Genomic DNA, 56,493 nt, shown 5'->3' with positions numbered 1-56,493 from the left:
CCACCCAGGTCCCGTGATCTGCCACCAGAATCGAGTCGGTCATGTCCCGCTCCCCCATTGCATTCCCTCCGCTACACCGCTGCTTTCTTGCCAAAAACACCAGGTGAGCGACCTCTTGGACAATTTTCTTGCATAAACCGACCGGACGGTCAATATATATCGCAATTCAATCAGGCCCCGCGCGCCGTCCTCGGATTGTTATGGCGCGGCAGGGCAACCTAGGGAGAGAGCAATGAGCCTTCTTGAGATTTCCAGCTACGCGGCAGGGGAATGGGTGAAACCCGGGCCCGGCGCGCGCAATATCGCCAGCGCCGTCACCGGTGCCGTCATCGCCACGGCAGGCAATGATGACCTTGATGTGCAGGCGATGCTGGATCATGCGCGCAACGTGGGCGGCCCGGCCCTGCGCAAGCTGACCTTCCACGACCGTGCCCGCATGCTGAAGGCGCTGGCCACGGAACTGGGCAAGCACAAGGACGCGCTTTACGATCTGTCCTTCAACACCGGCGCCATGCAGTCGGATCACATGATCGACATCGACGGCGGCATCGGCACCATGTTCGTCTTCGCCTCCAAGGGCCGCCGCGAAATGCCCGATGGCCATGTCTATCTGGATGGCGAGATTGAGCATCTGAGCCGCACCGGCAGCTTCCTCGGCCAGCATATCTGCACGCCGCTGCAAGGGGTTGCGGTCCATATCAATGCCTTCAACTTCCCGGTCTGGGGGATGCTGGAAAAACTGGCCCCCACCCTGCTGGCCGGTGTGCCCTCGATTGTGAAACCGGCGACCGCGACCTGCTATGTGACCGAGCTGGCGGTGAAGATCATGCTCGACAGCGGCATCCTGCCCGAAGGCGCGCTGCAGCTTGTGTCCGGCGGCATCGGTGACATGCTGGACCGTCTCGGCTGCCAGGATGTGGTCAGCTTCACCGGTTCGGCCGACACCGCGCTGAAATTGCGCAACACCCCCGCCATCCTGGAAAACTCGGTGCGTTTCGTGGCCGAGCAGGACAGCCTCAACGCCTCGATCCTGGGGCCGGATGCGGTGCCGGGCACGCCGGAATTCGACCTCTTCATCAAGGAAGTCTCCCGCGAGATGACCGCCAAGGCCGGGCAGAAATGTACCGCCGTGCGCCGCATCATCGCCCCCGAGGCACAGGTGCAGGCGGTGATCGAAGCGCTTTCGGCACGTCTGTCGAAAGTGGTGATCGGCGATCCGCGCCTGGAGACCACCCGCATGGGCGCGCTGGTCTCGAACAGCCAGAAACGCGACGTTCTTGAAAAGGCCGCCCTGATCGGCACCGAAGCCAAACGTGTCTTTGGCGACCCCGAGAATTTCACCGTGGAAGGCGCCGATGCGGACCAGGGCGCCTTTGTGCCGCCAATACTGTTTCACTGTGAAAACCCCGATACCGCCCAGCGCGTGCATGACACCGAGGCCTTCGGCCCTGTCTCCACCGTCATGGGCTACCGCGATCTGGAGCACGCCATCGAGATCGCCAACCGCGGTCAGGGCTCGCTGGTGGCTTCGGTCATCACCCATGATCCGGCAGTGGCGCGTCAGGTGGCGCTTGGCGCCGGTGCCTTCCACGGGCGTCTTTACTTCAACAACCGCGACTCGATGAAGGAATCCACCGGTCACGGCTCCCCGCTGCCGCATATGGTGCATGGTGGCCCCGGTCGCGCGGGCGGCGGTGAGGAAATGGGCGGCGTGCGTGGCGTCAAACACTACATGCAGCGCACCGCGATCCAGGGCAGCCCCGACATCCTGTCGGCAATTGGCGAAAAATGGGTGCCGGGTGCGGCCGAAATCACCGGCCCCGCGCATCCCTTCACCCGCAAATATGGTGAATTGTCGATCGGAGAGACCCTTCACACCGATCCGCGCACCGTCACGCTTGAAGATATCGAACATTTCGCCCATTTCACCGGCGATACCTTCTATGCCCATATGGATGATGCCGCCGCCAAGCGGAACCCGTTCTTCCCGGGCCGTGTGGCGCATGGCTACCTGCTGTTGTCCTTTGCCGCGGGCCTCTTCGTGCAGCCGGACGAAGGTCCGGTCCTGGCCAATACCGGCCTTGACGGGTTGCGCTTCATGAAGCCGGTCTCGGCCGGAGACAGCATCAAGGTGCGCCTCACCGTGAAGAAGAAGACCCCCCGCAACGAGGAATACGGCGAGGTCCGCTGGCACGTGACCCTGACCAACCAGGACAATGACCTGGTGGCGGAATACGAGCTTCTGACCATGAACGCCTTCTGATAATCGGCGACAAACAAACGACAAATCTGCCCGGGCTGGCCTATCTGGCCCGGGCATTCTATTCTTTGTGCATGAGCACAGAGCAAAACCCGTGGTTTGACGCCAGCGTCGCGCAATTGAACGATCCGCAGAACCTGCGGGTCTGGTCCATCATCGTCTCGCTGTTCGGCGATCTGGCGCAGAAGGAAGGCGATCAGATCAGCGGCGGCGCGCTGACACGGATCATCACGCCGATGGGGATCAAACCCGAGGCGATCCGCGTGGCCCTGCACCGCTTGCGCAAGGACGGCTGGATCGAAAGCACCCGCTCGGGGCGGGCATCGGTGCACTACCTGACCGGGTTCGGGCGCAGCCAATCCGCCGCCGTGACCCCGCGCATCTATGAACGCAACCCGCCCGCGCCGACCGACTGGCACCTCCTGATCTCGGAAGAGGGCGCCGGACAGGAAACGCTGGACGATGTGCTGTTGCTGCCCAACTATGTGGCCGTCAACCGGCATACCGCCCTTGGTCATGGCAGGATCCCCTGCAACCTCGATGATCTTCTGGCCATCGAAGTCTCCGACATCTCGGTGCCGGGCTGGCTGAAGGACCGCCTGTTCCCGTCCGATCTGCAACAGGCCTGCGAAACGCTTGATACGGCACTGAAGGGCATCAGCCCTCCGCCCGCCGATCTGGACCCCGCCCAGATCGCCACCCTGCGTACGCTGATCGTGCACCGCTGGCGGCGCATCGTGCTGCGCCATCCGGGGCTGCCGACCCTGTTCCATCCCAAAACCTGGCGTGGCCCCAGCTGCCGACGCCAGGTCTTCGACCTGCTGGACGCGCTGCCCGCGCCCGGTCTTTCCGATTTGAACGCAGCCCCCTGATTTCTCGCTCACGCTTAGTTTGTTACCAAAGGATATTTCAATGCCGGTCCTTAACGCGATCTCCCTTGCAGCCCTTGCCCTGCCTGCCGCCCTGTTGGGAGCGACCCATCTCAGCACCCGCCGCATGGCGCGAGAGGCCGAAGCCCTGGTGCCCCCTGTCGGCCAGTTTCACCAGACCCCTCACGGCAGGCTGCATTACGTAGAGATGGGACAACCAGATGCCCAGCCGCTGGTGCTGATCCACGGGCTGGCCGGGCAGCTGCAACATTTCACCTATGCCCTGGCCCATCGGCTGGCGACGGATTTCCGCGTGATTGCGCTGGATCGCCCCGGCTGCGGATACTCCACACGCAACAGCGACACGCTCGCGCGCCTGCCCGCACAGGCGGAGATGATCCAGAACCTGCTGGATGCCAAGGGGATCAAGGGTCCGGTTCTTGTCGGTCATTCCCTGGGCGGGGCCGTCTCCCTTGCCATGGCGCTGGCCGCGCCGGAGAAAGTACGCGGCCTGGCCCTGCTTGCGCCCGTGACGCATTCCGTTGCGGGAGGTCCCGATGTCTTCAAGGGGCTGATCGTGAATTCGCCGATGATGCGGCGCCTGATGGCGAACACGGTGGCGATCCCGGCCGCAAAACGCACCGCCGAGACGATGCTGACGCAGATCTTCGCGCCCGAGGCCTGCCCTGACGATTTTCTCGACCGCGCGGGCGGCGTGCTGGGGCTGCGACCGCAAAGCTTCATAACAGCCTCCGCCGATGCAACCATGATCGATCAGGCAATCACGGAACAGGCCCGCCGCTATGCCCGCGATCTGCGCACGCCGGGTGGCGTGCTGTTCGGCGCCGACGACACCGTGCTGAATGCCGAAGAACAGGGCCGCAGAATGGAGGCCTATGGCCTCAGGTGCCGGATCGAGCCCGGCCTTGGGCATATGCTGCCGATCACTCAACCGGCCTTGTGTGAAGAGTTCATCCGGGCAACGGTGGCCAGCCTGCCGAAGTGATGCCCGGCAGGCTGACCTTGGTGTTCGTTCAGAGCACCTGATCCAGAACCCCGGTCAGACGCTTCAGCGTGGCCTCCACGTCATAGAGCTTATCCAGACCGAACAGCCCCAGACGGAAGGTGCTGAAGCCTTCGGGCTCATCGCATTGCAGCGGCACACCGGCGGCAATCTGCATGCCAAGAGCTGCGAATTTCTTGCCGTTCTGGATTTCGGGGTCACTGGTATAGCTCACCACAACCCCCGGCGCGCCGAACCCATCGGCAGCCACAGAGGTGATGCCCTTGCCCTTGAGATAGGCACGCACCCCATCACCCAGCTGCCATTGCGCATCCCGCAACCGGTCAAAGCCATAGTCGCGGGTTTCCAGCATGGTATCGCGGAAGGCGCGCAGGGCGTCCGTCGGCATGGTGGCATGATAGGCATGGCCGCCGTCCTCATAGGCCTTCATGATCATGCGCCACTGTTTCAGGTTGATGGCGAAGCTATCCGATGTGGTGTCCTCCAGCCGCTTCAGCGCGGCCTCGGAGAACATCACCAGGCCTGCAGAGGGAGAGGCGCTCCAGCCCTTTTGCGGGGCCGAGATCAACACATCGACGCCCGTGGCCTTCATATCGACCCAGGCACAGCCCGAAGCGATGCAATCCAGAACCATCAGCGCCCCAACCTCATGGGCGGCGGCAGCCATGGCAGTGACGTAATCATCGGGCAGGATCACCCCGGCCGCGGTTTCCACATGGGGCGCAAAGACGATATCGGGTTTCTGCTCGCGAATGGCGGCGACCACATCCTCGATCGGGGCCGGGGCAAAGGGTGCGGGCGCGCTGTTGCCGGTCTGGCGCGCCTTCATCACCGTGGTCGAGGCGGTAAAGCCGCCGGTCTCAAAAATCTGGCTCCAGCGATAGGAGAACCAGCCATTGCGCACCACCAGCGCGTTTGCGCCGCGGGCGAACTGGCGGGCGACCGCCTCCATCGCGAAGGTGCCGCCACCGGGCACTAGGGCGACGGCTTCGGCACTATAGACCTCTTTCAGCATGTCGCTGATATCCCGCATCACCTGCTGGAAGGTCTTGGACATATGGTTGAGCGAACGGTCGGTGAAAACCACCGAGAATTCTTCGAGCCCCTGCGGGTCCACGGTATCGAGCAATGCCATCGGTGATCCTCCTTCTGTCACGCGGTCTATCGCTAACGCCCGGCTTTGCCTTTGGCAAAGTCTACTTTGGCATACAGGGGCGAAAGCCTTTGCAGACTATATCGCGCCATATGCAACCGGATCACAGAGCGCATGAGTGGAACATCGGCTGGAAACCATGCGCACCTGTTTCCAATCGGCCCCAATCCGCCGCCCATATTGTCAGCTGATCGTCGCAGCATAGCCAATCAGGCAGCGACCTTTTAATCAATTGTTCGAAACTATCAGGCATAGTCAGCGGGTCCGCCTGATTTTGCGTTAAAAGGTTCGCCTGCCGTGTCGACTGGAATTTTTACGGTTCTTGGCTCAGATGTCGCCGAAGGCGTCGGCATCAGCACCAACAGTTCCGGCGGTTCCAACGGTCTGGGTGAAGCGACCATTTCCGGCGGAACGCAGATCTTCGAAGCCGATGACGTTGTCGTGATTTCCGTCCAGAACATGACGGCGGATGGGCAGATCGGCAACGGCAGCGCAGTGTCTGACCTGACGGTGTTTGACAGTGTTCAGGACTACCAGACTTGGCTGGATACTGGCGACAACACGCTGGTGAAATACAACTACGCACCGCAGAATCCGGGCCAGACTGCAACGGTGCAGTCGGATCTCAGCGGATTGGGCGATGGCTACCTGAAGTTCAACGCCAATGTTCTTCAGCCCGTAGATGGCGGCACCTGGATCGGCAGCACCCTTACGGTAGCTCCCGAAACGGATATCGGCACAAACGGCGGCGCTCCCGTTACCCTCGATCATGTGCAGGACATCGACCTCAACTACGACAGCGACACGGCGGATAGCCACGAAACCGGAGACGGGTTGTTCTATGTCGGTGACTATCTTGGCCCGGCTTTCGCAGCTCCGCCGGTCTGCTTTGCCCGGGGCACCCTGATCGCCACCCCGGTCGGGGAGCGTCCGATTGAAACCATCAGGCCCGGGGATAAGGTCCTCACCCTGGACAATGGCGCACAACCGGTGCTTTGGGCGGGATGCCGCAGTGTCATCGGGACAGGGAGCAATGCCCCCGTCACCTTTGAAAAGGGGGCTCTGTGCAATCATGCGTCGCTGACGCTATCACCCAATCACAAGCTGCTTCGGCGCTCCCATGCGGCGGAATTGCTGTTTGGCACCTCGGAATGCATGGTTGCGGCCAAGTTCCTGACCCATCAGAGCGGGGTCAACCAGTGGGATACCGGCCTGGTGCACTATCATCACCTGATGCTGGCCCGGCACGAGATCCTGTTCGCCAATGGCGTCCCCTGCGAAAGCCTGCTGCCTGATCCTGCCAAGCTGCACCCGCTTGCCGGACGCGACGCCCTGGCACTCCCGTCATCGCCCATAGCCGCGCGTCCTTGCCTGCGCCAACACGAGGCAACGCTTCTTACGCATTAGGCCCGGTCGTTCAGATCGGCCCGGGCCGCCGTTCCTCGGACAGGAGCACATTGGCGTCCACGTTGCCCACGCCCGGCAGGGTCATGATCCGGCGGCGCAAGACCCGTTCGAAATCGGCGATGTCACGCGCTGTGACCCGCAGGCGGTAGTCGTACATGCCCAAGACATGCTCCACGGTCTGCACCTCGGGGATGGCCGAGACGGCGCGTTCGAAATCCTCCAGGCTGACCCGCCCCTTTGTGGCCAGCTTGATGCCCAGAAACACCGTCACGCCAAAACCCAGCGCCTTGCTGTCCAGATCCAGCCGGCGGCCTGCCAGAATGCCCGCCTCCTGCAAACGGCGGATGCGGCGCCAGGTGGCGGGCTGACTGAGGCCAAGCTCGCGCCCCAGCGCCCCGGCGGATCGGGTGGCATCCTGAGCCAGGGCGCGCAGGATGGCGAAATCCATGTCGTCCAGATCAGCACGGTTCATAGCGGCAGGCTGTCATTCGACTTGATCCGCGCCACATGCATCAGCGCCTCGATATCCGTCATATGCGGCAGGGTCAGGATCTGGGCGCGGTAGATCTGCTGATAATGCGGCATATCGCGGGCAATCACCGAAAGGCGCACATCGACCTGGCCAAGGAAGGTCTGGATCTCCAGCACCTCGGGGATCTGGCGCGCGGCCTCGATGAACTCGTCAAAGGCGCGCGGGTTGGTCTTGTCCAGTGTCACCCTGAGCGAGACCTCAACCGCATAACCCAGCGCGCGCCAGTCGATCACCGCCCGCTGACCGAGGATCACGCCCGCCTCGCGCAGCTTCTCCAGCCGCCGCGACAGGCGCGAGGAGGTCAGCCCCAGCCGATCGGCCAGGTCCGGAATCGATTGCTCCGGCTCGCTTTGCATGTGGCGCAGAATGCGCCGGTCTAGATCATCAAGCATGAATTCTTCATTATCTCACTAATATGCGAATGACTATTGCAATTATTCAGCAAACAATGCGCCAATCTCCATCGTAATTCCCGGTCGCCGCCTTATGCTCACCTTCAAACGTCAACCGGAGGATTTTGACATGCGCGTTTACTATGACCGCGACTGCGATGTGAACCTGATCAAGGACAAGAAAGTGGCGATCCTGGGCTACGGCTCGCAAGGCCACGCCCACGCCCTGAACCTGCGCGACAGCGGCGCCAAGAACCTTGTCGTTGCCCTGCGTGAAGGCTCTGCCTCGGCCAAGAAAGCCGAAGCCGAAGGTCTGCAGGTGATGGGTATTGCCGAAGCGGCAGCCTGGTGCGACGTCATCATGTTCACCATGCCCGACGAATTGCAGGCAGAGACCTATAAGAAATACGTCCACGACAACATCAAGCCCGGTGCCGCGATTGCATTCGCCCACGGCCTGAACGTGCACTTCGGCCTGATCGAGCCCAAAGAAGGCGTCGACGTCATCATGATGGCCCCCAAAGGCCCCGGCCACACCGTGCGCGGCGAATACACCAAAGGCGGCGGCGTGCCCTGCCTGGTGGCCGTTGACACCGACGCAACCGGCAAGGCGCTGGAAATCGGCCTGTCCTATTGCTCCGCCATCGGTGGCGGCCGCTCGGGCATCATCGAGACCAACTTCCGGGAAGAATGCGAAACCGACCTCTTCGGTGAGCAGGCGGTTCTGTGTGGCGGCATCGTCGAGCTGATCCGCTGCGGCTTTGAGACCCTGGTTGAAGCAGGCTACGCGCCCGAAATGGCCTATTTCGAGTGTCTGCACGAAACCAAGCTGATCGTGGACCTGATCTATGAAGGCGGCATTGCCAACATGGACTACTCGATCTCCAACACCGCCGAGTATGGCCAGTATGTCACCGGCCCGCGCATCCTGCCCTACGAGCAGACCAAGAAGGCGATGAAGGAAACCCTGTCGGACATCCAGACCGGCAAGTTCGTGCGCGACTTCATGCTGGAGAACGCCGTGGGCCAGCCCACCATCAAGGCAGCGCGTCGTCACAACGACGAGCACCAGATCGAGCAGGTCGGCAAGAAACTGCGCGACATGATGCCCTGGATCTCGGCCGGCAAGCTGGTCGACAAAGAAAAGAACTAAGGCGCCATTTGCGGCTTGGCGGGCCTGGCCCGCCGCCTTATTCCTCTGCACGGGCGTCCCAGAAGATCGGGGCGCCCTTTCTTCTGTTGGAGATCGCCGATGCCAGAGACGCCCAGCGCCGTAAATTGGATCAAGCTCCTGTTCCTCGGCATGATCTGGGGCGGCTCCTTCATGGCGGTCTCGGTCGCCCTGCACGGGGTCGGCCCCTTGACGCTTGCGGCCGTGCGGATCGCAATCGGTGCGTTCAGCCTGTTGGCAATCCTGCGCCTGATGGGCCTGCGCCTGCCGCCACTGCACACCCGCAACGGACGGCTGATCTGGCTCTCGGCCCTGGGCATGGGGATGTTCAGCAACGCGGTGCCCTTTGCCCTCCTCAGTTGGGGGCAGACCTATGTGGCCAGCGGTTTTGCCGGGGTCTGCATGGCGGTGGTGCCGCTCTTCGTGCTGCCCTTGGCGCATGTTCTGGTGCCCGGTGAAACCATGACCCTGCGCCGCAGCATCGGGTTTCTGACCGGGTTTGCGGGCGTTCTGGTGCTGATCGGGCTGGAGGCGCTGACCAGTGCCGGAAGTGATTTCGAATCCCTTGCCCGCCTTGCCTGCCTTGGCGCCGCGCTGTGCTACGCGATCGGCTCCATCATAACCCGACTTGCCCCTTCCGTGAACATGCTCTCGCTCTCTGCCGCCGCCCTGATCTGTGCCGCCGCGATGATCGTGCCAGCCGCGCTGCTGTGGGAAGGCCTGCCACAGATGCCAGAGACCCGACCGGCCCTGGCCATTCTCTACCTCGGCCTGCTGCCCACTGCGCTGGCCCAGGTCCTGCTGGTGCAGATCGCCCGCAGCGCCGGACCGGCCTTCCTGTCCACGGTGAACTACCAGGTGCCGATCTGGTCGGTGCTGTTTGGCGCCCTGCTGCTGAACGAGACCCTGCCACCGCAGCTGTTTGCCGCGCTGTTGCTGATCCTCGGCGGCCTGCTGCTGAGCCGCGTCCCGACCCGCCGACAAATCAGCTGACAGCGCCCTTTCGACCGCGGGCGACACCTTTCCAATTGACCTTGCTCCGCTGAAGGGTCACTTGCAGGCTAGGAAGGACATAGCACAATGCCAGAGCGGATGGGAAAATACTGGGCGATGATTGCCACCCTCGGGCTGGTCTGGGGCGGCACCTTCCCCCTGATCAAAGTGGCCCTGGACGGCATTACCCCCTTCTGGCTGGCGGCGGGCCGCATTGGCTTTGCCGCAGTTTTGCTGTGTGCGATTTGGGCCTGGCGCGGCGACAGGCTGTTTAGGGAGCGCAGCAACTGGCCCGCCGTGCTGTTCATCGGGATTGCCAGCTCGGCGCTGCCCTTCATGCTGATCAACTGGGGGCAACAATATGTCTCGGCCGGGTTCACCGGTCTCAGCATGGCGGCCATCCCGCTGTTTGTTCTGCCCCTGGCGCATGTCTTTGTCCCCGGAGAGCGCATGATCCTGCGGCGGCTGATCGGCTTTGTGATCGGCTTTGTCGGTGTTGCCCTGCTCATCGGCAGCAAGGCCTTTGAAAGCAGCAATTCCGAGCTCGAGTTCCTGGGCCGCCTCGCCTGCCTCTCCGCAGCCGCCTGCTATGCGGTCAGTTCGATCCTCACCCGCCGCCTGCCACCGGTAGATCCGGTGGGTCTTGCCGCGATCCTCTTGGTGATCGGCAGCGTCATCATCGTGCCGACCGCCTGGATCCTTGAAGGTCCGCCGGTCATGCCCGACGGTCAGACCCTTGCGATCATCGCGTTTCTGGGCCTGATCCCAACGGCGGCGGCCAATTTCCTGAGGGTCATCGTCGTGCGCGAGGCCGGCCCCACCTTCATGACGCTGACCAATTACCAGGTGCCGGTCTGGTCCGTGCTCATCGGCGCGGTGTTCCTGGGCGAGGCCCTGCCCGCCTCCCTGCTCTTGGCGATGGCACTGATCCTCAGCGGCCTCTGCATCAGCCAGTGGGGTGCCCTGAGACGGCTCTTTTCCCGCGCCTAGCGCACCGCCTGCCACAGCCGCACGGCCTGCACGGTTTCGGCGACATCATGCACCCGCAGGATCTGAACGCCCTGCGCCAGCCCGGCAAGGCCAACAGCGATCGACCCGGGCGCGCGCTGATCCGCCTGCGCCGCGCCGCCGATCTTGCCGATGAAACCCTTACGCGACACGCCCAGAAGGATCGGACAGCCCAGCCCGTGAAACAGGCTGAGCCCGCGCAGAAGCGTCAGGTTATGCTCCATCGTCTTGCCGAAACCGATACCCGGATCCACCACGATCCGATCGCGCAGGACACCAATCGCCTCCAGCCGGTCCACCTGCTGGGCGAGGAAATCATAGACATCCAGCAGGACGTTGTCGTAGCTGGGATCCGCCTGCATGGTGGCGGGGTCGCCCTGGGCATGCATCACGCAGACCGGCACCCCCGCCTGCGCCGCCACCGGTGCCAGGGCGGCATCGAAGGTGAAGCCGGATACATCGTTGATCAGCCCCGCCCCCGCCTCCAGCGTTTCCACCGCGACCTGGGCCTTGCGGGTGTCGATGGAGATCGCCACCGCGGAGGCCGCGCGGATCGCCTCGATCGCAGGCACCGTGCGGGCGATCTCTTCTTCTTCGGGGATGAAATCTGCGCCGGGCCGTGTGGATTCACCGCCCACGTCGATGATGCTGGCGCCGTCTTCCACCATACGCATGGCGGCAGCACAGGCGGCCTCTGCACCGGCATGGCGGCCACCGTCGGAAAAACTGTCGGGCGTCACATTGAGAATGCCCATGACCTGCGGCTGCGTCATGTCCAGCCCGGCAATGGCGGCGCGGCGAAAGCTCAGGCGGTGGCGCACCTCTTCCGGGATCAACCCGGCCGGCATCAGGCGCGGCGGGCCATCGCGGCTCAGAAGCTCGACGTCGGAAAACCACAAGGAAGACCTGCCCGCCAGCGGCACAGCACCCTCGGGGCGGGTTTCACCGTGCTGCACAATGGGGCGGTAATACATCAAAGCCTGTCTTGCTCCACATCCACGGCGCGCAAGGTGACCTGCCGTTCTGCAGGCAGCTCTGCACCGATCACGATCATCTCTTCCGCCTCGAATGTTGCCGCGAACCAGGCGGCCAGCGCAACCGCATCCGACGGCGCGGCAGAGGGCCCATCCACCGCGTCCAGCACGATCTTGGAGGGCGCCCAGACGCAGATCTGACCATTCTTCATCGCCCAGTCCAGCTCGGTCCGGGTCGCGACCACCTTGCAGCGATGATCCCTGGCCGCAAGGCGCCAGGCGTTCTGTTCAATCGCAAGCAGGTCGATCCGGCGCTGGGTCATCTTGTGACCGGTCTGCGGCACCTCCAGGTCATGCGCCCCGACACAGAGGATCAGCGGGCGCTGGCGGCACTCCATCTGATCGATCCAGCCGGTCAGGTTGTCGCTGTCGATGGCCGCATTCGAAAGATACATCAGGCGCGGATGCAGCACCTCTTCCGCCGCGACCACATGGCTGACCTGGTCCTTGGAGCGCACGATCTCCACCCCCAGCGCGCCGGGGCCACGGTCCAGCTTTTCGATCCGCACGAAGGCCCGGATCGCCTGCGGCTCCAACAGGATCCGCTCAGCCACCCGTTCCGCAAGCGTTTCCAGCAGGTTCAGCCGTTCCGCCGCCAGTTCGTAGGCGATCGCCTCGGTCACCTTGTCGTAAGACAGGATCCGATCCACGTCGTCATCCAGATCCGCAGGCAGCGGTGCCACCTCCACCACCACGTTGAAGCAGATCCGTTGCGTCGTACCGCGCTCGGCCTGAAAGGCGCCGATCTCAACCTCGACCAGATGGTCGCGCAGGGAGATCCTGTCCAGCGGGCCACCGGGTGCTGTCGCGATGGAGCGTTCCGAGGGGTGTTCAAAAGCGAGACGGATCTCTGAGGGCATGGCTGCGGGCCTTTGTCTGGCGGTGTAACAGGGTCGGTGTTACACCCTTACCTTTGCTGCTCCGTCCATATCAGGCCCGCTTGCGCCGCACCAGCACGCGAAAACGCCTTTCGGGTCGCGTGCCGGTATCAGATGCGGTTAATCGTTCGACGCGGTGCGATAGCGGTCGTCGCGGTAGAACAGATGCACCCCGATCCGCGCGGTCTTGGTAAAGTGGTTGCTCCAGCGCGGGCGCACAGCGGTGGTGTGATAATAGGTCGCCCCCTCGGTCAGGCCGGTATCCACCCCGTCCAGAACCAGGCGTGCCACCTTGGCGACCCGCTCATAGGCGCGTTGTTCGTGGATGACTTCTTCACGACCATCGCAGGTATAGGTGAACTGGCACTGGTAGCGGCGCCCGGTGCCCTGGTTGATCACCCCGCAGTAGCTGCCGGGAAACTGGCCCGCATTGACCCGGTTGCGGATCACTTCGGCCACGGCGAACTGCCCCTTGACGGTCTCGCCACGCGCTTCGAAGTAGAGCGCCTCGGCCAGGCAGGCGAATTGCTCACCGCCCTTTGCCTTGGGCTGGGCATCCAGCCAGTCGCGGGTAAACTTAACGTCTTTCGCCGATGCGTCGGACTGTCTGCGTTTGAAGCCGAACAAGCCGCTCAACCGGCGTTCGGGAACGGTATTCAGGGCGGATTGCTCGCGTTTGAACAGGGAATTCAGCCCGGTCTCGGCCTGGGCGACGGGTGTTGTGACCGTCAGGGCAGCCAGAGTGGCAGCCAGCGTCAGGAGTTTCATCTACAGATCCTCGTTTGTCAGCTTGCGCGCGGCCTCCCCAGAATGCGCGGTCGCAGCACTTAACGGATACTGAGCCTATCGTCCACCTATACGGAAGATTGGTCCAGCCCCTACGGCGGCAACCGGCCTAGAGGTGTCGCCTCTTGGGCGTCGATAAACGAGGAATTCGTTAAATTTTTGCGTAGGTTGGAGCGGCTTTTCCGATCTTTTCACCAATCGCCAGCTGAGCTGCGGCCAGGCGCACGACCGGAACCCGGAACGGCGAACAGGACACGTAGTCAAAGCCCGCCTCCCGGCAAAAGGCAATCGATTCGGGGTTGCCACCATGTTCGCCGCAGATCGAAAGCGTGATATCGGCCCGCCCTGCTCGCCCCCGTTGCACCCCCAGTTTCAGGAGCTCTCCCACGCCATCCACGTCCAGCACATGGAATGGATCCTCGGGAAAGACCCCCTGCTGCACGTAGTTGGACATGAACCGCCCGGCATCGTCACGCGACAGACCGTAGGTCATCTGGGTGAGGTCGTTGGTCCCGAAGCTGAGGAAGGCCGTGTGCGGTGCAATCTCTTCGGCCCTGAGGGCGGCGCGCGGCGTTTCGACCATGACACCAAGACGGTAATCGAACCTTTGCCCACGCTCGGCGCTGACCGCCGAGGCCACCGCATCTATGCGCGCCTTGACCAGCTCGACCTCGCGCTTGGCCGAAACCAGCGGGATCATGATCTCGGGCACCACCGGCGCGCCCTCCTTCGAGGCTTCCAGCGTGGCCTCGAAGATGGCGCGGGCCTGCATATCGTAGATTTCCGGCACGGTCACCCCCAGCCGCACGCCGCGCAGGCCCAGCATGGGGTTGTATTCTTCCATCTCCTCGACCCGCCGGGTGACATCGCTGACCGGAATACCCAGCGCCTCGGAGAGTTCACGCTGACCCGAGGTCGTGGTGGGAAGGAATTCATGCAAGGGCGGATCAAACAGGCGGATACAGACCGGCAGCCCCTCCATGATGCGGAACAACTCCCGGAAATCCTTGCGCTGCATCGGCAAGAGCCGCGCCAGAACCGCCGCGCGCCCGGCCGAGGTTTCGGCGAAGATCATCTCGCGCATCATGGTCAGGCGGCCCGGATCGAAGAACATGTGCTCGGTGCGGCACAGCCCGATGCCCTCGGCCTTGAAATTGCGGGCGGTCTGGGCGTCGGCAGGTGTGTCCGCATTGGCGCGAATGCCCATGTCCCGCGCCTCGTCCGCCCAGGTCAACAGGGTCTGGAAGGCATCGTCCTGTGCCGCCTCCAGCATTTCCGGCTCTCCGGCCAGAACCTGGCCGCTGCTGCCATCGATGGTCACCAGATCGCCCGCCGAGAAGACCCGACCGTCCTGGGCAATCAGTTTCTTGATTTTCGGAGGGAATTTCATGTTCGAGGCACCGACGATACAGGGCACGCCCAAACCGCGTCCGATCACCGCCGCATGGCTGGTCATGCCGCCCCGTTCGGTCAGAACACCAACCGCCGCATGCATGCCGCGCACATCTTCGGGAGAGGTTTCGCGCCGCACCAGGATGCAGGGCTCGCCCCGCGCCGCGCTGGCCTGGGCCTCGGCGGCGGTAAAGACCAGGGCGCCAGTGGCCGCGCCGGGGCTGGCGGCGATCCCCGAACCGATCACGTCCCGCTTTGCGTCCGGGGCCACCTGCCTGTGCAACAGCTCGTTCATGGCATGGGCATCGACCCGCATCACCGCCTCATGCGCAGGGATGATCCCATCCTGCGCCAGCGCCACGGCAATGCGCACCGCCGCCTGGGCCGAGCGCGCCACCCGCACCCCATCCAGAATATGAACGGTATCGTCCTGGATCACGAATTCCACCTGCATCTCTTCGCGCAGGCGCCGCCGCATCAGCTGGGCATGGGTTTTGAGCTCCGCAAAGGCCGTCGGCGCCAGTTCCTCCAGCGAGGGACCGCGCGCGTCCTTTTCCAGGAACAAGGCCCCGGCGCCATCGCCCAGCGCCTCGCGTCCCTGAGACTGGCTCAGGTAGCGCCCGGTCAACTGCGGCTTGCCGGTCTTTGGCTCCACCAGTTGCAAAACGCCGGATCCGCATTCGCCCTGTCCCAGGCCGGGGATCATCTCCTGTACCACTAGGCCAAGCCCCGCATCGGCCGGGGCTCCCTTGGCCTGTCGCAACAGCCGCGCCGAGGTCCCCTCCCAGGCGCGTGCCATGGAGCGCAGCACCGCCGCCAGTTGCTCGGCCGGATCCTGCGGGAAAGGTTCGTCGGTTTCCGCCTCATAGGCCTGCAGCGTTTCGCGCAGGGCGTCAGGGCCGCCATCCTCCACATCGTCAAAGGCATCCGGGTCAAGCCGCGCCACATGCACGGCGTAGGATTGCACGAAACGCAGGTACAAACCCGCGGCCGCCTCCTCGCCCAGGCGCGCGCAAAGTTCCTTGCAGCGATCCTGGTTCATACCGATATTGAGGATCGCACCGGGACCGCCCCAATCGGGATCCTCGGAGGAGGGGCGCACGCAGAGCAGCGCATCGGCGGGAAAACTCGCCAGGATCTTGTCGATATCCGGCATGTCGCCACTGGCGATTTCATGCACCGCATCAAAGGAGAGCGCGACCGTGCGCGGTACCGGCAGATCCAGCCGCACCAGCCGCTGCAGGCACTTGGCCCGCCCGCCATGACTGGAGGTTGCAATCGGAGCTGCCGGGGTGATCAGCGTGGCCAGGGGCGCATCGGGCATGGTCTATCCTGAACTTTCTGCACTGCGGCACCTGCCGCGCCCTGCAGCATAAGCCCCCTTGGCGCTCCTGCAAGGGGGAAGCGGCGGCGCGCCGTCATTCCAAGAAAAAACGCCGCGCTCGGGACGCGGCGTTTCATCTCACTGCCTTGGCGCGATGCGCCGGGCTCAGCCCTCCAGCCGGGTCAGATCCGCCACCTGGCCGCAGACCTTGCGAATCTGGCCCAGCAGGTTCAGCCGGTTGCGACGCACGATCTCGTTGTCGGAGTTGACCTGCACCGCCTCGAAGAAGGCGTCGATCGGTTGCCGCAATGCGGCCATGCCGCCCATGGCGGCCGCGAAATCCTCGGCCTCGATGGCCGAGGAGATCGCCCCCTCGCCCAGTTCCAGCGCATCGAACAGCGCGTTTTCGCTCTCGTCCTCGGCGAATTTCTTGTCGGCCCCAAAGGAATACTCCACCCCGTCCTTTTCCTCGGCCTGGGACAGGATGTTGTTGGCGCGCTTGAAGCCCTGCAGCAGGTTTTCCCCGTCTTCGGTCGTCAGGAAGGCCTCCAGCGCGCGGGCGCGTTTCACCAGCAGGGTCAGATCGTCATTGCCTGCCATGGCGATACAGGCGTCGATCACATCGTGACGGATGCCCTGATCGCGCAGGAAGACCTTCAGGCGGTCATGGAAGAAGCCCAGGAGATCGCGCGACACATCCGGCAGGCTCTCCTTCAGCTCTTCCATATGCTTGGGCAGATCCCCATCGAAGGCATCCAGAACCGTACGCACGGCCGAGCCAAAGACACCGTGGTCGGCAATCTCCTCGATCATGTCCTTCATCAGCCCTGCCGACACCGCATCATCACCGTTCTGCGCCAGCTCGTGCCGCAGCAGATGCGCATCGATATGCTGATCCAAGGGCGTGCGGATATCGTTTTCCAACACCAGACGGATCACCCCCAGCGCGGCACGGCGCAGCGCAAAGGGATCCTTCGAACCGGTCGGTTTTTCGTCGATGGCCCAGAAGCCGGTCAGCGTGTCCAGCTTGTCGGCCAGGGCGACCACGACCGAAAGCGCCTCGGTCGGCACATCGTCCGAGGGCCCGAGCGGCGAGTAATGCTGCTGGCAGGCGTTCGCAACGTCCTGCGGCAGACCAGCGGCCTCGGCGTAGTAGCGGCCCATCAGGCCCTGCAGCTCGGGGAACTCATAGACCATTTCGGACGAGAGATCCGCCTTGGCCACACGCGCGGCCTGCTCGGCCAGATCCGCATCGGCGCCCATCACCGGCGCCAGCTCGCGCGCCAGCGCGGCGATACGTTCGATCCGCTCGGCCTGGGTGCCCAGCTTGTTGTGGAAGGTCACATTCGCCAGCGCCTCGGTCCAGCTGCTCATGCCCGCCTTGGCGATGCGCAGGTCGTTCTCCCAGAAGAACTTCGCATCGGCCAGACGCGCCGACAGCACCTTCTGGTTGCCTGCCAGAATGGTGGCGCCGTGATCGGCGGTCTCGCGGTTGGCAACGGTGATGAAGCCTTCGATCCGTCCTGTCTTGGGATTGCGCACCGAGAAGAACTTCTGATGCTCCTTCATCGAGGTCTGCAGCACCTCGGGCGGCAGGCCCAGGAAATCGTCATCGATCTTGCCCATCAGCACCACCGGCCATTCCACCAGGCCCGCGACCTCGGCCAGAAGGCCCTTGTCCTCGACCACTTCAAGCCCTGCGGCAAAGGCCTGGTTGGTGGCGTCATGCCAGATCGCATCGGCGCGTTCCGCCGGATCCAGGATCACATGGGCACGCTTCAGCTTGACACTGTAATCCTCGAATGAGCTGACCACAAAGGCACCCGGCGCCATGAAGCGATGGCCTTGCGTGGTGTCGCCTGCCGTCAGGCCATCGATTTCAAAGGGCACGACTTCGGCGCCCGCTTCATCCGACAGGATGCAGAGGATCGATTGCAAGGGACGCACCCAGCGCAAGGATCCAGCCCCCCAGCGCATGGATTTCGGCCAGGGGAAATTGCGGATCGTTGTTTCCAGAACCTCGGCGATGATCTCCGCCGCCGGGCGGCCCGGCTTTTCGATCATGGCAAAGTAGACGGCGCCCTTGGGCGTGTCGCGCTCTTCCAGCTGATCGCGGGAAATCCCGGCACCGCGCAGGAAGCCCTCGACCGCCTTGTCCGGCGCGCCGACCTTGGGGCCTTTGCGCTCTTCCCGGATGGTGGGGCTTTCGGCCAGCAGGCCCTCCAGCGCCAGGGTCAGGCGGCGCGGTGTCGACAGGGCATGGGCCGCCGCATAGGTGAGACCGGCCTCGACCAGACCGTCGGTCATCCGCTTTTTCAGATCCTCCGCCGCACGCGCCTGCATGCGGGCCGGGATTTCCTCGGAAAACAGTTCAATCAGCAGGTCGGGCATTCCAGGTCCTCTGGGGTAGTTGCGCAGTGTGGTTGGGGGGGCGCAAGACAGTCTTCAGTCGGTCAGTACAGTAACGGGTGGCGGGCTGACAGGTTTTTCATCAATCCCGTTCGGGGCAGGCTTCGGTGACGATGGCGCTGCCATCATAGGTCTGCTTGCCGCAATTGTTCAGCTCGTGCCAGGCAAAGCCCTGGCCCTGGTCGGTGATCGCCACGATCCGATCCACCCCGTAAGAGATGTTCTTGACCGAAAGGAAGGCGGTTGCCGAGCCATCCTGCAAGGCGGCGCCCAGGGCAGCGGCATCGAAACAGTCGAACCAGCCCGGCGCATTGCGCGGCGCGGTCAGCTGGGAGAGGGTGTATTCCCGGGCCAGATCCTGCGGCGTCAGACGGGTTGTGAAACAAGCCCTATAGCGGATCGGAGAGCTGTCGGCATCGATCGCCTGAAAACCCTCATAGGCGATCGGGCGCGGATCCGAGCCGTCCAGCGGTGTCAGCACCACATCGCGCCCCGGCTGCAGCGTCACATCCTCGTAGAACCCATAGACCTGCAGGTAGTACATGGAGGCCCCGGCGACCAGCGCCGAGATCCCCAGGATGATTGCAAGAACCTTGCCCAGCATGGCATCTATCCCCCTCAGGCGGCCTGGCCGCCCGCTTCGGTTTGCACGAATGCGTCGGCGCATTGCTTGGCCAGCGCCCGCACACGACCGATATAGGCCTGACGCTCGGTGACGGAAATCACCCCGCGCGCATCCAGCAGGTTGAAGATATGGCTGGCCTTGATGCACTGGTCATAGGCCGGGTGCGCCATGATGATGCGCTTGCCAGTCTTGGGATCGATATGCTCCTGCGACAGGATCTGGGTGCATTCCTGTTCGGCCTCTTCAAAGTGGCGCAGCAGCACCTCGGTGTTGGCGACATCGAAGTTCCAGCGCGCGTATTCCTCTTCGGTCTGCTTGAAGACATCGCCATAGGTCAGCGGGATCGGCGCATCCGGATCGTTGAAGGGCATGTCCATCACGTGATCGATGCCCAGCACATACATCGCCAGACGTTCCAGCCCGTAGGTCAGCTCGCCGGAGACCGGGGCGCAGTCATGGCCGCCCACCTGCTGGAAATAGGTGAACTGGCTGACTTCCATACCGTCGCACCAGACCTCCCAGCCCAGTCCCCAGGCACCCAGGGTCGGGCTTTCCCAGTCGTCCTCGACGAAACGGATGTCGTGCAGCTCCATGTCGATGCCAATGGCTTCGAGGCTGCCAAGATACAGCTCTTGCAGGTTCGGCGGGCTCGGTTTGATCAGCACCTGATACTGGTAATAGTGCTGCAAGCGGTTCGGGTTCTCACCATAGCGCCCGTCGGTCGGGCGGCGCGAGGGCTGCACATAGGCGGCGGCCCAGGGCGCCGAACCCAGCGAGCGCAGGGTCGTGGCCGGGTGAAAGGTGCCCGCGCCCACTTCCATGTCATAGGGCTGCATGATGGCGCAGCCCTTGGATGCCCAATAGGCCTGAAGCCGCAGGATGATCTCCTGGAAAGAGCGCGGGGCGCCCGCAGGAGCGGAAGAGGCGGCAGCGCCGCTGGTGGTCTGGGTCATGTCAGATCCCTCTCTGGGACATCTCGATAGGACAGCAAATGCGGTGTTCTTCCTATGCAAGCCCCCGCCCATGGTCAACGGCTAGTCGTGCCGCATGTCCGGCACAGGCGGACCTTGTGCCTCGGATTGGATCAAAGGTGATGGATTGCTGCATCAAGCGATGAATTCCCCCCTCCCGGGAGTTTCATTTGTCCCGGCAAAATGTTTATCTGCGCTCCAACATTTTACCCCATCGGGATAGAGGTCCTGCAATGAAAAGAATACTCACCGCCCTGCTGCTGGCGCTCAATACAATTGCATTTTATCTGGTTGCCCCGGCGCAGGCGCAACAGGCCGGTCAGGAAAGCGTCTGGATTCAGATCGCCGCGCGCCCCTCGCTTGCCGAGGCCCAACAGGAAGCACAGTCCTATGCCGCCCGCCTGCCGGATGTGGCCGGGTTCACCCTTGGCGCAGGATGGTACGGTATCGTGCTCGGCCCCTATTCGCGCGCCGATGCGGAACGGGTCCTGCAGGTCTACCGCACCGAAAGACAGATCCCGCGCGACAGTTTCATCGCCTTCCAGGCCAATCTGCGCAACCAGTTCTACCCGGTTGGTGCGCGCGATCAGGCAACGGCGGTGGCCCCGGTCACGGCGCAGGCCGCAGACCCCGCCGTCAGCGCACCGCAACCGCAGGTGACCCTCCCGGATGAGACGCCCGCACAGGCGCGCCGCAGCGAACAGGCCCTGTCCCGCGACGAGAAAATGGAGCTGCAAGTCGCCCTCAAGGCCGCCGGTTTCTACACCGCGGCCATCGATGGCTCCTTTGGCCGGGGCACCCGCCAATCCATGTCCGACTGGCAGGTCTACAAGGGGTTTGAGCCCACCGGCGTTCTGACCACCGCCCAGCGCAAGCTGCTGCTCGACGATTACAATGCGCCGCTGATTTCCGTCGGCATGGCCGAGGTCATGGATACCGGTGCGGGCATTACCATGCAAATTCCCGCTGGCGAAGTTGCCTTTGCCCGCTATGAATCGCCCTTTGCCCAATATGACAGCAGTGGCGACCTTGGAGTGCGCGTGCTCTTGATCAGCCAGCGCGGCGACAAGAACACCCTGTTCGGCCTTTATGACATCATGCAGACGCTGGAAGTCGTCCCGCTGGAGGGCCCGCGTGAACGCGGCAGCGACAGTTTCACCATCGAAGGACGCAATGGCCGGATCGTCTCCCACACCGAAGCCAGCCTGAAAAACGGCGAGATCAAGGGCTTTACCCTGATCTGGCCCGCTGGGGACGATGCCCGCCGCGCCCGTGTTCTGGCCGCGATGCAGGACAGTTTCACCCGGATCGACGGGGTATTGGACGATGCCGCGGGCAGCGATCTGGCACAGAGCGTGGATTTGCTGGCCGGTCTCGAGGTACGCAAACCGCGCCTGTCGCGCTCGGGCTTCTTCGTGGGACAGAACGGCGCCGTCGTGACCACCTCGGATGTGGTCGCGGGCTGCAGCCGGATTACCCTCGATCACGGGTATCAGGCCACGGTTGCGGTCAATGACCCGGCAACCGGCCTGGCGATCCTCGAGCCCGTCGATAAGCTGGCCCCCATCGCCGTGGCCGGCTTCATCACCCAATCCCCGCGTCTGAAATCCGACGTCGCCGCTTCGGGCTTTTCCTACGAAGGGGTCCTGGGCGCTCCCAGCCTGACCTTTGGCACCCTGGCTGACCTCAAGAGCCTGGATGGCGACAGCGGCGTCATCCGCCTGGATCTGAGCGCCCAGCCGGGCGATGTCGGCGGGCCGGTCCTGGATGCCTCTGGCGCGGTACTGGGCATGCTGCTGCCGCATCAGATCCAGGGGCGCGTCCTGCCCGAGGGCGTCAGCTTTGGCCTCTCCGCCGCGACCCTGCGCGAAGCCCTGCTCGCGGCAGGCGTCAAGGCTTCCGAACAGGCGGGGGATGGCAGCGCGCTCTCGAACGAAGCCCTGGTGCGCCATGCCACCGGCATGACCGTCCTGGTCAGCTGCTGGGACTGAGGGCCGCCGCCCTCCCTTTGCATGCCGTCCTCTGGCATGCCACCCCTGACCATCAAGAAAGGCCGGAGCAGATCTGCTCCGGCCTTTGTCCTTTGGCAGTCTGAGACAAAAGCGCCTCAGAAGGCGTGGATACGCCCATCCCAGGTATGGAAACACCCGGTGGTTTCGATATCCAGCACATCGAATTCATGCAGGAGACCGGTCACGGACTCCTCAACCGAAATCTCGCCTTCGCTGCCGCCCATGTCGGTGCGCACCCAGCCGGGGTGGTAGATCCCGACCGCGATGCCCTCGGGCCGCAGGTCACTGGCCAGGTTGCGCCCGATATTGAGCGCCGCCGCCTTGGAGGCGCGATAGGCATAGCTGCCCCCCGGGGCGCGGGCATGGCTCGCCATCTGCGAGGAGATGATCGCGATCTTCGGCACCTTGGACAGACGCAGGTTCGGCAACAGCGCCTGTACCGTCAGGAATACGCCGGTGACATTGACCGCCAGGCTCTTGGCCCAAACCTCGGCGGTGTATTCCTCCAGGGCCATCCCCTTGTCGAGGTAGACACCGGCATTGCAGACCAGAAGATCGATCGGCTTGTCGCCAAGCTGCGCGGCAAAACGCGCCTGCTGACCGGGATCGCAGACATCCAGCCGCACGCCGGAGGAATGATCGCGGGAGGTGCCGGTGACCTCATGCCCGGCTTGCGTCAGCCGCGTGACCAACTCCCGCCCGATACCCCGGCTTGCCCCGGTGACAACTGCATGCATGGATGGATTCCTTCAATTCGTCTTTCGCGCGGGGCCGAACGGCAAAGGCAGCACCGGCACCCCGTCTTCAATCAGCGATTTGGCCTCTTCCGGGCGCGCCTCGCCATGGATCGCACGGGCCGGGGCATCGCCCAGATGCATCGCCCGTGCCTGCGATACAAAATCCTTGCCCACGTAGTCGGAGTTCTCCTCGACCTTCTTGCGCAGCTCCTGGATCGCCTTTTCCATTTCGCTGGCCGGCGCGCTCAGGGCGCCTTGCGTCTGGGCCGGGGCCGCCGGTTCGTGGCTGTCCGAGGGCTGCGCCGCATCTGGGCTCTCGGCCTCGCCGACCGAGGAGACCGCCTTGCGGCCGGGGCGCACGCGCGGCGCCATGATGGCCTTTTCCACCTTCTCCGAGCCACAGACCGCACAGGAGACCAGCCCGGCGACGGCCAATTTGTCATAGGCGGCGGCGGACTGGAACCAGCTGTCAAAGCTGTGGCCTTCGGCGCATTTCAGGCTGTAACGTATCATCTGTTATCCCGTTGCTGCTCCTGCCCAATAGGTGTTGCGGTGCCCAAACTTCAAGAGTTGAAAAGATCCGAGCCAAGTGTCAGCGGATCGAACCCGGCCAAAATCCCCTGCAATCCCTTTTCCTGCACCAGCGCGGCGGCCTTGCGCGGGGACTTCCAGGCCCGTTGCCGTTCCGCCTGCTCCGGGAAATTGTCCTGCAACCCGGTGACAAGCACCGGATAGACACGCACCACACAGGGCAGAGGTGTCAATTCACGCCGCCACTTTTCATAGGCGTATTCGCCCAGGCACTGATCCAGCGGCACGCCCCGCGCGCCCGCCTCTTCCCAAGCCTCGATCGCGGCGGATTGGGCCAGGCTGCGTCCCGGGATGGGCCAGCCCTTGGGCAGGATCCAGCGCCCGGTTCCACGCGAGGTGATCATCAGGATCCGCGGCTTTCCGGTCCTGGTGATGCGAAAACACAGGGCTGCGACCTGTGTCGCGGTATCCGTCTGCGTCTTTGAGACAGCAGAGAGCGCCGATTGGTTCAATGGGTCAACACCTGATGTGCGGGGCATCGCCCCTTCCTGACCCTGTGATAGCAGATAACCGGGGCGCTATTGAAGCGGGCTTTGCACATTCACGCACAATTGCGGTGCCATCGGGTCACATCCCCACGGATACCATCCCAGCCCCCTTCTGACAGGGCCAGGCCAAGCACCCGTTCGGGGTTGGTCGGCGGCGGCATCACGACGCCTGCCAGTTTTTCAAACCCGAACCGGCTGTAATAGGGCGCATCGCCCACCAGCATGACCCGCTTCCAGCCGCTCTCGACCGCCCGCGCCAGGCTGTCGCGGATCAGCGAGCCCCCCAGCCCCTCGCCCTGATGCGTGGGGTGTACCGCAACCGGCCCCAGCAATAGCGCATCCGCCGCCCCGACATGCACCGGCCAGAACCGGATTGCACCGGCCAGGATGCCCTGCTCATCCCGCGCCACCAGGCTCAATCCCGAAACCGGCGCCACCCCATCGCGCAAACGATAGGAGGACAGCGCCTCGCGCCCCGGCGCAAAGCACAGATCGTATAGGGCCTCGACCTCCCAGCGGTCGTCGGGCTGCTCCGGTTTCAATTCGATCACGCCACTCACGCCTCCGCGAAATCGTCCCAAGAGGGGTGGAAATCGCCCTAACACGGGCCTAAGCATTGAGCAAACACTTGGAGATGCGCATGTTCTACCGCCCCGAAGACGGCCACGGCCTGCCCCACAACCCGTTCAACGCTGTGATCACCCCGCGCCCGATCGGCTGGATCTCGTCCCGCTCGGGCGACGGCGTGAACAACCTGGCGCCCTATTCCTTCTTCAACGGCGTCGCCTACACACCGCCCCAGGTGATGTTCGCCTCGACAGGCAGCAAGGACGACCAGGCGAACACCAAGGACAGCATGGCCAATATCGAGGAAACCGGCGTCTTCTGCGTCAATATCGTCGCCTACGCCATGCGCGATGCGATGAACGCCAGCTCGCAGACCCTGGGCAAAGAGGTGGATGAGTTCGCTCATGCGGGCCTCACAGCGGTTGAATGCGAGACCATCAACTGCGCCCGGATTGCAGATGCCCCTGCGGCGCTGGAATGCAAGCTCACCAAGATCGTCGACCTGCCCGGCGTCTCCAACCGCGTCGCCTTTGGCGAGGTGACCGGCGTGCACCTGCGCGACGATTGCCTGAAGGACGGGCTGTTCGATGTCACCACCTTCGAGCCGCTCGCGCGCCTTGGCTACCGCGATTACTCCCGCGTGACAGAGGTCTTCTCGCTGGCGCGCCCCGACGATTGAGGCGACTGGACCATGCCCCTGCCCGATCCCGGCCTGCGCCACCCGATCATCCTGCCCGACGGCAGCCCCCACGCGGGCACCGTGATGCTGAAACAGGCGGTGGACCATCCGAACTTTCAAGTCGGCGCCTACAGCTATGCCTCGGATTTCGACCCACCACAGGACTGGGCAGCGCATCTGGCGCCCTATCTATTTCCCGGCGCGCGCGAGAGGCTTGTGATCGGGCGCTTCTGCCAGATCGCCCATGGCGCACGCTTCATCACCTCTTCGGCCAATCACGGGCAGGAGGGGCTCTCCTGCTACCCCTTCCCGGTCTTTGATCCTGATCAGATGGCCGGGTTTCAGCCCGATACCCGCGATACGGTGATCGGCAACGATGTCTGGATCGGCTATGGCGCAATGATCCTGCCTGGTGCCCGCATCGGCGATGGCGCCATCATCGGCGCGGGCGCCGTGGTGCGTGGCACGGTGCCCGCCTATGGCATCGTCACCGGCAATCCGGGTCGCGCCGAACGGTTCCGCTTTTCCAAGCCCCAGATCGCGCGGCTGCTGGCGCTGAAATGGTGGGACTGGCCGGTCGACCTGATCCTGCGCGCCGAACCTGCGCTGACCTCTGGCGATCTCGACATGCTCGAAAGCCTCGCCCCGGACTGAGCCGCGCCCAAGCTGCTGCTTCGGAGCCACCCTCGACGCAGACCCAAGGGCGCAAGGCCGGGTCAAGTGCAAGCCAAATTGCCGAGGCTCCGCGCCCCATATCAGGGGGCGTGGATACGGCCATTTTGCTTGTCACGCCGGGCAGGCCTTGTGCCAGACGGGCAGCGCGAGGGGGGATCTGATGCTGCTGCTTTGGTGAGCCCGAGATGATCTTCCAATAACAAGGGCCTGTGGATCTGCATCCACAGGCCCTCGATACAGAACTATGGCTGCACTCAGTGCCCGCCCAAAACCCCCGTCTTGACCGAATAATCCACCGCCAATGCGTATTCCGGGTCATCATCACTATCGACCATCAGGTGACCCGCCTTGGACAGAAGCTGGTGACAATCGCGGCTGAGGTGACGCAACACGATGGTCTTGCCCGCCTCCTCATATTTGGCCGCCAGCGCCTCGATCGCCTGCAGGGCGGATTGGTCCACCACGCGGCTGTTGGCGAAATCGACGATCACGCGGTCGGGGTCGCCCGCCACATCGAACAGCTCGATAAACCCGTCGGTGGAGCCAAAGAACAGCGGTCCCTCGATCTCATAGACCTTGGCGCCCTTGTCGCTGACAGAATCGCGGGTGCGCGCGTGGATGCGGCGGGCGTTGTTCCAGGCATAGGCCAGCGCCGAAACAATGACACCGACGACCACGGCAACGGCAAGGTCGCTCATCACGGTCACAACGGTCACCAGCACGATCACAAAGGCATCCGTCAGCGGCACCTTGGTCATCACCTTGAAGCTGTTCCAGGCAAAGGTGCCGATCACCACCATGAACATCACGCCCACCAGGGCGGCCAGCGGGATCTGTTCGATCAGCGGCGAGGCCACGACGATGAACAGCAGCAGGAACAGCGCGGCGGCGATCCCGGCGATGCGGGTGCGCCCCCCCGATTTCACGTTGATCATCGACTGGCCGATCATGGCGCAGCCGCCCATGCCGCCAAAGAAGCCGGTCACGATATTGGACGTGCCTTGCGCGATACACTCCTGGCTGGCACCGCCGCGCTTGCCGGTGATCTCTCCCACCAGGTTCAAGGTCAGCAGGCTTTCGATCAACCCGATGGCGGCCAGGATCACCGCATAGGGCAGGATGATCTGGAAGGTCTCGAAGGTGAAGGGCGCCAGCATGGTGCCATATAGCCCCTCGCCGGTGCCGAAGGGGTTGTGGAAACTCGGCAGGCCGCCCTCGATCGAGGCCATGTCGCCGACGCGCGGCACATCAAGGCCGAGCGCAATCACCAGGATCGCCACGATACCGATCCCCGCCAGCGGCGCCGGGATGACGCTGGTGATCTTCGGCGTGCCCCAGATGATTAGCATGGTCAGACCCACAAGACCCAGCATCAGGTACAAGGACATGCCGCTCAGCCATTCGGCCCCGCCCGTGCCCGGCACCTTGAACTGCGTCAGCTGCGCCAGGAAGATCACGATGGCCAGACCGTTCACGAAACCCAGCATCACCGGATGCGGCACCAGGCGGATGAACTTGCCCCAATGCATCACCCCGGCAATGACCTGCAGGATCCCCATAAGGATTACCGTGGCAAAGAGGTATTCGACTCCATGCTCGGCCACCAGAGCCACCATCACCACCGCCAGCGCCCCCGTGGCGCCAGAGATCATGCCGGGCCGCCCGCCGATCACCGCCGTGATCAGACCGACCATGAAGGCCGCATAAAGGCCGACCAGCGGGTGCACGCCCGCGACAAAGGCAAAGGCCACCGCCTCGGGCACCAGGGCGAGCGCCACGGTCAGCCCCGATAGAAGCTCGGTCCGCACCCGGCCCACGGACCAGCCCTCGTCCTGCATGATCGAAAGGTTGGGCGGAGAGATACGATTGGCCAAAAGGGCCATGGCGGCGCGTTTCATCAAGAATACCTGTGATTGGAGGAGGTCACTGTGCTGACCCGCCCCTAGACCAAATCGCCCCGTGACACAAGGTTTGCGGGCCTTCTCCGCCGTGTTGCCCTTTTCCCTGCCCGCAGTTTGCCCATCGCCTATGGGGGCATCGCCGCGAAAACCATCGGCCTGCAATGACCGCGTCAACAGGATGCCCCTCTTGCCAACGCATCGGCCCGGCGGCACAACAAGGCAACGCCAATATTCCAGTCAGTATTCCAGCGGGAGACCCAGAGGTGAGCGCAGAGACTTCGAAACAGACCATGATCGCCGTGATCGGCGGCTCGGGCATCTATGACATCGACGGGCTTGACGGGGCCGAATGGGTCAATGTGGAAACGCCCTGGGGCGCCCCCTCGGACCAGATCCTGACAGGTACGCTGGACGGCGTAAAAATGGCTTTCCTGCCCCGCCACGGGCGCGGTCACGTGCATTCCCCGACCGAAGTGCCCTACCGCGCCAATATCGACGCGCTGAAACGGCTTGGGGTCACGGATGTGTTTTCCGTTTCTGCCTGCGGATCGTTTCGCGAAGAGATGGCGCCAGGCGATTTCGTCATCGTGGACCAGTTCATCGACCGCACCTTTGCCCGCGAAAAATCCTTCTTCGGCACCGGCTGCGTCGCCCATGTGAGCGTCGCCCACCCCACCTGTGACCGCCTGAGCGACGCCGCCGAGGCTGCCGCGCGCGATGCGGGCATCAAGGTGCACCGGGGCGGCACCTACCTGTGCATGGAGGGACCGCAGTTTTCCTCTGTCGCGGAAAGCAAGATGTACCGCGAAAGCTGGGGCTGCGACGTCATCGGCATGACCAACATGCCCGAGGCCAAGCTCGCCCGCGAGGCAGAGCTGTGTTACGCCTCCATCGCCATGGTCACCGACTATGACAGCTGGCACCCAGATCACGGCGCGGTGGACATCAGTGCGATTCTGGCAACCCTTCAGGGCAATTCGAACAATGGCCGCGAATTGGTGCGCCGCCTGCCGGGGATCCTCGGCGCCGAGCGCACGCCCTGCCCGCATGGCTGCGACCGGGCGCTGGAGTTTGCCATCATGACCGCCCCCGAAAAACGCGACCCGGCGCTCTTGTCAAAGCTGGACGCCGTCGCCGGGCGCGTTCTGAACGCCTGACCCTGAGGTCAAGGCCCCCGAACAACACAGGAGACGACGATGGATCTGAACCTCTGGCTTGCCTTTGTGGCCGCATCCGTGGCGCTGCTGCTGATCCCCGGCCCCACCATCCTCTTGGTGCTGAGCTATGCGCTCTCCCGTGGCCGACAGGTGGCTGTGGCGACCGCACTTGGCGTCGCGCTTGGCGATTTCATCGCCATGACCGCCTCGCTGCTGGGGCTTGGGGCGCTGGTGCTGACCTCGGCGACGCTGTTTTCGGTGCTGAAATGGGTGGGGGCCGCCTATCTGATCTGGATGGGGGTGAAGCTCTGGCGTAGCGCCCCCACCGGTGGCCTCACCGTGCTGGACAGCACCGCCAAGGAAGAAACGCGCGGCGTCTTTGGCCATGCGGCGCTGGTGACCGCGCTCAACCCGAAGTCCATCGCCTTCTTCATCGCCTTCGTGCCGCAGTTCATGCGCCCAAGTGAGCCGCTCTTGCCGCAGTTCTCGATCCTGATCGCCACCTTCGTGACCCTGGCCGCGCTCAACGCACTGGCCTATGCGCTGCTGGCCGGGCACATGCGCGACTGGATCGCGAAACCTGCCGCGATCCGTGCGCTGACCCGTACAGGCGGGGCGGCCCTGGTCGGCATGGGGCTGTTCACCGCCCTGCTGCGGCGCCCGGCAGTCTGATCCCGAACGACACCCCAAGGTTTCCCTTGCATGGCGGGCGCGCTTCGGCCAAACCCCGGAGCGGCCCCGGTCGCCTTTGCGATCCAAACGCCATGAGCAAACGCCAACCGCCCCCGCAAGCAGGAGCCATCCATGCCCAAGAAGACCGCCGTCAAGGACTACATCCGCACCATCGTCGATTTCCCGCACGAGGGGATCATGTTCCGCGATGTGACCACGCTCTTTGCCGATCCGCGCGGCTTTCGCATGGCCATCGACCAGATGCTGCACCCCTATGCGGGCGAGCAGATCGACAAGGTGGTCGGCCTGGAGGCGCGCGGCTTCATCCTGGGCGGCGCCATCGCACACCAGCTGAGCGTCGGTTTCGTGCCGATCCGCAAGAAGGGCAAGCTGCCCGGCACCACCATCAGCGAGGAATACCAGCTGGAATACGGCGAGGCGATCGTCGAGATCCACGACGATGCCATCCAGCCCGGTGAAAAGGTTCTGGTGGTCGATGATCTTCTGGCCACCGGCGGCACCGCAGGGGCCGGCATCAAGCTGATCGAGCGCCTGGGCGGTGAAATCGTCTCTTGCAGCTTTGTCGTCGACCTGCCCGATCTGGGCGGGCGCAAGAAGCTCGAAGACATGGGGATGGATGTCCATGTGCTCTGCGAGTTCGAGGGCGACTGACGCCGCGGATCAGCCGCTTCGATAACAGGATCCTCACGCAGCGATCACATTGACTTTACTGGAAATCAAAAGGTCGCCGGGCTTAGTTCCGGCGGCCTTTTTGTCAAAGCCCCGGCGGCTGAATTTCGCCACATCCGGGTTTCCGTCTTTGCCGTAGTGACCGTGATGCCTGTGACGGGCGTCTTGCAATCGAAACAGAGAGGAAACCCAGATGTTCCGCAAGATGATGACGACAGCCGCCGCAACCCTGTTCATGACCGGAGCGGCATTTGCCAGCGGCCAGGCCAAGGATATCGTCGATACCGCCGTCGGCGTCGGCGGTTTCAACACCCTGGTTGCCGCGGTTCAGGCCGCGGGTCTGGTTGACACCCTGAAGGGCGAGGGCCCCTTCACCGTCTTCGCCCCCACCGATGCCGCCTTTGCCGCCCTGCCCGAAGGCACAGTGGAAGAGCTGCTGAAGCCCGAGAACAAGGACCAGCTGATCTCGATCCTCACTTACCACGTGGTACCGGGCAAGGTGATGTCCACCGACCTTTCCGATGACATGAGCGCGGCCACCGTTCAGGGCGGCGCTATCATGATCGACCTGGACAAGGGCGTGATGGTCAATGACGCCAGCGTGGTCACCGCCGATATCGAAGCAGGCAACGGCGTGATCCATGTGATCGACAAGGTGATCCTGCCCAAGTAACGCCCGCGCAGATTAGTCGGCTCCTGCCCCGGACAGGGGCCGGCGAATTCTGTTGCAGCCCCTCGGTCCGCGCCCTAGCGTGCCGACATGACGACTTCCGATATCCTCGACAGCCGCTATTCCTGGCTTCGCCTGCTGGTGACCCTGGCCATTGCAACCGTGGCCAATGTGGGCATGTGGGCCATCATCGTGATCATGCCCGCGGTCGAGGCGGAATTTGGCGCCGGGCGCGCCGCCTCCTCGATGCCCTACACGCTGACCATGGTGGGCTTTGCCCTTGGCAACCTGGCGATCGGACGGCTGGTGGATCGCTTTGGCATCACCCTCTCCCTGATCGGAGCGGTCTGCGCCACGGCATCCGGCTATGTGCTGTCGACCCTTGCGCCCAGCATGGCGCTCCTGTCCCTGACGCATCTTTTGCTGGGTCTTGGAACCGCCGTCGGCTTTGGGCCGCTGATCGCTGATATCTCCCACTGGTTCCTGCGGCGGCGCGGCATTGCCGTGGCGCTGGTGGCCAGCGGCAATTACCTCTCCGGTGCGCTCTGGCCGACGCTGCTGGCAGGCCTGCTGGAGACCAGCGGCTGGCGCATGGTCTATCTTGCCCTCGCTGCGATTACCGTTACCGTGGTGATCCCGCTTGCGCTGCTGCTGCGGCGCCGGGTCCCGGCAGAGGCCTATGCCGCCTCTGATGCGGCCTCGGCGCTCAAGGCGCGCAGCGCGGGCCTGTCGGCGCGCAGCCTGCAATGGCTTCTGGGGCTTGCCGGGATCGGCTGCTGCGTGGCGATGTCGATGCCACAGGTGCATATTGTCGCCTATTGCGTGGGGCTGGGATATGGCCCGGCCGTGGGGGCCGAAATGCTGTCGCTGATGCTCCTGGGCGGCGTGGTCAGCCGGATCATCTCGGGGCTTGCGGCCGATCGTCTGGGCGGCGTTGCCATCCTGCTGATCGGATCGGTGCTGCAATGTATCGCCCTGTTCTTCTACCTACCGTTTGACGGGATGGTACCGCTCTACCTGGTGAGCGCGCTTTTTGGGCTCGCCCAGGGCGGCATCGTGCCCAGCTATGCCCTGATCGTACGGGAATACATGCCCCCGAAAGAGGCAGGCGCCCGGGTCGGTTTCGTGATGATGATGACCATCCTCGGCATGGCGCTGGGGGGATGGATGTCCGGCTGGATCTATGACGTCACCGGCAGCTACCAGATGGCCTTTGTCAACGGTATCGCCTGGAACGGGCTGAATATCCTGATCATCGGTTGGCTTTTGATGCGCAGCCGTACAGAGCGACCCTCCGCAACACCTACCGCGGCCTGACGCCTCGCACCGCCATGGCAACCCGCACACAGCGGGCACCGCCCGCTGCCGGGCCCAAGGCCGCCCGGGGTCTGGCCCAGCCAGATCCCGCGGGCGCGGGAGCGCTACCCCCCCTGCCGCAGCACCGCACCGGGGTTCATGATCCCATGCGGGTCCAAAGCCTGTTTGATCGTCCGCATCATTTCCAATTTCACCGGATCGCCATAGCGTTCCAGATCGCTGACCTTCAACCGGCCGATCCCATGCTCGGCGCTGACCGAGCCCCCGAAGTCATGCACCAGATCATGCACCCTGCGTTTCACCTTGTCGTACAGCGGTTCATAATCCTTGCGCGCCTTTCCAGCCGCCGGGAAGACATTGTAATGCAGGTTGCCATCGCCCAGATGCCCAAAGCAGTTGATCCGCATGTCCCCGTCCCCCAGCTGCGCAATGGCCCCGCCGCCGCGCCGGATGAAATCGGGAATGGCCGAGATCGGCACCGAGATATCATGGCTGGAGATCGCGCCGATCAGCCGGTTTGCCTCGGGGATCATTTCGCGCACGGCCCATAGCGCATCGCGCTGCGCCTCGGATTGGGCAATCACCCCATCCAAGGTCAGATCCGCCTCCACTGCCGCCTCGAACAGGTCGGCCAGGGCCACCTCGGAATTGAGCCCGCGCGCAAGGCCCAGTTCGATCAGCACGCACCATTCAGGGGCTGTTGCAAAGGGCTGGCGCACCTGTGGCAGGGTCTCGGCCAGGAACTCCAATCCCTGGCGATGCATCAGCTCAAAGGCGCTGATCCCCTCTCCCACGGCATCGCGCGCCAGGGACAATAGCGAAATCGCCGCCTGCGGGGACGGCACCACGAAAAGAGCCGTGCCACGCCCGGCCGGGATTGGCGACAGTTTAAGGGAGGCCGCGGTGATCACCCCCAGCGTCCCTTCGGAGCCGATCAACAGGTTACGCAGATCATAGCCGGTATTGTCTTTTCGCAGGCGGGACAGCCCATGCCAGATCTCGCCACTGGGAAGAACCGCCTCAAGGCCAAGGCACAGATCGCGGGCATTGCCATAGCGCAGCACATTGACCCCGCCCGCATTGGTGGCAAGGTTGCCGCCGATCCGGGCCGAGCCCTCAGCCGCCAGCGACAGCGGGAACAGGCGCCCGGCCTCTGCCGCCGCCGCCTGAACATCCGCCAGGATCGCACCGGCCTCGGCGATCAGGACGTTTTCCTCCGGATAGACCGCGCGGATCGCCGTCATCTTCTCCAGCGACAAGAGCAGCGGCGCCGGGCCCTCGGCCATGACCTGCCCCCCGACCAGCCCCGTGCCACCGCCATAGGGCACCACGGGCACCCGTGCCGCATTGGCGGCGCGGATCAGGGTGGCGACCTCTTCGCTATTGCGGGGCAGTGCCAGCAGCCCGGCCTGCCCCTGATACCGCCCGCGCGGCTCTTCCAGGTAGCGTGGCTCGGCCGCGCACAGCACGCCGTCCGGCACAAGGGTTGCAAGACGAGCGGCGAAGTCGGGAGTGGCGGCATTCAGTGTCATACCTCCTGCATGTCCAATCCCGGCGCCCAAGGCAAGAGGGGCTATTCCTCCTTGCGGAGGTAAGCGGGGCGCAGCACGTGGATTGTCGGGCGGTCCGGCAGGCTGCGCAACGAGACAGTGATATCCGCCGCGCCCTCCTGCACCACGTCGAACTCTCCCCCGGCCTGATTGCCGATCTGGATCAGGAAACGCTCCAGCGAAAAGTCGGTGAACCAATGCATCGGCAGGATGACCGAGGACCGCAGGCGGCGCAGGACCTCCACCATTTCGGGCAGCGCAAGGGTCATGCCGCCATCCACGGCCGCCATCACCACGTCAAGACGCCCCAGCGCGGCGAATTGCTCGGGCGTCGGCATGTGGTGCAGATGGCCAAGGTGGCCGATGCACAGGCCCGCGACCTCAAAGACGAAGATCGAGTTCCCGGCCACCTCTACCCCGTCACTGTAAGGGGAGCGGATATCCGTCGGAACGTTGCGCACCAGCATCTCGCCCAGGTCGAGGTGATGATCGATCCCCTCTCCGAACTCTCCCCAGCCCTTCAGGACATGCGGGATCGCGGGGTCGGGATGGGCGGTCCAATGGGTTTCCTGGGCATGGTTCATGGTGACCACATCGGGCATGAAATCGGCCGATCCGGTGAAGCCGGTGAAATCGGTCACCGCGCTCAACCCGCCTTCGGTCTGGATCAGGAAGCTGGCATGGGCGAGATATCGGATACGCACCGAATACTCCGGCACCGGCGCCCGCCAACTGGCCTTGTGGAGGTAGCGGATGCCCGGCGCCGCCTCCGCCAGGGCGATGCAATGGCTGGCGCGATGCTCTTGAGACGCCGCAGGCATCGTAAAGAGCAGGGCAAAGGACATCGCAAGGAGGTGAACAGACAGTCGGCGCATGACACAACAGTAGCGCAAGAAACCCTTCTGTCAGCCGGTCTATCATAAATTCAGCGCAATAGATCCCGAACAGGAGGCAAAACCCTCCCGCCCAGGTCGCGACATTCATGGAATGCCTCTCCCCGGTTGGGCCCGGCGCCGCGCATCTGCGCGGCGCTGCACCGTGCCCTGCACGGTGCCATGCCCAAGGCCGCCAAGGGGTTTCCGGCGCAGCCGGGGCACCTGCGGGGGCGGGAGCGCCACGCCAGCGGAGCGAGATAAGGCTGCCGTCAGGCCTGGCCGACCTGGGTCTTGCCACGGCGATCATGGCGCAGGCTGGCATAGAGCACATGCGTCCGCCAGCGCCCGTTGATCTGAAGGTATGATTGCGCAACGCCTTCGTATTTGAAGCCGGACCGTTCCAGCAGCCCACGCGAGGCGACATTTTCCGGCAGGCAGGCGGCCTCGATCCGGCTGAGTTCGAGCTTGCCAAAGGCATAATGCACGACGGCCCCGATCGCCTCTGCCATGTAGCCCTGGCGCGCAAAGGACTGCCCCGTCCAGTAGCCAAGCGTCCCCGCCTGGGCCGGGCCGCGGCGGATATTGTCCAGCGTGATCGCCCCGACCAATTCCTGATCCTCACGACGGATCAGAAACAGCGGCAGCGCCGTTCCGGAGGACACCGCCCGCTGCGCCCAATAGACCCGGTTGGTGAAGGCCTTGCGACTGAGATGATCCGGCGCCCAGACCGGTTCCCAGGGGGTCAGGTATTCCTTGCTCTGCAGGCGCAGCGCCGCCCAGGTCTGGAAATCGCCATGCACCGGCGGCCTGAGCGTGAGCCGTTCGGTTTCGAGCCGGACCTTGCGACGGGAAAGCAGCAGCATCAGGCGGCACGCCTCTCCTGCAGATCCCCCAGCCCCGGCGCCTCTGCGACCGGCCCGTAAAGCGCCAGCGCCGCAGGGGCCTGCACGGCCAGCTGTTCCGCCATCTGGCGGACATCCGCAACGGTGACCGCATCAATGCGGGCCACGGTATCTTCAAGGGAGGGCACCTTGCCCCAGATCTGTACCAGCCGCGCCAGACGCTCGGCCCGGTTCGAGGGGCTTTCCAGCCCCATCAGCATGCCCGCCTTCATCTGCGCACGGGCGCGGGCGACTTCCGCCTCGCTCATGTCCTCGGCGGCGCGCTTCATCTCGTCGATGGTGATATGCGCCAGCTCGCCCAGTTGGTCGCCCGAGGTGCCCGCATAGATCGTCGTGGAGCCGGTATCCGCATAGGCGCCGGCCTGGGCAAAGATCGTGTAGCACAGCCCGCGTTTTTCGCGCACCTCCTGAAACAGGCGCGAGGACATGCCGCCCCCCATGGCGCTGGCATAGATCTGCGCCGTGTAGATCTCGTCATCCTTGTAGCCGGGGCTCTCAAAGGCGAGTGCGAAATGCGCCTGCTCAAGATCCTTGTCGCGCCGCGCTTCACCGCCTGTGAACCGCGCCAGATCCGGCTGCAGCAGCGGACGGGCTACCATATGGCCGAACTGCGCCTCAGCCAGACGGACCAGGGCATCGTGATCCACGGCGCCAGCCGCAGAGAGGATCATCTGGCCGGGACCATAGTGCTGCCCCACAAAACTTTGCAGGTCATCGCGGGAGAAGGCCCGGATACGCTCCGCCGGGCCCAGGATCGTGCGCCCCAGCGCCTGATCGCGGTAGCTTTCCTCCTGCAGCCAGTCAAAGATCACATCGTCGGGCGTATCCAGCGCCTGACCGATCTCCTGCAGGATCACGCTGCGCTCCACCTCGATCTCATGCAGGTCGAACACAGGGTTCAAGAGGATATCGCCGATCACATCCAGCGCCAGCGGCACATCGTCCTTCAGCACCCGGGCGTAATAGGCCGTGACCTCGCGGCTGGTGTAGGCGTTGATGTAACCGCCCACATCCTCGACCGCCTCGGCGATCTGCAGCGCCGTACGGCGCTCGGTGCCCTTGAAGGCCATATGCTCCAGGAAATGGGCGATGCCGTTCTGCTCGGGGCGCTCATGGCGCCCACCGGCGGTGACCCAGATCCCGATAGAGGCGGATTCCAGCCCCGGCATATGTTCCGAAACGATGCGGAAGCCGTTGGGAAGTGTGTGCTGCTGAACTGTCAATGCGCGATGGTCTTTCGGATATGCGCCTCAAGGGCGGCCAGATCGTTGTCGATGCGGGTGACGCGTTCGTCCCGCTCATAGAGATCCGCCATGCGGGGCGGCAGCGGCGGGTGGATGCCGCTGGCCTCTTCCACGGCGGCGGGGAATTTCGCCGGATGTGCCGTTGCCAGGGTCACCATGGGGATATCGGAGGCGCGCAGCTCGTTTGCAACCTTCACACCCACCGCACCATGGGGGCAGAGCAATTCGCCCGAGGCCGCGACTTCGGATTTGATGGTGGCCATGGTTTCCTCTTCCGAGGCGCGGCCCGACACATAGGTTTCCCGCAGCGCCTGCATCGCGCCCTGGGAGACGTCAAAGCCGCCGTTTTTCAACTCATCCATCAGCTGGCCCACGGCTGCGCCATCCTGATCATAAGCATAGAACAGGGCGCGCTCGAAGTTCGACGAGACCTGAATGTCCATCGACGGGCTGATCGAGGGGATGGTGTCGCCCTTGTAGTAGCCTTCGCCGGACAGGCAGCGATGCAGGATGTCGTTCTGGTTGGTGGCCACCACCAGCTGGTCGATCGGCAGGCCCATCTGCTTGGCGATATAGCCCGCGAAGATGTCGCCAAAGTTGCCGGTGGGCACGGTGTAGCTGATCTTGCGATGCGGCGCGCCGAGCGACACGGCGGAGGAGAAGTAATAGACCACCTGCGCCAGCACGCGGGCAAAGTTGATCGAATTCACACCGGCCAGTTTCACCCCGTCGCGGAAGCCGAAATCGTTGAACATGTCCTTCACGCGCGCCTGGCAATCGTCAAAGTCACCTTCCACCGCCAGCGCATGCACATTGCTGTCCGCAGGGGTGGTCATCTGACGGCGCTGCACCTCGCTGACACGGCCATGGGGATAAAGGATAAAGACATTGACCGCATCCAGGCCCCGGAAGGCCTCGATCGCCGCCGATCCGGTATCGCCCGAGGTCGCCCCCACGATGGTCACGCTTTCGCCGCGCCGCTTCAGGGCCACCTCGAACAGCTGACCGATCAGCTGCATGGCGAAATCCTTGAACGCCAATGTGGGCCCGTGGAACAGCTCCAACAGGAAGTGATTGGGGGCCAGCTGTTTCAGCGGCGCGCGGGCGGCATGGCCGAAACCCTCGTATGCCTTGGCAATGATCTCGCGGAACTCTTCATCGGTGAAGCAATCGCCCAGGAAGGGACGCATCACGCGAAAGGCGGTTTCCTCGTAAGAGAGACCCGACAGGGCGGCGATCTCGTCAGGGCTCATCTGCGGGATCTCGGCCGGCACATACAGACCGCCATCACGGGCGAGGCCGGTCAGCATCGCCTCTTCGAACGTCAGTTCGGGCGCTTGGCCCCGGGTGGAGATGTATTTCATCGCTTCAGCCTTCGGGTTTGGCGCGGCTGCGCCTCAGGAAATAGGCGGTCATCGCGGCCCAGATGGCGGCCAGCGAAAACCAGGTGAGTGCATATTGCAAGTGGTTGTTTGGAATGCCCGCCGTCGTGACCGGCTGCGGCGTCACAGCCGCCTCTGGAGTAGCCGTGCGGGCGACGACCAGAACCGGTTCCGTGTACAGTTGCTTTGCCATCAGGGCGACATCGCGGGCATAAAAGATATTGGCGTCCAGTTCAGGCGCGGGGGTGGTCCAATCGCCTTCGTCGGGCCACAGGAGGTTACCGGTGATCGCAGTGGCGCCAGCGGCACGGGGATTATTCTTGTCGGCGGCGGGAACGAAGCCGCGATCCAGAAGAACGCGCCGCCCGTCCTCGGTGACCAGCGCAGAGATGATCCGGTAGCCGGTCGTTGCAGCCTTGGTCACCCAGAACACATGCAGTTCCCGCTCCTCGATCTCGCCACGGACAGTGACGGCCCGGTAGCGGTCCTGGTCTTCACGCGGGGCGGACGGCAAGGGAACCGGCGCCGCCGCGATACGGGCGTCGATGGTCTGCAGGAGGTCTTTCTTCCAGGTCATGCGCTGCAGCTGCCAGGTTCCCAGCGACAGCAGCACGGCAAGGCCCAGCCCGCCCACCAGGGATAGAAAGATAAACCGCCGCATTGCGCGTCCTCATCGCCAATGAAAAGCGCGCGGGAGAAGCCCCCGCGCGCTGCGTGTCTTACGATCTGTCTGCGGAATTTGGAACCACAAACCTGTACCTGTTACAATTCCCGGAAGCCGGGGACTGTGGTTAGTGGGCCAGGCCCGCGGTGCCCCAGACGTAGACCGCCACGAAGAGGAACAGCCAGACAACGTCCACGAAGTGCCAGTACCAGGCTGCGGCCTCGAAACCGACGTGCTGCTCGGGGGTGAAATCACCCTTCAGCGCGCGGATCAGGCAGACGGTCAGGAAGATGGTGCCGATGATCACGTGGAAGCCGTGGAAACCGGTGGCCATGAAGAAGTTCGAGTAGAACTCATCGGCGCCGAATTCCCAGCCTTCGTGCAGCAGGTGCGCATATTCGTAGCCCTGCAGGAAGGTGAAGAAGATGCCGAGAACGATACCGATGGACAGGCCCTGCACCAGCGCCTTGCGGTCGTTGTTGTGGACCAGCGCGTGGTGCGCCCAGGTCACGGCACAGCCCGAGAGCAGCAGCACCAGCGTGTTGATCAGCGGCAGGTGGAAGGCGTCAACCGGGTAGATGTCGGGCTGCACATAGGAGGTGCCGACATATTCTTCCATCGGGTACATGGCGTGTTTGAAGAACGACCAGAACCAGGCGAAGAAGAACATCACCTCGGACATCACGAAGAGGATGAAACCGTAGCGCAGGCCGATGCGCACCACCGGGGTGTGATCGCCCTGACGGCTTTCGGCGACCACTTCGGACCACCAGGCAAACATGACATAAAGCACCAGGGCCAGACCGCCCCAGAACAGGTAAGGCGTGATGTCATGCATCCAAAGCACCGCGCCGAACAGCATTGCAAAGCCGCCCACAGATCCCAGCAAAGGCCAGATCGACGGTGGCAGAATATGATAGTCGTGGTTTTTAGCGTGCGCCATTTAAGTGTCCCTCACCTAGCGGCCTAGTTCGTGCCTAGTTCGTGGTTGTGCCTGCCCCGGCTTTATCACCGGTGTCGAGAGCGGCATAGCCCTCGGGCAGATCGATTTCATAGAATGTGTAGGAAAGCGTGATCGTATGCACGAACTTTCCGTCCCGGTCCTCAACGATTTCCGGATCCACAAAGAAGGTCACGGGCATCTGCACCCGCTCCCCCGGTTGCAGCACCTGTTCCTCAAAGCAGAAACAGGCGATTTTCTCAAAGAAGGCGCCGGCGGAATAGGGCGTCACATTATAGGACGCCTGGCCGGCAACCGGTTTGTCGGTCGGATTATAGGCCTCGTAGAAGGCAAGGCCGGTCTCTCCGATCCGGATCTCCATTTCGCGCGCGACCGGCTTGAACTGCCAGGGCATGTCGCGCTCCTTGGAGGCGTCAAAGCGCACGGTTATGGTCTTATCAAGGATGGTGTCCGATCCCTGCTCGGCCACGCCCGTGACGCCGCCAAAGCCGGTTACCCGGCAAAACCAGTCGTAGAACGGCACCGAAGCCCAGGCCAGGCCGCCCATGAAGACAACCACGCCGACAAGCTGAAGAACGGTTTTCTGCGGACCTTGGATCGCCATCAGTTCTGCTCCGCCTGTGGTGCTGTCTGCGCCTGGGGGAACTTGAACCCTTTGGAGGTCACCTTGACCATGGTCAGCGCCAGCACCAGGACAACAAAGCCGCCCAGAAGCAGGCCAACGCCCATGTTGCGCCCCAGGCGCCGCTTGTGCAGATCGTGTTCCTTGCGAATGGCCATCTTACCAGCCTCCCAGCCCATAGGGTTTCAGCAGAGCCTCGACGAGGATCGCGCCGAAGTGCAGGAACAGGTAAAGCAGGGAAAGCTTGAAGAAAGACCGTTCGACCTTGAAATTATCCGCTTCGCTGTCGTCTTCGTCGCGGCGGAAGATCTTCCAGGCGCCATGCAGGAATAGGGCATTCAACACCGCGGCCACGGCCAGGTAGATCGGACCACCGATGCCCGAGAAGGCCGTGCCCACGGCCAGGATCGCCAGAAGCACGGTGTAAACCAGGATATGGATGCGGGTGGCCCGGCGACCATGAGTCACGGTCAGCATCGGCACGCCGGCATCGTCATAATCCGACCGCATGAACAGCGCCAGCGCCCAGAAGTGCGGCGGCGTCCACATGAAGGTCAGCGCGAACATCAGCCAGGGCTCGACCGACATGGTGCCGGTGGCCGCGACCCAGCCAATGACCGGCGGGAAGGCCCCGGCGGCACCGCCGATCACGATGTTCTGCGGCGTCGCCCGCTTCAGCCACATGGTGTAGATGACGACGTAAAAGAAGATGGTGAAGGCCAGAAAGGCACCTGCAAAGAGGTTGGTCGCCAGCCCCAGCATGATGCAGGAGAGACCCGAGAGCGCCAGACCGAGGCTCAGCGCCTCACCCGCCTCGACCTTGCCCGCGGGAATGGGACGCGACTTGGTGCGTTTCATCACCTGGTCGATATCCGCGTCCCACCACATGTTGAGCGCACCGGAAGCGCCGCCGCCGATGGCGATGAACAGGATCGCGGCAAAACCGATCACGGGATGCACGCCGACCGGCGCTGCAAGCAGCCCCACAAGGGCGGTAAAGACCACCAAGGACATCACGCGCGGCTTCAGCAGGGCGAAATAATCGCCAAAGCTCGGCTCGTCTTCGCGGATGTTTCTGGCATTGATGCTTGCGTCGCTCATGTCAGTCTCTTTGGCCATCAGGGGATGCGGCACGGGGCGCATCCTCGTTGGGTTTCAGATGGTGCGATGGGCGCCACCGATATGGGAAGCGCCCATGTGAGGGGCCGCCATGCGGCCCCGGATCAGATCAGTTGGAGGCGACCTGGTAGGACTGCGGAAGGCCCGCATATTCCTCGATCGCGCCCTGCAGCCATTCGTCATAGGCTTCCTGGCTGACCACTTTGACGGTGATCGGCATATAGGCGTGGTCCTTGCCGCAGAGCTCGGAGCACTGACCGAAGTAGATGCCTTCCTTTTCGGCCTTGAACCACAGTTCGGCCAGGCGGCCCGGAACGCCATCCTGCTTCACGCCGAAGGCGGGCATCGCCCAGGAGTGGATCACGTCGGCCGCGGTCACCTGCATCACGACGGTCTTGCCCACCGGCACGACAACAGCGGTATCGGTTGCCAGCAGGTATTCATCTTCATTGTAGCCGTAGTCTGCCAGCTCTTCTTTCGGCAGCAAGAAGCTTTCAAAGCCGAACTCGTGGTCGACATATTCATAGCCCCAGTACCACTGGTAGCCGGTCACCTTGATGGTCACGTCCCCTTCCGGGATCTCCTGCTGGCGGAACAGTTCCGGCAGCGAGAAGGAGCCAATGAAGACTAGAATCAGGATCGGAATCACCGTCCAGGCAATTTCGATCGGGGTGTTGTGGGTGAAGGAGGCCGATTCAGGGTTGGCCCGCTTGTTGAAACGCACGATGGCGTAAAGCAGCAACAGCCCCACCAGGATGCAGACGGCGGTGATGATCACCAGGATGATACCGTCCAGCTTGTGGATACCTTCCGCCAGTTCTGTCGCGGCCGGCTGGAATCCCAGGCCACCGTTGGTCGGCTTGCCAATGGTTTCCAGACCTTCTTGCGCTGTGGCTGGAAGGCTAAAGAGGCCAGCAAAAAGGCCCGAAAGCATCAAAGCATTCTTCATGTCATGTCCTGATCGTTTGATCGCGTTGTTGCTGCTACCGGCGACATTATATGAAATCCTTGATTCCACAAAACGCACCGGACCCGTTGTCTTTGACGCAGCTTAAAATCATATTCGGGCGTACAGATAAAGAGGTAGCCGAGCGGCAAAGCGTCGCTTTCTTGATTTAGATCAAAAAAAGTCGGCCCGCCGAAGAGGAATGAGACATGGAAACCACGGCCTATCGCCCATTTGAGACCAGCCTCCCCGAGGATGAGGCGCTCGCCATCCTGCAGAGCGCGACCAAGGGCGCCGACGATGGAGAGATCTTTGTCGAACGGCGCAAGTCCGAGGCGCTGGTCTTTGACGATGGCCGCCTGCGCAGCGCCAGCTATGATGCCTCCGAAGGCTTCGGACTGCGCGCCGTCAATGGCGAGGTGGCGGGCTATGCCCATTCCACCGATGTCTCGATCCCGGCCCTGAGCCGCGCCGCAGAGACCGCGCGCCTTGCGGTAGGCGATGGGGGCGGCACCTATGCCGATCCTCCCGTCGCGACCAACAAGAAGCTTTATACCGACGCGGATCCGATCGGGGCCCTGCCCTTTCCGGTCAAGGTGGAGACCCTGCGCGAGATCGACGCCTTTGCCCGCGGGCTGGATTCCCGTGTGGTGCAGGTCTCTGCCACCCTGGCAGCCTCCCTGCAGGAGGTGGAGATCCTGCGCGCCGACGGGGTGCGGGTGCGCGATGTGCGTCCGATGACGCGGCTCAACGTCTCGGTCATCGTGGAACAGAACGGGCGCCGCGAAAGCGGATCCGTTGGCGGCGGCGGGCGCGTCGGCCTTGATGGGCTGATCGATCCGGCCAGCTGGCAGGACAAGGCGCGCGAGGCCTTGCGAATCGCCCTGGTCAATCTGGACGCCATCCCGGCCCCTGCCGGGGAGATGGAGGTTGTCCTGGGCCCGGGCTGGCCTGGCATTCTTCTGCACGAGGCGATCGGCCACGGGCTGGAAGGCGACTTCAACCGCAAGGGCAGCTCGGCCTTTGCAGGACTGATGGGGCAGCGCATCGCCGCTCCCGGTGTCACCGTGCTGGATGATGGCACCATCCCGGACCGGCGCGGCTCGATCACCGTCGATGACGAAGGCACCCCCAGCCAGAAAACCACCCTGATCGAGGACGGCATCCTGGTCGGCTTCATGCAGGACCGGCAGAACGCCCGGCTGATGGGAGTTGAGGCCACCGGCAACGGGCGGCGGCAAAGCTATGCCCATGCCCCCATGCCACGGATGACCAACACATATATGATGGGGGGCGATACCGATCCCGCGGATCTGGTCGCGGGCATGAAAGACGGGATCTGGGCCGTCGGCTTTGGTGGCGGACAGGTGGACATCACCAATGGCAAGTTCGTCTTTTCCTGCACCGAGGCCTACCGTGTCCAGAATGGCAAGGTCGGTGCCCCGGTGAAGGGCGCCACATTGATCGGAGACGGCGCCACCGCTCTGAAGCAGATCCGCGCGCTCGGCAATGACATGGAGCTGGATCCGGGCATGGGCAACTGCGGCAAGGCAGGCCAGTGGGTGCCTGTGGGCGTCGGCCAGCCTTCGGTCCTGATGGGTGGCCTTACGGTCGGCGGCGCCGCGATTTAGGTAAAGATCTGCTGGTTAATTTCCGGCGGAATCACCTGCAACTGAACACAAAACGGACCCATTGGTCCGTTTTTTTACTGTACTGTATCGCAATAGGCTCCTGATCGCGCCGGGCTGCAGGGGCTTCCACAGGGCGACCTCAAAAACTCACCGCACAAAAACAATGACTTACAGAATTTCTGCGAAAAACATTGGAAAATTTGAACGTATTCACCACCTGTTAACCCGACAAGGTTAATTCTAAGGATGCAAACAGGCGGAGTTATGGATGACTGAAGAAGCACATTCTTCCACTCACCCCCCACTCCCACCCACCACGGAAGATCTCCGGCGTTCGTGGCTTCGCCTTTTGCGCTCCAGACGGGTTGGACCGGCTACATTCTACCGGCTGCTCTCTGAACACGGTTCAGCGCAGAATGCGCTGGAAGCGTTGCCTAAAATGGCACGTTCCGCTGGCCAAAAGGGGTATGAAACATGCCCTGCCGACGCGGTAAACGCCGAAATGAAAGCCGCAAAAGCCGCCAAAGCGCGGCTTTTGTGCTTTGGGGATCCCGACTATCCCGCCCTCCTCGCGCAATTGAAAGATGCCCCGCCTGCCCTTTGGGCGATCGGCAATCTCGACCTTCTCAAACGACCGATGATCGCCATCGTCGGCGCCCGCAATGCCTCCTCGCTGGGGACGCGCATGGCGCGGGCGCTGGCGCATGATCTGGCGGCGCGCGGCTATGTGGTGGTTTCCGGCCTGGCCCGGGGCGTGGACACCGCCGCCCATCAGGCCGCACTCAGCGGTGGCACCGTCTCGGTGCTGGCCGGTGGGGTGGATGTGATCTACCCGTCGGAAAACACCCGACTTGGCCAGGACATCTATCGCCAGGGGCTGATGTTGTCCGAGCAGCCCATGGGGCTGGCGCCCCAGGCGCGGCATTTCCCGAAACGCAACCGGATCATTGCCGGTCTTGCCCAGGCCGTGGTTGTGGTGGAGGCTGCCGCCAAATCCGGCAGCCTGATCACCGCCCGCGATGCGCTGGATATGGGGCGCGAGGTGCTGGCTGTGCCGGGGCACCCCTTTGATGCCCGCGCCTCGGGCTGCAACATGCTGATCCGCGATGGCGCCCAGCTGGTGCGCAACGCCGAGGACGTGATCTCCGCCCTGCCCCCGATGGACAGCCCGGACGCCCGCCCCCCGCAGCGGACAGCCAGCGCGCAATGCCCCCGGAAATCCCCGCGCGAATCCCTGGCCGATCTGCCGCCACCGCCACCCGAGCGTCGCAACCTGCGTGAAACCGCCGCCCTGCACCAGCAGGTCCTGGCCCGGCTCGGCCCCTCCCCCACTCCGGAGGATCAACTGCTTCATGAACTGGCGGTCGCACCGAAAGACCTGTCGTCGGTGCTGACGGAACTGGAACTGGACGGAGAGATCGACCGCCATCCCGGCGGCATGCTCTCCCGCCCACCCGGCGGCAAGGGGGACTGAATGCCGCGTGAGACCGCCGCCACCGATCCCGGGCAAAAGCGATGCAAAGCGCGGCAAAGTCAGCGCAGACACCGCGTCCAAAGCCCGCGCATTGACATTCTCCCCTTGCACGCCACATCTTGCCCCGCCATAGAGCGCGAAGTATCCGCCCTTCAAGAGGTCCCGAATTTTCATGCCAGTCGTAGTCGTCGAATCCCCAGCCAAAGCAAAAACGATCAACAAATACCTGGGTTCTGACTACACCGTTCTTGCCTCCTACGGTCACGTGCGCGACCTGCCGCCCAAGGACGGATCGGTCGACACCGAACATGACTTCGACATGAAATGGGAGGTCGGAGCCGACAGCCGCAAGCACGTCAAGGCCATTGCCGACGCGCTGAAGGAAGACAACGCACTGATTCTCGCGACCGACCCCGATCGCGAAGGAGAGGCAATCAGCTGGCACCTGCAGGAGGCGCTGACCAAGCGCCGCTCGATCAAGAAGGACACGCCGGTCAGCCGCGTCACATTCAACGCGATCACCAAGGAGGCCGTGGCCGAGGCGATGAAACATCCCCGCCAGGTCGACATGCCGCTGGTGGAGGCCTACCTGGCCCGCCGCGCGCTGGATTACCTCGTGGGCTTCAACCTGTCCCCCGTTCTGTGGCGCAAGCTGCCCGGTGCGCGGTCTGCCGGCCGGGTGCAATCGGTCTGCCTGCGCCTGATCGTCGAACGCGAAATGGAGATCGAAGCCTTCAATCCGCGTGAATACTGGTCGGTGAAGGCGCAGCTTGCCACCCCGCGCGGCCAGGAGTTCGAGGCGCGCCTCACGGTTCTGGGCGGCGACAAGCTCGACAAATACGACCTCGCCAATTCCACCGCCGCCGAACTGGCGGTGCAGGCGGTGGCCAGCCGCAATCTGGTGGTGAAATCGGTCGAGGCAAAGCCCGCCTCCCGCAACCCTTCGGCGCCTTTCATGACCTCCACCCTGCAGCAGGAGGCCAGCCGCAAGTTCGGCATGGGTGCACGCCAGTGCATGAATGCGGCACAGCGGCTCTATGAGGCGGGATACATCACCTATATGCGAACCGATGGGATCGACATGGCGCCCGAAGCGGTGCAGGCCGCCCGCGCCGAGATCGAAACCCGCTATGGCGCGGACTACGTGCCCGCATCGCCCCGCATCTACAAGAACAAGGCCAAGAACGCTCAGGAAGCGCATGAATGTATCCGCCCCACGGATATGAGCCGCGACGCCAAGAGCCTGAAGGTCAGCGAAGAGGATCAGCGCAAGCTCTATGATCTGATCTGGAAGCGCACGATCTCTTGCCAGATGGAAGGCGCCCGGATGGAGCGCACCACCGTGGATATCGGCTCGAACGATGGCCAGGTGGTGCTGCGCGCCACGGGGCAAGTGGTGCTGTTCGACGGTTTCATGCGCGTCTACGAAGAGGGCCGCGACGATGTGGTGGACGAGGACGACAAACGCCTGCCGCAGATCATGAACGGCGAAGGCATCAGCTTTGCCTCCTCGCTGGCGGCGCAGGCCGAAAAGGCAGGCAAGGACGCCGCGATCCTGTCGGACAATGCCGCCGTCCTGGGCCTGCAGCACCACACCCAGCCGCCGCCGCGCTATACCGAGGCCACCCTGGTCAAGAAGATGGAAGAGCTGGGCATCGGCCGCCCCTCGACCTATGCCAGCGTGATCACCACGATCCAGGACCGCGAGTATGTCCGCAAGGAGAAGAACCGTCTCTTCCCCGAGGACAAGGGGCGGATCGTCACCATCTTCCTGCTGAACTTCTTCAAGCGCTATGTGGAATATGATTTCACCGCCGCGCTGGAGGAACAGCTGGATGACGTCAGCGCCGGGGACGCCGATTACAAGGATCTCCTGGGCAAGTTCTGGCGCGATTTCTCGGCTGCGATTGCAGAAACCTCCGATCTGCGGATCACCGAGGTGCTGGATGTGCTGGACGATGCCCTGGCACCGCAGCTTTATCCGCCGCGTGAGGATGGCACCGATCCGCGCATCTGCCCCAAGTGCGGCGCGGGCCAGCTGCATCTCAAGACCTCGCGCACCGGCGGCTTCGTGGGCTGCGGAAACTACCCGGAATGCAACTACACCCGACCGATTTCCGGCGAGGGTGCCGAAGGGTACGAGCGGATCCTGGGTGAGGATGATGGCGATGAGATCCACCTGAAGTCCGGGCGGTTCGGGCCTTATGTGCAGCGCGGCGAGGCGACGCCTGAGAACAAGAAGCCGCCCCGGTCTTCGCTTCCGAAACAGGGGCGGGATTTCCTGCCCGGCTGGGGCCCCAATGAGATCACCCTGGAACAGGCGGTTACCCTGCTGACCCTGCCCCGAGAAATCGGCCAGCACCCGGATGGCGGCGCAATCCAGTCGAACCTGGGTCGCTTTGGCCCCTATATCGCGCACCAGCGCCCGGACGAGGAAAAGCCGGTCTATGTGAACCTCAAGGAGACGCTGGACGTCTTCGAGATCGGCATGAACCGCGCGGTGGAAATGCTGGCCGAAAAGCGCGCCAACCCCGGACGTGGCCGCCGCGCCGCAGCCAAGGCGCTGAAGGAACTCGGCGAACATCCCGAGAGCGGCGGTGCGGTCAGCATCATGGACGGACGCTACGGGCCTTATGTGAAATGGGAGAAGGTGAACGCCACCCTGCCCAAGGACGTGGAACCTGCCAATGTCACCATGGAGATGGCGGTTCAGCTGATCACCGAGAAGGCCGGGAAGACCAAGAAGAAGGCCCCGGCCAAGAAAACTGCCGCAAAGAAGACCGCGACCAAGAAGGCGGCGGCGAAGAAAACCACGAAAAAGGCCTCCGACGCCAGCTAAGGCGGGCGTCTCCCCAGCGGCCAGGACCCTGAAGGACAGCAGCGGGCGGCTCCCGCCGGTTCGGTGCACATTCAGGGAATGTCCCCTCTCCGTTGGGCCCGGCGCCGCTGGCGCGGCGCGGTGGCTCCGGTGGCATGCCCGTTGCCCCACGTCCACGCCGCGCCAGCGGCGCCAGGCCCAAGCCTGCGGGGGGCATTGGCACTGCCAACGGGCTGCAAGGGCGCGGGAGCGCTCCCTCTCCCCGTCCGGCGCCCTCTCGTGCAGAACAGGTCTCCGTAGAAATACGCGTTTCTCTCCGTATTCTTGACTCTGCCCGGTCCGAGGCGCAGAACCCTGCCAATTGGCAGTTTAGGGAGAACTCCGTGAAAAAAGTCTACTCCAACGCCGCCGAAGCGCTTGACGGGCTGCTTCATGACGGCATGTTCATCGCCTCGGGCGGCTTCGGCCTCTGCGGCATTCCAGAGCTTCTGCTGGACGCAATCAAGGACGCAGGCACCAAGGATCTGACCTTTGCCTCCAACAACGCTGGCGTCGACGATTTCGGCATCGGCATCCTGTTGCAGACCAAGCAGGTGAAGAAGATGATCTCCTCCTACGTGGGGGAAAACGCCGAATTCATGCGCCAGTACCTCTCTGGAGAGCTGGAGCTGGAATTCAACCCGCAAGGCACCCTGGCCGAGCGCATGCGTGCAGGCGGTGCGGGCATTCCTGGCTTCTTCACCAAGACCGGTGTCGGCACCGTGATCGCCGAGGGCAAGCTGGAGAAGCAATTCCCCACCGGCCCTGACGGCGCCATGGAAGACTACATCATGGAAGAGGGGCTCTTTGCCGACCTGGCCATCGTGAAGGCCTGGAAAGCGGATGAGACCGGCAACCTGGTGTTCCGCAAGACCGCGCGCAACTTCAACGTGCCCGCCGCCACCTGCGGCAAGGTCTGCGTGGTCGAGGTCGAGGAAATCGTGCCCACCGGCAGCCTTGACCCCGATCACATCCACCTGCCCGGCATCTACGTGCACCGCATCATCAAGGGCGAGCATGAAAAGCGCATCGAGCAGCGCACCGTTCGCAAGAAGGAGACCGCATAATGGCTTGGGACCGCAATCAGATGGCCGCCCGCGCGGCACAGGAACTGCAGGACGGCTGGTATGTGAACCTCGGCATCGGCATCCCGACGCTGGTTTCCAACTACATCCCCGAGGGCGTCGAGGTGACGCTGCAATCCGAGAACGGCATGCTGGGCATGGGCCCCTTCCCCATCGAGGGCGAAGAGGATCCCGACCTGATCAACGCCGGCAAGCAGACCATCACCGAACTGCCGCAGACCGCCTATTTCGATAGCGCGCAAAGCTTCGCGATGATCCGCGGCGGCAAGATCGCCATGGCGATCCTGGGCGCGATGGAAGTGGCCGAGAACGGCGACCTGGCAAACTGGATGATCCCCGGCAAGCTGGTCAAGGGCATGGGCGGCGCCATGGACCTGGTCGCAGGCGTTGGCCGCGTGGTCGTGGTCATGGACCACACCAACAAGCACGGCGACAGCAAGGTTCTGAAGGCCTGCACCCTGCCGCTGACCGGCAAGGGCGTTGTGGACCGCATCATCACCGGTCTGGGCGTGCTCGACGTGGTCGAGGGTGGCCTGAAAATCGTTGAGCTGGCCGATGGCGTCACCGAAGAAGAGCTGCGCGCCGCGACCGAAGCGACCATCGTCAACTGATCGCAGCCACGCAGCTGAATTTGAAAAGGCCCGCCCGATGCATCCGGCGGGCCTTTTCTGTCGCTCCGTCATTCCCGGATGGGGTGCTCGCCCTCTGGTGCATGCTGTCTGGGACGGGTCAGGACCAGGGCACACAGCGCTCCTGACATTGCAAAGAACGCGGCATAGTAAGGCGAATATGGCGCCCAGCCCCAGGCCTTGACCGTGGCGGAAAACAGGCCAGCCGCCGCAGCCAAGCGCAGCACCGCCCATAGGACTGTTGCTGCGCCCCGGAAGTCCGGACGGCCGATGCGCCAGAATGTAAATGTCAGCAGCGAGGCAATCGCGGTCCACCAGAGCAGGGCCAGACACGCCGAGATTGGGCTCGATATGATCTTGCTCGCCTCAAACAACAGGATCTCTGCCCATGTGGCGGATCTGACAAGGAAACCAAAGCTCTGCCCCATATGCTCAGGGTAGGCAGTGGGCATGGGTTTGCCGTCCTGCTCGATGACCGGGCGCGTCTCCCATGTTCCGGGATCCGGTTCAAAGACCTCAGCAGAGATCCCATCATATACAACACATCGCCGCGTCCCCTCCCCCCGAAGGCAGGAAATGTGCAGGCTCACCCCCAACGGCGAAATGGCACGGGCATGGCCCGCCTCGTCTACTATGACAGCCCGCACAGGATCAGAGCCGACGACCCCATCACCATTCAGAAGCTTCAATGCAAAGCCGCTGCCATCCGGCTGCAGCGGCTCCACTTGGGTGTAATAGGGGGAATGGGCGCCCAGTGGTGCGGCGATGAGCAGAAACAGGCTGATGTAAGAGGCGCGCCAAAACATAGTGGGCTCACAAAAGCGAAACGCAGGGACCCGCACAAGGTGAAACTGCCGCCGCAGGCGCACAGGGGGCGCTGGCCTGGACCTGCCCCCCCTGAGTGACTAGATGACCCTGGCGGTTCCGGACACCCGGATGCTGGCGCCGGGTTCATCCGAAATCTCGGCCCGCAACAGCGATTTGGCGCCCATGTCCTCTCCCTGAACGATGTCGATGGCGCCGCCGTGAGGCCAGCCTGCGTCGCGCAGATAGCCCGCGAGCGCTGCCGCCGCCGCGCCGGTGGCGGGATCCTCCAGCACGCCGCCGATGGCAAAGGCGTTGCGGCTGTGGAACAGGCGCGGGGTTTCAGCCCAGATCAGGTTGATGGTGGTCAGCCCATGGGCCTGCATCAGAGCAGCCCCCTCCTTCAGATCATATGTCATCGCGGCCAGCCGCGCGCGGTCCGCAAGCGCCAGCACCAGGTGATCATTGCCTGCATTGGCAACCGCCGGAGCCAGCGCCGGGTCCAGATCAGCCGGTGCAAGGTCGAACAGCGCCAGGGCCGCCTGCAGCAGCTCTGCCGATGCGGGCCCGCTCTTGGTCGGGGGCGACATCAGCGCGGCACGGGAGAGATCCCCCGTCGCATCGCTCTCGACCGAGATGGTGCCGTCGTTCAGCACCAGCGGATAGGTCCCGCCGCCAAACCGCGCCGCCAGCCGCGCGCCCAGCGCGATGGTGGCATGGCCGCAAAAAGCGACCTCGGTGCTGGGGGCAAAATAGCGCACCCGCCAGGCGCCGCCGTGATCGCCGGATGGCGCGGCAAAGGCGGTCTCGGAATAGCCGACCTCGGCGGCGATACGCTGCATCTCGGCCGCGCTCGGCATCTGGTCGGCGATCACCACACCGGCGGGATTGCCGCCTTGGGCACCGTTCGAGAATGCCGCTACCCGGTCGACTGTCAGGGTCTCTGCCATGAATTGTCTCCTTTATTGAAATGGTGAAGGGGGGCACCGGAGATGGTTCCGGTACCCCGCCATGGGTCAGTCGTTGATCCGGTCCAGGAAGGTCAGCATCCAGCCTGCGATCTCATCGCCGTATTCTTCCAGGGCGAAGTGACCGGTATCCAGCAGGTGAAATTCCAGATCCGTGAGGTCGCGTTTGTAAGGATGCGCCCCTTCCGCCGGGAAGATGTAGTCATTGGCGCCCCAGACCAGCAGCGCGGGCGGCTGGTGCTCGCGGAACAGCGCCTGCCATTTGGGGTATTCCCCCACATTGGTGCCGTAGTCGAGGAACATCTCCAGCTGCACCTCCTGATTGCCTGGACGGTCCAGGAGATATTGCACGTGCCAGAAGTTGTCCGGGCTGATGGTGGAGGGATCCTGCACCCCGTGGGTGAACTGCCACTTGGTGGCATCCAGGGTCAGGAAGCCGCGCAGGGCATCGCCGTTTTCCGCGCTGGGATCGGCCCAATAGGCCTTCATCGGATCCCAGAACTCGCGCAGGCCCTCCGCGTAGGCGTTGCCGTTCTGGATGATGAAACCTGTCACGCGCTCGGGGTGCTCGGCGAACATCCGGTACCCCACCGGGGCGCCGTAATCCATCAGATAGACGGCATAGTCCCCGACCCCCTTTTCATCCAGCAGCGCCGTCATCAGTTCGGCGGTATTGGCGAAACTGTATTCATACTCCGCCGCATCCGGCATATCCGAGGCGCCGAAACCGGGGTAGTCGGGCGCGATCACATGGTATTGCTCGGCCAGCACCGGGATCAGCTCGCGGAACATATGCGAAGAGGTCGGAAAGCCATGCAGCAGCAGGACCGTGGGGTTCGCGGGGTCACCGGCCTCGCGGTAGGCGATGTTCAGCCCTTCGATCTGCGCGGCGGAAAAACTCACCTCCGGCATGGTATTGGCCTGTCCCATTCCCGGCAGGGCAGAGACCGCTATCGCACCGGCCACGAAGACCGCGTTCAACGCATGTGTCGGATGGTGTTTCATGTCTGTATTCCTTTCTGGGTGTGGTGGGTGTTCCGAGAACAGCCTCAGGCGGGCTGACCTGCCTTCAGGCGCGCGTTCTCGGCCTTGAGCTCCGCAAGCTGCGTGCGCAGGGGGGCCAGGTGGGGTTCCAGCTCCTCCAGCGTCAGCCGCTCGGGGATATGGCGGGGGCAGTTCCAGTCAAATGCCTCGACGCGGATCAGGATGGCCCGCTCCGGGGTGGCATCGGCGCCCGAAGGGAACAGGCCATCCGTCGCTTCGGCGCCTTCGACCACCTCAACCGTGCCCCAGATCTTGAGCCGCCGCTGGTTCGGGTAATCCATCAGGATCATCGAGATGCGGGCGTTTTCCGTGAGGTTGCCAAGCGAGACATACTGCTTGTTGCCGCTTAAATCGGCATAGGCGATTGTCTTGTCGTCCAGCACCTTGAGAAAGCCGCGCGGCCCGCCCCGGAACTGCACATAGGGCCAGCCGGTTTCCGACACCGTCGCCTGATAGAAGCCATCGCGATCGGCGATAAAGGCGGCCTCGGCAACGCCGATCCGGTCGCCTGAACGTTCGGGAATATCCAGCAGCCGACCATAGGACCGGGCCGAGCCCATGCGCTCCTGATGGGCGCGCACGGCGGGGGTAAAGGCAATTTCTGCAAAGGCACGGGGCATGGTTGCACTCGCTTTTTTGAGGTTGGGAAAATGGATCAGAGACCGAGCTCCGACAGGCCGGGATGATCGTCGGGGCGGCGGCCCAGCGGCCAGTGGAACAGGCGATCCTCTTGCCGGATCGGCAGATCGTTGATCGAGGCGATACGCCGCTGCATGCGACCGTCTGCGGCGAACTCCCAGTTCTCGTTGCCGTAAGAGCGATACCACTGGCCGCTGTCATCCTGCCATTCATAGGCAAAGCGCACGGCTATGCGGTTTTCGGTATAGGCCCAGAGCTCCTTTATCAGCCGGTAGTTCAACTCGCGCGACCACTTGCGGGTCAACAGCGCGCGGATCTCGTCCTGGCCGATGGCGAAATCGGCCCGGTTCCGCCAGGGGCAGTCATCGGTATAGGCCGGCGCCACGGTCTGCGGATCGCGGGTGTTCCAGCCATCTTCGGCAAGGCGCACCTTTTGGATGGCACTGGCTTTGTCGAAGGGAGGCACAGGGGGACGGGACATGAAGGAAGTCCTTTCTTGAGGGTCGGAGGAGGGAAGGATTTGCCACCCCGGTCCGGGAGCGCGCGTGGGGGGAGGTCAGATGCGCCCGGGCCGGGGTGGGTCGGGTGGCCGCCGCTTACGGGGCGCCCACCCGCATGGCGGCCCCCTCGGGCATGGTAACCGCCATGGTCTGTGCGCCACCGGGCCGGGCGGCGGATGTCCGGGCGAAATGGATCACCTGGGCAAAGCCGGTGCGGGTCAGTGGTTCCGCGTATTCAAAGCCACCTGCCGGTGTCAGCTGGGCCGCCGCAATGGCGGCCGTCAGCGCAAAAGGACCAAATGGGGAGCGCATGGGTTGGAACAATCGTCTCATTGGGGCCTCCATCCTTGGGCTTAGGTGTACCGATCTGTTAACTTTCCACCAAGCTGTACCGATCAGTACTGTTTTGCAAATCACATTTTGTGATCGGCTGTGATCAGTTTTCCTGATTCCACCCTCAATCGCCTGAAATGCTTCACTTTATTGTGTCGCAGTTGCTTTCCCCATGGGTGCATTTTATGTACAGATCAGTACAGAAAGAGACGAATCATGCGCCCAAACAAGCGAGACGAGCTGGTCCGAAAGGCCCTGACCGTGTTTTACCGAAACGGCTTTCACGCGACTGGCATGGATATGCTGGTGGCTGAAACGGGCGTGTCGAAGACCTCCATGTACAAGCACTTCCGCACCAAGGAAGAACTGATCCTCGCGGTGCTGCGCCTGCGGGACGAGAACTTCCGCCACTGGCTGTATCGCCGGATCGAGGAGCTTTCGGATACGCCCGAAGGCCAGCTGCTGGCGATGTTTGACGCCCTGTCGGAATGGTTCGAGAAGCCAGAATTCCGCGGCTGCATGTTCATCAAGGCCAGTGCCGAGTTCCAGGAGGTCAACCACCCGATCCACGCCCAATCCGCGGCGCACAAGCAGATCCTGCAGGATCACTTCGCAAGCATTGCCAAGGCTGCCGGAGCGGCAGAGCCGGTCAAACTGGCGCGTCAGCTGTTGCTGCTGAAGGAAGGGGCAATCGTGTCAGCGGTGATGGCGCGGGGCGGCGGATTGGCCGGGGATCCGGCCGCAGACGCCAAGGAGGCCGCCCGCGGGCTGCTCACCCTGCATCTTCCGCAAGGCTGACAGGCGGACGCGCGAGCCTACTCCACCCGGCGGAAGACGCAGCCGTCGGTGATCAGCTCGGGCGGTGTCATGCACAGGTTGCGGGCCACCCGATAGGCCGCCAGCACCTTTGGCACATAGTCACGCGTTTCGGCAAAGGGGGGCACCCCGGCGTGATCATGCACGGCGCCCTCCCCCGCATTGTAGCCAGCCAGAGCCAGGATCGCATCGCCCTTGAACTCCTGTAGCAGCCAATCGAGATATTTCACGCCGCCCGCAATGTTCTGCTGGGCTGCAAAGGCATCGCTGACGCCAAAGCGGCTGGCGGTGTCCGGCATCAGTTGCATCAACCCCTGCGCCCCGGCGGAACTCAGCGCATCCACCCGGCCTTCGCTTTCCACCGCGATCACCGCCAGGGTCAGCGCCGGAGAGACGCGCGCTTCAAGGCTCGCCATGAGGATCGGCACCCCCTGGCTGGCGACAATCTCTTGCAGGGTCTGCAGGCGCGGTGCGGCGATGGAACTGCCTTCGCTGGAACTCAGCACCCCAAGCGCCCGTTCCAGCCGGGCCGCCCCCGTGGTGGCGCCCAGATCCGGCGCGACCTGCTGCCAGAACCAGGAATACCGCCCGACGGGCTGTTCGGGTGATGCGCCCGGTGTGCCCTCTGCCGCAGTTTGCGGCTGCACCACCGGCGGGGTGATCTGAACCGTGATGCGCTGCCCGGTGCCGGGCTTTGGCGGCTTGACCCGCTTGGCCTCGAACTCCGGAAAGGGCTTCGGGAGCTGCTCGGCCCCCGTCGGCCCGGTCAGCAACAGGGGAATCGCCGCCGCTACGGCGGCATATAGACATGATTTGAACATGGGTCGGCCTGTGAACCCGGTTTTGATGCTGCTCTTTTGCGGGAAAGACTCGGTCAAATCGCCTTTCAGATCCAGCCCAATGGGCCCAGAATCTGGCGAACTTGCCATATTTCATTGGGAATGCCGCGCAAAAGCCACGCCGGTTTACGAGCCGTAAACATCTTTTTTAGGGTCAGGACCCATTGATTTCCGTCCAGCGGCGTGATTCACGGTTCGAAAATCGAGCGGTAACATGTCTGATCT

The 56,493-nt window shown here is 63.6% G+C and carries 55 protein-coding genes (1 of these 55 only partly in view); 21 read left to right on the top strand and 34 right to left on the bottom strand.

Translation table 11 applies throughout. The features are described 5' to 3' along the window. On the bottom strand, positions 1-43 hold the beginning of the coding sequence (gene paaG / locus PXK07_RS13710) for a 2-(1,2-epoxy-1,2-dihydrophenyl)acetyl-CoA isomerase PaaG (protein WP_274848896.1). 743 nt of this gene lie to the left of the window's left edge; the window shows 43 of its 786 coding nt (coding positions 1-43); its start codon is at positions 41-43; its stop codon lies beyond the left edge, outside the window. A 189-nt stretch (positions 44-232) separates the two neighbouring features. Here paaG and paaZ point away from each other — a divergent pair, with 189 nt between their 5' ends. The 3 genes from paaZ to PXK07_RS13695 all read left to right on the top strand — a co-directional run bounded on the left by paaZ (position 233) and on the right by PXK07_RS13695 (position 4,135). Further along, complete coding sequence (gene paaZ / locus PXK07_RS13705) at positions 233-2,263, top strand: phenylacetic acid degradation bifunctional protein PaaZ (RefSeq protein WP_274848895.1); 2,031 nt, start codon at positions 233-235, stop codon at positions 2,261-2,263. Between the two features lie 71 nt (positions 2,264-2,334). Further along, positions 2,335-3,132 carry a PaaX family transcriptional regulator C-terminal domain-containing protein gene (locus tag PXK07_RS13700; RefSeq protein WP_274848894.1) on the top strand — a complete coding sequence of 266 codons (798 nt, stop codon included), beginning with the start codon at positions 2,335-2,337 and terminating at the stop codon, positions 3,130-3,132. Between the two features lie 40 nt (positions 3,133-3,172). Further along, positions 3,173-4,135: an alpha/beta fold hydrolase gene (locus PXK07_RS13695; RefSeq protein ID WP_274848893.1), complete on the top strand. Its 963-nt coding sequence runs from the start codon at positions 3,173-3,175 to the stop codon at positions 4,133-4,135. A 28-nt stretch (positions 4,136-4,163) separates the two neighbouring features. On the opposite strand, the gene PXK07_RS13690 is transcribed toward PXK07_RS13695, so the two are convergent. Beyond that, positions 4,164-5,288 (bottom strand): aminotransferase class V-fold PLP-dependent enzyme, encoded by a 1,125-nt coding sequence (locus PXK07_RS13690; RefSeq protein WP_274848892.1) that lies wholly within the window; start codon positions 5,286-5,288, stop codon positions 4,164-4,166. Positions 5,289-5,603: 315 nt separating this feature from the next. Between PXK07_RS13690 and PXK07_RS13685 the strand changes: the two genes are divergently transcribed. Then, positions 5,604-6,713: a Hint domain-containing protein gene (locus PXK07_RS13685; protein ID WP_274848891.1), complete on the top strand. Its 1,110-nt coding sequence runs from the start codon at positions 5,604-5,606 to the stop codon at positions 6,711-6,713. A 10-nt stretch (positions 6,714-6,723) separates the two neighbouring features. Here the strand turns inward: PXK07_RS13685 and PXK07_RS13680 are convergent, their stop codons facing one another. Then, on the bottom strand, positions 6,724-7,185 hold the full coding sequence (locus PXK07_RS13680) for an Lrp/AsnC family transcriptional regulator (protein ID WP_274848890.1): 462 nt from the start codon (positions 7,183-7,185) through the stop codon (positions 6,724-6,726). Then, the gene (locus PXK07_RS13675; protein WP_274848889.1) at positions 7,182-7,637 is read right to left on the bottom strand and encodes an Lrp/AsnC family transcriptional regulator; all 456 of its coding nucleotides are present in this window, start codon (positions 7,635-7,637) and stop codon (positions 7,182-7,184) included. The genes PXK07_RS13680 and PXK07_RS13675 overlap by 4 nt, the downstream gene beginning before the upstream one ends. Before the next feature lie 130 nt (positions 7,638-7,767). Here PXK07_RS13675 and ilvC point away from each other — a divergent pair, with 130 nt between their 5' ends. The 3 genes from ilvC to PXK07_RS13660 all read left to right on the top strand — a co-directional run bounded on the left by ilvC (position 7,768) and on the right by PXK07_RS13660 (position 10,791). Continuing rightward, positions 7,768-8,790: a ketol-acid reductoisomerase gene (gene ilvC / locus PXK07_RS13670; protein ID WP_274848888.1), complete on the top strand. Its 1,023-nt coding sequence runs from the start codon at positions 7,768-7,770 to the stop codon at positions 8,788-8,790. A 99-nt stretch (positions 8,791-8,889) separates the two neighbouring features. Next, positions 8,890-9,801, top strand: a complete 912-nt coding sequence (locus PXK07_RS13665; protein ID WP_274848887.1) for a DMT family transporter — start codon at positions 8,890-8,892, stop codon at positions 9,799-9,801. 87 nt (positions 9,802-9,888) lie between these two features. After that, positions 9,889-10,791 carry a DMT family transporter gene (locus tag PXK07_RS13660; RefSeq protein ID WP_274848886.1) on the top strand — a complete coding sequence of 301 codons (903 nt, stop codon included), beginning with the start codon at positions 9,889-9,891 and terminating at the stop codon, positions 10,789-10,791. Here the strand turns inward: PXK07_RS13660 and folP are convergent. The 7 genes from folP to PXK07_RS13625 form a co-directional block, all read right to left on the bottom strand. Beyond that, entirely contained in the window at positions 10,788-11,786 is a 999-nt protein-coding gene (folP, locus tag PXK07_RS13655) for a dihydropteroate synthase (RefSeq protein ID WP_274848885.1), read from the bottom strand. The two genes, PXK07_RS13660 and folP, sit on opposite strands and share 4 nt — an antisense overlap. Then, the gene (locus tag PXK07_RS13650; protein WP_274848884.1) at positions 11,783-12,703 is read right to left on the bottom strand and encodes a dihydroneopterin aldolase; all 921 of its coding nucleotides are present in this window, start codon (positions 12,701-12,703) and stop codon (positions 11,783-11,785) included. Before PXK07_RS13650 ends, folP begins: the two co-directional genes overlap by 4 nt. Before the next feature lie 138 nt (positions 12,704-12,841). After that, positions 12,842-13,489 carry a cell wall hydrolase gene (locus tag PXK07_RS13645; RefSeq protein WP_274848883.1) on the bottom strand — a complete coding sequence of 216 codons (648 nt, stop codon included), beginning with the start codon at positions 13,487-13,489 and terminating at the stop codon, positions 12,842-12,844. A 169-nt stretch (positions 13,490-13,658) separates the two neighbouring features. Next, positions 13,659-16,223: a putative PEP-binding protein gene (locus PXK07_RS13640; protein WP_274848882.1), complete on the bottom strand. Its 2,565-nt coding sequence runs from the start codon at positions 16,221-16,223 to the stop codon at positions 13,659-13,661. A gap of 165 nt (positions 16,224-16,388) precedes the next feature. Continuing rightward, positions 16,389-18,614, bottom strand: a complete 2,226-nt coding sequence (glyS, locus tag PXK07_RS13635) for a glycine--tRNA ligase subunit beta (protein ID WP_274848881.1) — start codon at positions 18,612-18,614, stop codon at positions 16,389-16,391. Positions 18,615-18,714: 100 nt separating this feature from the next. Further along, positions 18,715-19,236: a DUF6446 family protein gene (locus tag PXK07_RS13630; protein WP_274848880.1), complete on the bottom strand. Its 522-nt coding sequence runs from the start codon at positions 19,234-19,236 to the stop codon at positions 18,715-18,717. A 14-nt stretch (positions 19,237-19,250) separates the two neighbouring features. Next, positions 19,251-20,210 (bottom strand): glycine--tRNA ligase subunit alpha, encoded by a 960-nt coding sequence (locus PXK07_RS13625; RefSeq protein WP_274848879.1) that lies wholly within the window; start codon positions 20,208-20,210, stop codon positions 19,251-19,253. Between the two features lie 251 nt (positions 20,211-20,461). On the opposite strand from PXK07_RS13625, the gene PXK07_RS13620 reads away from it, so the two are divergent. Next, on the top strand, positions 20,462-22,219 hold the full coding sequence (locus tag PXK07_RS13620) for a trypsin-like peptidase domain-containing protein (RefSeq protein WP_274848878.1): 1,758 nt from the start codon (positions 20,462-20,464) through the stop codon (positions 22,217-22,219). Positions 22,220-22,335: 116 nt separating this feature from the next. Here PXK07_RS13620 and PXK07_RS13615 read toward each other — a convergent pair whose 3' ends face one another. The 4 genes from PXK07_RS13615 to PXK07_RS13600 all read right to left on the bottom strand — a co-directional run bounded on the left by PXK07_RS13615 (position 22,336) and on the right by PXK07_RS13600 (position 24,607). Continuing rightward, positions 22,336-22,977, bottom strand: a complete 642-nt coding sequence (locus PXK07_RS13615; protein WP_274848877.1) for an SDR family oxidoreductase — start codon at positions 22,975-22,977, stop codon at positions 22,336-22,338. Positions 22,978-22,989: 12 nt separating this feature from the next. Further along, positions 22,990-23,490, bottom strand: coding sequence for a DUF1178 family protein (locus PXK07_RS13610; protein ID WP_274848876.1), 501 nt, complete (start codon positions 23,488-23,490; stop codon positions 22,990-22,992). A gap of 50 nt (positions 23,491-23,540) precedes the next feature. After that, the gene (locus PXK07_RS13605; protein ID WP_274848874.1) at positions 23,541-24,047 is read right to left on the bottom strand and encodes an NUDIX hydrolase; all 507 of its coding nucleotides are present in this window, start codon (positions 24,045-24,047) and stop codon (positions 23,541-23,543) included. 62 nt (positions 24,048-24,109) lie between these two features. Next, complete coding sequence (locus PXK07_RS13600) at positions 24,110-24,607, bottom strand: GNAT family N-acetyltransferase (protein ID WP_274848873.1); 498 nt, start codon at positions 24,605-24,607, stop codon at positions 24,110-24,112. An 89-nt stretch (positions 24,608-24,696) separates the two neighbouring features. Here PXK07_RS13600 and PXK07_RS13595 point away from each other — a divergent pair, with 89 nt between their 5' ends. Further along, complete coding sequence (locus PXK07_RS13595) at positions 24,697-25,302, top strand: flavin reductase family protein (protein WP_274848872.1); 606 nt, start codon at positions 24,697-24,699, stop codon at positions 25,300-25,302. Positions 25,303-25,314: 12 nt separating this feature from the next. Then, positions 25,315-25,956, top strand: a complete 642-nt coding sequence (locus tag PXK07_RS13590) for a CatB-related O-acetyltransferase (protein WP_274848871.1) — start codon at positions 25,315-25,317, stop codon at positions 25,954-25,956. Positions 25,957-26,231: 275 nt separating this feature from the next. Here PXK07_RS13590 and PXK07_RS13585 read toward each other — a convergent pair whose 3' ends face one another. Beyond that, positions 26,232-27,875: a SulP family inorganic anion transporter gene (locus PXK07_RS13585; RefSeq protein ID WP_274848870.1), complete on the bottom strand. Its 1,644-nt coding sequence runs from the start codon at positions 27,873-27,875 to the stop codon at positions 26,232-26,234. Positions 27,876-28,168: 293 nt separating this feature from the next. Here PXK07_RS13585 and PXK07_RS13580 point away from each other — a divergent pair, with 293 nt between their 5' ends. The 5 genes from PXK07_RS13580 to PXK07_RS13560 all read left to right on the top strand — a co-directional run bounded on the left by PXK07_RS13580 (position 28,169) and on the right by PXK07_RS13560 (position 32,384). Next, entirely contained in the window at positions 28,169-29,035 is an 867-nt protein-coding gene (locus PXK07_RS13580; RefSeq protein ID WP_274848947.1) for an S-methyl-5'-thioadenosine phosphorylase, read from the top strand. Positions 29,036-29,074: 39 nt separating this feature from the next. After that, positions 29,075-29,707: a LysE family translocator gene (locus tag PXK07_RS13575; protein WP_274848869.1), complete on the top strand. Its 633-nt coding sequence runs from the start codon at positions 29,075-29,077 to the stop codon at positions 29,705-29,707. A 132-nt stretch (positions 29,708-29,839) separates the two neighbouring features. Continuing rightward, a complete protein-coding gene (locus tag PXK07_RS13570; protein ID WP_274848868.1) occupies positions 29,840-30,379 on the top strand; it encodes an adenine phosphoribosyltransferase in 540 nt (179 codons plus the stop codon). Between the two features lie 211 nt (positions 30,380-30,590). Beyond that, positions 30,591-31,070, top strand: a complete 480-nt coding sequence (locus PXK07_RS13565) for a fasciclin domain-containing protein (RefSeq protein WP_274848867.1) — start codon at positions 30,591-30,593, stop codon at positions 31,068-31,070. An 87-nt stretch (positions 31,071-31,157) separates the two neighbouring features. Beyond that, entirely contained in the window at positions 31,158-32,384 is a 1,227-nt protein-coding gene (locus PXK07_RS13560; protein ID WP_274848866.1) for an MFS transporter, read from the top strand. A gap of 104 nt (positions 32,385-32,488) precedes the next feature. Here PXK07_RS13560 and PXK07_RS13555 read toward each other — a convergent pair whose 3' ends face one another. The 11 genes from PXK07_RS13555 to coxB all read right to left on the bottom strand — a co-directional run bounded on the left by PXK07_RS13555 (position 32,489) and on the right by coxB (position 42,652). After that, positions 32,489-33,916 (bottom strand): FAD-binding oxidoreductase, encoded by a 1,428-nt coding sequence (locus PXK07_RS13555; RefSeq protein ID WP_274848865.1) that lies wholly within the window; start codon positions 33,914-33,916, stop codon positions 32,489-32,491. A 41-nt stretch (positions 33,917-33,957) separates the two neighbouring features. Next, positions 33,958-34,809, bottom strand: coding sequence for an MBL fold metallo-hydrolase (locus PXK07_RS13550; protein WP_446728379.1), 852 nt, complete (start codon positions 34,807-34,809; stop codon positions 33,958-33,960). 269 nt (positions 34,810-35,078) lie between these two features. After that, positions 35,079-35,669 (bottom strand): GNAT family N-acetyltransferase, encoded by a 591-nt coding sequence (locus tag PXK07_RS13545; protein WP_274848945.1) that lies wholly within the window; start codon positions 35,667-35,669, stop codon positions 35,079-35,081. Between the two features lie 2 nt (positions 35,670-35,671). Continuing rightward, positions 35,672-36,934 carry a M16 family metallopeptidase gene (locus PXK07_RS13540; protein WP_274848864.1) on the bottom strand — a complete coding sequence of 421 codons (1,263 nt, stop codon included), beginning with the start codon at positions 36,932-36,934 and terminating at the stop codon, positions 35,672-35,674. After that, the gene (gene thrC / locus PXK07_RS13535; protein WP_274848863.1) at positions 36,931-38,319 is read right to left on the bottom strand and encodes a threonine synthase; all 1,389 of its coding nucleotides are present in this window, start codon (positions 38,317-38,319) and stop codon (positions 36,931-36,933) included. Before thrC ends, PXK07_RS13540 begins: the two co-directional genes overlap by 4 nt. 4 nt (positions 38,320-38,323) lie before the next feature. Then, entirely contained in the window at positions 38,324-38,998 is a 675-nt protein-coding gene (locus PXK07_RS13530) for an SURF1 family protein (protein WP_274848862.1), read from the bottom strand. Positions 38,999-39,128: 130 nt separating this feature from the next. After that, entirely contained in the window at positions 39,129-39,944 is an 816-nt protein-coding gene (locus PXK07_RS13525; RefSeq protein WP_274848861.1) for a cytochrome c oxidase subunit 3, read from the bottom strand. A 34-nt stretch (positions 39,945-39,978) separates the two neighbouring features. Further along, entirely contained in the window at positions 39,979-40,566 is a 588-nt protein-coding gene (locus PXK07_RS13520; protein ID WP_274848859.1) for a cytochrome c oxidase assembly protein, read from the bottom strand. After that, positions 40,566-40,742: a cytochrome C oxidase assembly protein gene (locus tag PXK07_RS13515; protein ID WP_274848857.1), complete on the bottom strand. Its 177-nt coding sequence runs from the start codon at positions 40,740-40,742 to the stop codon at positions 40,566-40,568. Before PXK07_RS13515 ends, PXK07_RS13520 begins: the two co-directional genes overlap by 1 nt. 1 nt (position 40,743) lies before the next feature. Beyond that, a complete protein-coding gene (gene cyoE / locus PXK07_RS13510; protein ID WP_274848856.1) occupies positions 40,744-41,685 on the bottom strand; it encodes a heme o synthase in 942 nt (313 codons plus the stop codon). A gap of 127 nt (positions 41,686-41,812) precedes the next feature. Beyond that, positions 41,813-42,652 carry a cytochrome c oxidase subunit II gene (gene coxB / locus PXK07_RS13505; protein ID WP_274848855.1) on the bottom strand — a complete coding sequence of 280 codons (840 nt, stop codon included), beginning with the start codon at positions 42,650-42,652 and terminating at the stop codon, positions 41,813-41,815. 206 nt (positions 42,653-42,858) lie between these two features. Here coxB and tldD point away from each other — a divergent pair, with 206 nt between their 5' ends. The 5 genes from tldD to PXK07_RS13480 all read left to right on the top strand — a co-directional run bounded on the left by tldD (position 42,859) and on the right by PXK07_RS13480 (position 50,307). After that, positions 42,859-44,280 carry a metalloprotease TldD gene (gene tldD, locus PXK07_RS13500; protein WP_274848854.1) on the top strand — a complete coding sequence of 474 codons (1,422 nt, stop codon included), beginning with the start codon at positions 42,859-42,861 and terminating at the stop codon, positions 44,278-44,280. A gap of 268 nt (positions 44,281-44,548) precedes the next feature. Continuing rightward, entirely contained in the window at positions 44,549-45,754 is a 1,206-nt protein-coding gene (gene dprA, locus PXK07_RS13495) for a DNA-processing protein DprA (RefSeq protein WP_274848853.1), read from the top strand. A gap of 172 nt (positions 45,755-45,926) precedes the next feature. Beyond that, a complete protein-coding gene (gene topA, locus PXK07_RS13490; RefSeq protein WP_274848852.1) occupies positions 45,927-48,593 on the top strand; it encodes a type I DNA topoisomerase in 2,667 nt (888 codons plus the stop codon). A gap of 362 nt (positions 48,594-48,955) precedes the next feature. Beyond that, positions 48,956-49,678: a CoA transferase subunit A gene (locus PXK07_RS13485; RefSeq protein ID WP_274848851.1), complete on the top strand. Its 723-nt coding sequence runs from the start codon at positions 48,956-48,958 to the stop codon at positions 49,676-49,678. After that, positions 49,678-50,307, top strand: a complete 630-nt coding sequence (locus PXK07_RS13480) for a 3-oxoacid CoA-transferase subunit B (protein ID WP_274848850.1) — start codon at positions 49,678-49,680, stop codon at positions 50,305-50,307. The genes PXK07_RS13485 and PXK07_RS13480 overlap by 1 nt, the downstream gene beginning before the upstream one ends. A 68-nt stretch (positions 50,308-50,375) precedes the next feature. Here PXK07_RS13480 and PXK07_RS13475 read toward each other — a convergent pair whose 3' ends face one another. The 6 genes from PXK07_RS13475 to PXK07_RS13450 all read right to left on the bottom strand — a co-directional run bounded on the left by PXK07_RS13475 (position 50,376) and on the right by PXK07_RS13450 (position 54,613). Continuing rightward, on the bottom strand, positions 50,376-51,131 hold the full coding sequence (locus PXK07_RS13475; RefSeq protein WP_274848849.1) for a hypothetical protein: 756 nt from the start codon (positions 51,129-51,131) through the stop codon (positions 50,376-50,378). Between the two features lie 99 nt (positions 51,132-51,230). Next, entirely contained in the window at positions 51,231-52,079 is an 849-nt protein-coding gene (locus tag PXK07_RS13470) for a PhzF family phenazine biosynthesis protein (RefSeq protein WP_274848848.1), read from the bottom strand. 66 nt (positions 52,080-52,145) lie between these two features. After that, entirely contained in the window at positions 52,146-53,102 is a 957-nt protein-coding gene (locus PXK07_RS13465; RefSeq protein ID WP_274848847.1) for an alpha/beta fold hydrolase, read from the bottom strand. Between the two features lie 44 nt (positions 53,103-53,146). Beyond that, complete coding sequence (locus PXK07_RS13460) at positions 53,147-53,761, bottom strand: pyridoxamine 5'-phosphate oxidase family protein (RefSeq protein ID WP_274848846.1); 615 nt, start codon at positions 53,759-53,761, stop codon at positions 53,147-53,149. 35 nt (positions 53,762-53,796) lie between these two features. Then, positions 53,797-54,261 carry a nuclear transport factor 2 family protein gene (locus tag PXK07_RS13455; protein ID WP_274848845.1) on the bottom strand — a complete coding sequence of 155 codons (465 nt, stop codon included), beginning with the start codon at positions 54,259-54,261 and terminating at the stop codon, positions 53,797-53,799. A 115-nt stretch (positions 54,262-54,376) separates the two neighbouring features. Further along, a complete protein-coding gene (locus tag PXK07_RS13450) occupies positions 54,377-54,613 on the bottom strand; it encodes a hypothetical protein (protein ID WP_274848844.1) in 237 nt (78 codons plus the stop codon). A 216-nt stretch (positions 54,614-54,829) separates the two neighbouring features. Here PXK07_RS13450 and PXK07_RS13445 point away from each other — a divergent pair, with 216 nt between their 5' ends. Further along, positions 54,830-55,411, top strand: a complete 582-nt coding sequence (locus PXK07_RS13445) for a TetR/AcrR family transcriptional regulator (protein WP_274848843.1) — start codon at positions 54,830-54,832, stop codon at positions 55,409-55,411. 17 nt (positions 55,412-55,428) lie between these two features. Here PXK07_RS13445 and PXK07_RS13440 read toward each other — a convergent pair whose 3' ends face one another. Then, complete coding sequence (locus PXK07_RS13440; RefSeq protein ID WP_274848842.1) at positions 55,429-56,250, bottom strand: lytic transglycosylase domain-containing protein; 822 nt, start codon at positions 56,248-56,250, stop codon at positions 55,429-55,431. Positions 56,251-56,493 lie beyond the last annotated feature (243 nt).

The organism is Phaeobacter sp. QD34_24, from assembly GCF_028890115.1.
Classification (GTDB): domain Bacteria; phylum Pseudomonadota; class Alphaproteobacteria; order Rhodobacterales; family Rhodobacteraceae; genus Phycobacter.
The sequence above is the reverse complement of the archived record's forward strand: the minus strand, read 5'-3'. Positions and strand labels throughout refer to the sequence as shown.

Excerpts from the sequence above, each read along its gene's own strand:
- paaZ (WP_274848895.1), top strand. The coding sequence starts at position 233 with ATGAGCCTTCTTGAGATTTCCAGCTACGCGGCAGGGGAATGGGTGAAA.
- PXK07_RS13700 (WP_274848894.1), top strand. The coding sequence starts at position 2,335 with ATGAGCACAGAGCAAAACCCGTGGTTTGACGCCAGCGTCGCGCAATTG.
- PXK07_RS13695 (WP_274848893.1), top strand. The coding sequence starts at position 3,173 with ATGCCGGTCCTTAACGCGATCTCCCTTGCAGCCCTTGCCCTGCCTGCC.
- PXK07_RS13690 (WP_274848892.1), bottom strand. The coding sequence starts at position 5,288 with ATGGCATTGCTCGATACCGTGGACCCGCAGGGGCTCGAAGAATTCTCG.
- PXK07_RS13680 (WP_274848890.1), bottom strand. The coding sequence starts at position 7,185 with ATGAACCGTGCTGATCTGGACGACATGGATTTCGCCATCCTGCGCGCC.
- PXK07_RS13675 (WP_274848889.1), bottom strand. The coding sequence starts at position 7,637 with ATGCTTGATGATCTAGACCGGCGCATTCTGCGCCACATGCAAAGCGAG.
- ilvC (WP_274848888.1), top strand. The coding sequence starts at position 7,768 with ATGCGCGTTTACTATGACCGCGACTGCGATGTGAACCTGATCAAGGAC.
- PXK07_RS13665 (WP_274848887.1), top strand. The coding sequence starts at position 8,890 with ATGCCAGAGACGCCCAGCGCCGTAAATTGGATCAAGCTCCTGTTCCTC.
- PXK07_RS13660 (WP_274848886.1), top strand. The coding sequence starts at position 9,889 with ATGCCAGAGCGGATGGGAAAATACTGGGCGATGATTGCCACCCTCGGG.
- PXK07_RS13650 (WP_274848884.1), bottom strand. The coding sequence starts at position 12,703 with ATGCCCTCAGAGATCCGTCTCGCTTTTGAACACCCCTCGGAACGCTCC.
- PXK07_RS13645 (WP_274848883.1), bottom strand. The coding sequence starts at position 13,489 with ATGAAACTCCTGACGCTGGCTGCCACTCTGGCTGCCCTGACGGTCACA.
- PXK07_RS13640 (WP_274848882.1), bottom strand. The coding sequence starts at position 16,223 with ATGCCCGATGCGCCCCTGGCCACGCTGATCACCCCGGCAGCTCCGATT.
- glyS (WP_274848881.1), bottom strand. The coding sequence starts at position 18,614 with ATGCCCGACCTGCTGATTGAACTGTTTTCCGAGGAAATCCCGGCCCGC.
- PXK07_RS13630 (WP_274848880.1), bottom strand. The coding sequence starts at position 19,236 with ATGCTGGGCAAGGTTCTTGCAATCATCCTGGGGATCTCGGCGCTGGTC.
- PXK07_RS13625 (WP_274848879.1), bottom strand. The coding sequence starts at position 20,210 with ATGACCCAGACCACCAGCGGCGCTGCCGCCTCTTCCGCTCCTGCGGGC.
- PXK07_RS13620 (WP_274848878.1), top strand. The coding sequence starts at position 20,462 with ATGAAAAGAATACTCACCGCCCTGCTGCTGGCGCTCAATACAATTGCA.
- PXK07_RS13615 (WP_274848877.1), bottom strand. The coding sequence starts at position 22,977 with ATGCATGCAGTTGTCACCGGGGCAAGCCGGGGTATCGGGCGGGAGTTG.
- PXK07_RS13610 (WP_274848876.1), bottom strand. The coding sequence starts at position 23,490 with ATGATACGTTACAGCCTGAAATGCGCCGAAGGCCACAGCTTTGACAGC.
- PXK07_RS13605 (WP_274848874.1), bottom strand. The coding sequence starts at position 24,047 with ATGCCCCGCACATCAGGTGTTGACCCATTGAACCAATCGGCGCTCTCT.
- PXK07_RS13595 (WP_274848872.1), top strand. The coding sequence starts at position 24,697 with ATGTTCTACCGCCCCGAAGACGGCCACGGCCTGCCCCACAACCCGTTC.
- PXK07_RS13590 (WP_274848871.1), top strand. The coding sequence starts at position 25,315 with ATGCCCCTGCCCGATCCCGGCCTGCGCCACCCGATCATCCTGCCCGAC.
- PXK07_RS13585 (WP_274848870.1), bottom strand. The coding sequence starts at position 27,875 with ATGAAACGCGCCGCCATGGCCCTTTTGGCCAATCGTATCTCTCCGCCC.
- PXK07_RS13580 (WP_274848947.1), top strand. The coding sequence starts at position 28,169 with ATGATCGCCGTGATCGGCGGCTCGGGCATCTATGACATCGACGGGCTT.
- PXK07_RS13575 (WP_274848869.1), top strand. The coding sequence starts at position 29,075 with ATGGATCTGAACCTCTGGCTTGCCTTTGTGGCCGCATCCGTGGCGCTG.
- PXK07_RS13570 (WP_274848868.1), top strand. The coding sequence starts at position 29,840 with ATGCCCAAGAAGACCGCCGTCAAGGACTACATCCGCACCATCGTCGAT.
- PXK07_RS13565 (WP_274848867.1), top strand. The coding sequence starts at position 30,591 with ATGTTCCGCAAGATGATGACGACAGCCGCCGCAACCCTGTTCATGACC.
- PXK07_RS13560 (WP_274848866.1), top strand. The coding sequence starts at position 31,158 with ATGACGACTTCCGATATCCTCGACAGCCGCTATTCCTGGCTTCGCCTG.
- PXK07_RS13555 (WP_274848865.1), bottom strand. The coding sequence starts at position 33,916 with ATGACACTGAATGCCGCCACTCCCGACTTCGCCGCTCGTCTTGCAACC.
- PXK07_RS13550 (WP_446728379.1), bottom strand. The coding sequence starts at position 34,809 with ATGCGCCGACTGTCTGTTCACCTCCTTGCGATGTCCTTTGCCCTGCTC.
- thrC (WP_274848863.1), bottom strand. The coding sequence starts at position 38,319 with ATGAAATACATCTCCACCCGGGGCCAAGCGCCCGAACTGACGTTCGAA.
- PXK07_RS13530 (WP_274848862.1), bottom strand. The coding sequence starts at position 38,998 with ATGCGGCGGTTTATCTTTCTATCCCTGGTGGGCGGGCTGGGCCTTGCC.
- PXK07_RS13525 (WP_274848861.1), bottom strand. The coding sequence starts at position 39,944 with ATGGCGCACGCTAAAAACCACGACTATCATATTCTGCCACCGTCGATC.
- PXK07_RS13520 (WP_274848859.1), bottom strand. The coding sequence starts at position 40,566 with ATGGCGATCCAAGGTCCGCAGAAAACCGTTCTTCAGCTTGTCGGCGTG.
- PXK07_RS13515 (WP_274848857.1), bottom strand. The coding sequence starts at position 40,742 with ATGGCCATTCGCAAGGAACACGATCTGCACAAGCGGCGCCTGGGGCGC.
- cyoE (WP_274848856.1), bottom strand. The coding sequence starts at position 41,685 with ATGAGCGACGCAAGCATCAATGCCAGAAACATCCGCGAAGACGAGCCG.
- coxB (WP_274848855.1), bottom strand. The coding sequence starts at position 42,652 with ATGAAGAATGCTTTGATGCTTTCGGGCCTTTTTGCTGGCCTCTTTAGC.
- tldD (WP_274848854.1), top strand. The coding sequence starts at position 42,859 with ATGGAAACCACGGCCTATCGCCCATTTGAGACCAGCCTCCCCGAGGAT.
- dprA (WP_274848853.1), top strand. The coding sequence starts at position 44,549 with ATGACTGAAGAAGCACATTCTTCCACTCACCCCCCACTCCCACCCACC.
- topA (WP_274848852.1), top strand. The coding sequence starts at position 45,927 with ATGCCAGTCGTAGTCGTCGAATCCCCAGCCAAAGCAAAAACGATCAAC.
- PXK07_RS13480 (WP_274848850.1), top strand. The coding sequence starts at position 49,678 with ATGGCTTGGGACCGCAATCAGATGGCCGCCCGCGCGGCACAGGAACTG.
- PXK07_RS13475 (WP_274848849.1), bottom strand. The coding sequence starts at position 51,131 with ATGTTTTGGCGCGCCTCTTACATCAGCCTGTTTCTGCTCATCGCCGCA.
- PXK07_RS13470 (WP_274848848.1), bottom strand. The coding sequence starts at position 52,079 with ATGGCAGAGACCCTGACAGTCGACCGGGTAGCGGCATTCTCGAACGGT.
- PXK07_RS13465 (WP_274848847.1), bottom strand. The coding sequence starts at position 53,102 with ATGAAACACCATCCGACACATGCGTTGAACGCGGTCTTCGTGGCCGGT.
- PXK07_RS13460 (WP_274848846.1), bottom strand. The coding sequence starts at position 53,761 with ATGCCCCGTGCCTTTGCAGAAATTGCCTTTACCCCCGCCGTGCGCGCC.
- PXK07_RS13455 (WP_274848845.1), bottom strand. The coding sequence starts at position 54,261 with ATGTCCCGTCCCCCTGTGCCTCCCTTCGACAAAGCCAGTGCCATCCAA.
- PXK07_RS13450 (WP_274848844.1), bottom strand. The coding sequence starts at position 54,613 with ATGAGACGATTGTTCCAACCCATGCGCTCCCCATTTGGTCCTTTTGCG.
- PXK07_RS13445 (WP_274848843.1), top strand. The coding sequence starts at position 54,830 with ATGCGCCCAAACAAGCGAGACGAGCTGGTCCGAAAGGCCCTGACCGTG.
- PXK07_RS13440 (WP_274848842.1), bottom strand. The coding sequence starts at position 56,250 with ATGTTCAAATCATGTCTATATGCCGCCGTAGCGGCGGCGATTCCCCTG.